Below are 54,905 nucleotides of genomic sequence, written 5' to 3'. Positions count from 1 at the left end.
CACGACCGGCTTGCCCAGCATCATCGACTCCCGGCCGTTGGCGCCCCAGCTGCCTGCCCAGAGCTGGTCGACCACGATGTCCGCCTGAGCCTGGTAGTAGCGGACGAGGTGATTGGGTACCTGCGAGAAGAACATCAGCCGCACCGGCAAGCCTTCGGCCCGCAACCGGTCGACAGCCGCGACGATCGCCGGCGTGCCCTTGATGTTGCGCCCGTTCTGGCCCCGCAGGCTGTAGTTGCCGAATGCGTGGTAGATGAGGACCTCGTCAGGGCGACGCTCGATGCGAAAAGCCGGCGGGATGTCGAGTGTGTCGGACCAGACGTTCTCGTCCAGCACCATCGTGTGCGGCCCGCGCACGACGTTCGGGTAGGTGGACGACAGAAAGTCCAGCGAGGGCTGCAGCTCGGCGAAGACCAGGTCGCAGTGGGCGTGAACCTGCCCGCCCCAGGCGAGGTTCTTCTCGTCGTTGCACAGCTCGGGACGCAGCTGCAAGGGACAGTTGTCGCAGGCCGAGTGCTCTCGCCCCGTGCCGGACCACGCGTGGAAGCTGCTCTGGCGGGTCGCGCTGTTGCAGCCGCTGATGGTGTAGGCGACCTTCTTGCCAAGCGCGCGCCACTCGACGATGTCGGGGGGCGAGGGTTGGCCGAAATTCCAGGGAAAGAACGACAGCAGGCCGTCGCCGGCAAAGTGCATCAACTCGAAATGGGCCTTGGCGAAGGTGAACAGCACCTCGGCGTTGACCCGCAGCTGCTCGGGGTCGGCATCCCAGAGATTGACGTCTTCGCCGTGGTAGTAGGGTGCGTTGACGCCGTTCGGATCTTCCAGGCTGATGCACAGCGCGCGCCAACCGCGCCGGCGCAGGGCTTGGGCGAGGTAGTAGAAGTGGTAGTAGCTGTGGTGCACGAACACCACGCTGCGCGCCGGCCCGCTCAACGGCAGCTCCGGCAGGCGGGCCAGCTGGGCCCACAGGCGCTGCTCGGCGCGAAGCTGGCGCACAGCGTCCGCGGAAGGGCCGGCGTAGTCCGGCTGGGGTGCCCGCACCGCGACGTCCACTTGCTGGAGCTTTCCCTCCACCTCCCGGAAGCGATCCTCGACCAGGTCCTCCATTTGGCGGAACCTGTTCTGCACCCAGTGATGCTGCTCGTCGAAGCGGCGCATGCGCGTCCGCAGCGCCCGCAGTTCACTGCTGGCGAGCTTCTCGATGAAGTAGCGCTTCAACCCCGAGGTCATGGATTGCGATGGAGGGCGGCTCAGGCTTTCGCCCGCCGTGCCTCGACCTCTGCGATGTGCGCCTTGCGCCAGGCGATCAGCTCGGCGAGCCCGTTGCGCAGATCCATCTGTGCCTCGAAGCCGATCTCGGCCTTGGCGCGGCGAGCATCGCCGATGCGGTTGCGCACGAGCGTCGCCTGGCTGCGCGGGGCGTAGTTGATCGGTAGCCGGCAGTCGGTCAGCTCGACCAGCAGTTCGGCCAGTTCCCTGAGGGAGGTGCGAATGCCCGTTCCCACGTTGTAGCAACGGTCCACCGCATCGGCCTTCATGGCTGCGACGTTCGCGCGCCCACAGTCCTGCACGGCGACGAAATCGAACGCCTCCGTGCCATCGCCGAGGATGGTCGGACCTTGGCCGGCATCGATGGCGTCGAGCATCTTCATGATGACGGCGATGTACGCGCCCTTGTAGTCGGCACGCGGGCCGTACACGTTCATGTAGCGCAGCCCCACATAGGGCAGGCCATAGCGATGATGGAGCGCACGGGCCATGGCCTCGCCGCAGATCTTGGTGGCGCCGTAGAAGTTCTGGTTGTTGAACGGGTGGTCCTCGTCCATCGGCTCCTGCACGGCGTCACCATAGACCGAGGCCGAGGATGAATACACCAGCCGCTGGACCTTGTGCTTGACACAGGCCTCCAGCACATTGAACGTCCCGCCGATGTTCACCTCGAAGGCCGAGCGGGGGAAGTCGTGGCAGTGCAGCAGCCACAGCGCGGCGAAGTGGAACACGCCATCCATGCCGTCCATCGCCGCATCGAGGATGTCGCGGTGCAGGATGTCGCCTCCCAGCGGGAATACCTTGACACGCGGATCCTTCAGCGCAAGGGCGAGGTTCTCCTCACGGCCCCGGGTGAAGTTGTCGAACACGCGGATCTCCGCGACGTCTTCCTTGACGAGTTGGTCGACCGTGTGGGAGCCGATCAAGCCCGCGCCACCGATGACCAGTAACTTCTTGCCTTGCAGATTCATAAGCTTCCAGCAACACGCGCAAGAGCCCTGTCTGCAGCCCCGCCGAACGCCGGGGCTGGAGGATCAGGCCTTCTGGAGCGTGGCGAACCTCCGTTGATTGTGCGGGTCGTCGGTGATGGATTGCACCACCAGCCCAGCCCGGCTCGCCACCTCGGCGATCTCCTGCGGCTCGAAAGTGAACGCACACGACGCGTAGGTGGGATCCAGCGGGGAGCGCGCGCGATGGACGACACCCTGGGGGATCGCCGGGTTCGGCAGGTAGAAGTCCGCGCTGACGATGCCGCCGCTGCGCAGCAGAAACGCCGCGAGCCCGAGAACCCAACTCGCGTTGTCGAAGTTCTGGTGGATGAAGAACTCGCGCCCCACCAACGTATCGAGCTGTCCTTGCAGGCGCGCGATGTCCTCGTGCTCGGAGATGTGGAAGTAGCGGCAGTTCGGTGGCGAGCTGCCGCGGGCCACGGCCAGCGCGAACTGCGAGTAGTCGATGCCGGTGTAGCTCTCGCAGACGAGGCCGAGTTGCTTTCCAAGCCAGCCGCAGCCGCAGCCAATTTCCAGCACCCGCTTGCCGACGAGATCGGCCCCCTTGACCCAGATGCGCAGCGGCGTCATGGCCGCGCCATCGCTGCGTCCGGTCAGCACCGTGCCGTAGACCTCTGCCTGCGACAGGCGTGCGAGATCGGAGCACACGAGCGAGAGCTTGCGGCTCTCGATCAGATGGGGCGACGGGTCTTCCGTCGCGAAGTACTGCATCCACTCGCGATCCCATCGGGCCACGTCGGACGGGGACACCGCAGGAAAGACGGACGGCATCGTCAATTCGACCTCCTGGACTGAAGCCGGGGCGCACTCGAGGTCACGCCCGAAGGGAACGCATGCAGCCGCGTCATCGCAAGGATCGCACCGCCGCCACGACGCGTGCCATCTGCTCCTCGCCGAGGTCCGCACTCATCGGCAGGCTCATCACCCGCTCGGCTGCCCAATGGCTATTGACCGTCTGCGCTGCGGAATCATCGTCGCGGTACACCGGCTGGCGGTTCAGCGAGATCGGATAGTGCACCGCCGTGGGGACACCCTGGGCCTGCAAGGCCTTCTGCATCGCGTCGCGGTCCTCGACGAAGACGGTGTACTGCGCCCAGACACAGCTGCGCTCGGGGCGCACCGCCAGCAGCTTGACGCCGGAGCCGGCCAGCTTCTCGCGATAGGCCTCGCCCAGTTCGATGCGGCGCTGGACTTCCCAGTCGAAGCGCTCCAGCTTGCCCAGGATCACCGCGCACTGGATCGTGTCCATCCGACCACCCACGCCGATGCGGGTGTGGTAGTAGCGCCGCTCCTGGCCATGCACGCGAATTTCGCGCAGGGCCTTGGCCAGCGCGTCGTCGTTGGTGAAGACCGCGCCGCCGTCGCCATAGCAGCCCAGGGGCTTGCTCGGGAAGAAGCTGGTGCAGCCCAGGGTGGAGACGTTGCAGCTCTTGCGGCCCCTGTACGTGGCGCCGAAGCTCTGGGCGGCGTCCTCGATCACGGGGATGTTGCCGTGGCGGGCAGCGATGGCGTTGATGGCGTCCATGTCGGCCACCTGGCCATACAGGGACACCGGCATGATGGCCTTCGTGCGGGGCGTGATCTTCGCCTCGATCTTCGTCGCGTCGATGAGGCAGGTGTCGGGCTCGATGTCCACGTAGACCGGCTTGGCGCCGGCCAGCACGATCATCTCGGCAGTGGCCGCGAAGGTGAAGGGGGTGGTGATCACCTCGTCGCCGGGGCCGATGCCCAGGGCCATGAGCGACATCAGCAGGGCCTCGGTGCCCGAGGCGCAGCTGATGCAGTGCTTCGCTCCGGTGTAGGCGGCCAGCTGCTGCTCCATCTGGGCGACCTCCGGGCCCAGGATGTACTGGCCGTGGTCCAGCACCGCGTGGATGCGGGCGTCGATGGATTCCTTCAGCGCGCGGTACTGGGCCTTCAGATCGATGAATTCGATCTTCGCCGGCGCGTTCTCCTTGATCATGGCGTTCATGCGTTGTTCCGTGAAGATTCGAGATGGCAGCGGCCGGCCTCCAGCCGGTAGTGCTCGCCGGTGTGTTCGCAGGTGGCGCTGCCGCTGCCCTGCAGGGGCAGGTCCAGGCGCTCGCCGAAGCGGCTCATCCAGCCCACCTGGCGGGCTGGCACGCCGACCATGAGCGCGAAGTCGGGAACGTCGCGATTGACCACGGCACCCGCGCCGACGAAGGCGTACTCGCCGATGGTCGTGCCGCACACGATGGTGCAGTTGGCGCCCAGGGTGGCGCCCCTCCTGACCAGCGTGCGGCGGTATTCGTTCTTGCGGGTAACGGCCGAGCGCGGGTTGTACACGTTGGTGAACACCATGCTCGGCCCGCAGAACACGTCGTCCTCCAGGGTGACCGCATCGTAGACGGACACGTTGTTCTGGATCTTGACGTTGTCGCCGATCACCACGTCGTTGCCCACGTAGACGTTCTGGCCGAGCGAGCAGCGCTCCCCGATGCGGGCGCCGGGGCTCACGTGCACGAAATGCCAGATGCGGGTGCCCTCGCCGATCTGCGCGCCCGCGTCGACGATGGCGGAAGGATGTGCCGTCCAGGCCATCAGAGCTCCAGCGGCAGGTTCACGCGCACGCCGTCGCGCGCCGAGCGGTAGGCGGCCACCAGCACCTCCAGCGACTTGAGGCCTTCACGTCCGTCCACCTCCGGTTCGGCCGTGCCGCGCATTACGTCGATGACGTTGCGGTAATAGAGCGGATGGCCGAAACCGTACACGCTGGTGGTCTCGTAGCTGGCCGCCTTGACCTGCTCGTCCTGCGGCTGCTTGTCGGCGAACTCCCAGTGCTGGATTTCATTGACGGCGACGCCGCCGACGCGCACGGTCCCCTTTTCGCCCAGGATGGTGATGCTGCCTTCCAGGTTCTTGGGATAGGTGAGCATGGTCACGTTGAGCGAACCCATGGCGCCGCTGCGCCACTTGCAGCTCAGCACACCGGTGTCCTCCGCCTCGATGTCACGCGCGAGGGTGCCGGTGAAGGCATGCAGGCTCTCGATGGGACCGATCAGCCACTCCAGCAGGTCCACGTAGTGGCTGGCCTGGTTCATGAACGCGCCGCCATCCAGCTCCCAGGTGCCGCGCCATTTGGACTGGTCATAGTAGCCCTGCTGCGGACGCTGCCAGAACACATTGAGCGTGACCATGTAGATGCGCCCGAAGCGCTGCTGCGCCACGGCCTGCTTCAAGAGCTGCAGGGTGGCGTTGCGGCGGTTCTGCTTGACCACGAAAAGCCTCACGCCGGCTTCGTCGCAGGCACGCACCATCCGCAGGCCGTCTTCCCAGCGGGTGGCCATGGGCTTTTCGGTCAGCACGTGGAAGCCCGCCCGGGCCGCCTTGACCGCATGCGCAGGATGGACGCCGCTCGGGGTGGTCAGGACGATCACGTCCGCGTCGGTGCCCGCCAGCAAGGAATCGATGTCGGCGAAGCCACGTGCGCCGGTCTCCTTGACCGCACGTTCGAGCGCAGCAGGGTCGATGTCGCAGACGGAGACCAGTTCGGCGTCAGCCGCGTGCTCGCGGATCGAAGCGATGTGGTTCTTGGCGATGCGACCGCATCCGACAAGGGCGAAACGGACCTTGCGGTCCACGATGGGCTGGTGCATGGGTGTGCTCGTGCTTACAGGCGCCAGACGCTGAAGCCCTGGTCCTGGAGTTCCTGGCGCGGATAGAGAGACTTCACGTCCACCAGGACCGGCCGCTCCTGGCGCACGCAGGCGCGCAGCTGCGCGGGCGTGAGCGCGCGGTACTCGCGGTGGGCCACCGCGACGATCAGGGCGTCCACAGGCTCGCTGGCGTCGATGCGGCCCAGGGCCAGGCCGTACTCCTCGTGCACCTCGGCCGGGTCGGCGTGCGGGTCGGCCACGACCACCTCGACGCCGTAGGAGCGCAGCTCGCGCACGATGTCCACCACCTTGGAATTGCGCGTGTCCGGGCAGTTTTCCTTGAACGTGATCCCCAGCACGCCCACGCGCGAGCGCGCGACGTCCACGCCCTGGCGCAGCATCTGCTTGATGGTCTGCGCCGCGACGTAGCGGCCCATGTTGTCGTTGATGCGGCGCCCCGCCAGGATCACCTGCGGGATGTAGCCGAGCTGCTCGGCCTTGTGCGTGAGGTAGTAGGGATCGACACCGATGCAGTGCCCCCCGACCAACCCGGGACGGAACGGCAGGAAGTTCCACTTGCTGCCCGCGGCATCCAGCACCTCCTGGGTGTCGATGTCCATGCGCTTGAACACCACCGCCAGCTCGTTCATGAGCGCGATGTTCAGGTCGCGCTGGGTGTTCTCGATCACCTTCGCGGCCTCGGCGACCTTGATGCAGCTGGCGCGGTGCACGCCGGCCGTCACCACCGAGGCGTACACATCGGCCACGACGTCCAGGGTCTGGGCGTCGGAGCCGGAGACGATCTTCTTGATCTTGGTGAAGGTGTGCTCGCGATCACCGGGATTGATGCGCTCGGGGCTGTAGCCCACGCCGAAATCCACACCGAAACGCAGCCCCGATTCGCGCTCGAGCACCGGGATGCAATCTTCTTCCGTGGCGCCGGGATACACGGTCGATTCGTAGACGACGATGTCCCCGCGCTTGAGCGCCTTGCCCACCGAGGCGGAGGCGGCCAGAAGCGGGTACAGGTCCGGCTTGTTGCCTGAATCCACGGGCGTGGGTACGGCCACGATGAAAAAATCGCACTCGCGCAGCGCGTTGACGTCACTGCTGAAGCGGATGTCGGCCGCGGCCAGTTCCTCGGACGTCACCTCGCCGGTGGCGTCATGGCCGGAGCGCAGCTCGGAAATGCGGGCCGCCTTGATGTCGAAACCGACGACCGGATGCGACCGTCCGAAGGCGACGGCGACCGGCAGCCCGACGTAGCCGAGCCCGACGACCGCGATTTTTCTGTTGATCATTGCCGAGTCTGTAACTAAAGAATGACGAGCCGGTATCTGCTCATGAGCCGGCGGTCGGCGATTATGACAGCCACACATAGCTGGGCAGCGCTGCAGGCGTCGCGCCCCGGTCACCTTGCAGACGCCACACAATCGACTGCAGAAGGAGTCTTCATGAACCCCGATCCCGATCGCCCCGACCCGCAGTCCCCCGATAACGAGTCCGGACCCGAATCCCCCCGCCAGTCGGCCCGCCGCATCTGGCTGGCCGGCCTGGGCGCGCTTTCCCGCGCGCAGGCCGAGGGCGGCAAGCTGTTCGACACCCTGGTGCAGGAGGGCCAGACCCTGCAGCGGCGCACGAACGAGCGCGTGAGCCAGGCCTCCGCCCGGGTGTCGGAAGCGGCCGCCGACCTGTCCGGCCGGGCCACGGGCGGCCTGGGGCGGCTGGAGAGCCTGATCGAGGAGCGGCTGGCCAAGCGGCTGGCGCGGCTGGGGCTGCCCGACCGCGAGGAGTTCGAGGCGCTACGTCGCCGGGTGGAGACGCTCGAGAACGAAGTGGACGAGCTGTTGGACACCCTGGAGCGGTACGAGGGCGACAGCGCCCCAGCCGCGCGCCGGCGCGCGGCAGGCTCACGCCGCGCGGACCCGGACGCGCCCGTGAGCCCGGAAGCCTGAGAAGCTGTGAACGAATCCGCCACGCCCGCCTCGGCCGCCAGAACGCGGCCCCTCCGCGTTGCAAATGCTCGCCATAGCCCGAGCTATGGCTGCGCTTTGCGCCTTGATCGGCCACTTTCTGGCAGCCGCTTCGGACGCGCCGAATTCATTCACAGCTTCTGAGCGCATTGCCGGCCTGCGGCGGCCTATGATCCCCCGCTTCTTTTCGCCCCAGGAGGCCCCGTGCCCGACACCCAAGCCGACTTCGACAGCGCCGTCGCGCGCTCCAAGAACCTCAGCGAGCGGCCCGACAACGCCACGCTGCTGAAGATGTACGGCCTGTACAAGCAGGCCACCGAGGGCGATGTGCGCGAGGCCAAGCCGGGCTTCGGCGACATGGTGGGCCGCGCCAAGTGGGACGCCTGGAATGCGAACAAGGGCCTGTCGCAGGACGAGGCCCGGCAGCGCTACATCACGCTGATCGACTCGCTGGAGTAGTTCAGGACTCGCCCAGCAGGCGGTCGAGATTCCTGCCGATCTCGCGTTCGATCTGCGCCTTGTAGGCCCCCAGCAGGAAGCCCAGGCGGGCGTCGAGCTCGAAGCGTTCGGCCGTCACGGTGAGGCGTCCGTTCACGCCCACGCGGCTGAAGACAACGCAGTGCCGCTCCTCGCCGGGCTCGTGGGTGCACACGATGGCGAAGCGGTCGGCAGCATCCTGCGCCCATGCGGTGGCGAGCCGCCGCGCCTCGTCCAGGCCCAGGGCGTGTTCACGCTGTATGCGAAGCTCAGGCACCCGCGATCTCCTTGAGGAAGCGGTGCCGCTCGTCCTTCGGGCGCTCGGCCAGTTGGCGCGCGGCGGCGTAGAAGCGTTCCCAGTCGCGCCCCTGCAGCTCGAACAGCGCCTCGAAGCCGGGCACGAGTTCGTCATAAGCGGCCTGGGCACCGAAAGTGGCATTGTTGGCCCGCGCGACCCAGCGGTCGCTCAGGCGAAAGCGTGCCGGATCGCCGCCCCAGCGTTCGCGCAGGGCGGCATAGCCGGCGCGGAACGCACGCATGATCTCGTCCTTTTCCGCGCGCTGGCGCTCGGCGGGCAGCTCGCTGTCGTACAGGGCGGAGAGGCGCTCGCGCGTGCCGCGCGTGAGCTCGCGGAAGGCGCGGCGGCGCTCCAGGAAGTCGAGCCATTCGCGCGAGGTGTCCTGCGTCTTCGCGGCGCTGGCCAGGTAGCGTTCCACGCCCAGGCGCTCGACGGCCGTGGCGAAGGACTCGTTGAAGGTGGTGTCGTTCTTCACGTACAGCACCTGGTGCGCGAGCTCGTGGAACAGCAGGCGCGCGAGCTCCGCTTCACGGTAGTTGATGAAGGTGTTGAGCAGCGGGTCGCCGCCGGCCCAGTTCATCCAGCCCAGGGTCGAGTAGGCGGGCACGGGGTACACGCTCGCCTCCAGTCCCTGCGCCCGCAGGCGTTCGGCCTGGGCTTCGGCCGCGCTTTCGTCGAAGTAACCCCGGTAGCCCACGCAGCCGGCGATCGGGAAGCACCAGGTCTTGAGCTTGAGCGAGAGCTCGGGCGCCGCCACCACGTTCCAGATGGCCGCCGGCCGCTTCAGGTCTGCATAGCGCGTGTAGCTGGGGTTGTCGGGCAGCTTCAGCTCGCGGCTGGCGAACCGGCGGATGTGCTGGCTCAGTGCCAGTCGCTCCTTGAGCTTGTCCGGCGACTGGCCGTCCACCACCCAGTCGGGCACCGGGCGCGCGGCATTGAGCATGGCCAGGTGCCCGCTGGCGGACTGCCACACATAGCCCAGGTCGGTGCCCGATGCACAGGCGCCCAGCCCGAGCGCCGCCGCCAGTGACAGAGCGACGAGCCTGCCGTTGAAGTTCACGTTTCCAGTCCTCAGCTCGCCTGGACCTCGACCAGGCAGTCGTAGAACACCGGCCCGCGGCCCAGGTCCGTGAGCTTCTGGCTGGTGAGCTCGTTGACATTGGTTCCGCGCGGGCCGAGCTTGCGCCACCAGATGCCCAGGCCATGCACCACGCCGGGCCGGGCCCGCGTGGACACCTCGGCGCGGCAGTGGTAGCTGCCGCGGTCGTTGAACACGCGCACCAGCGCGCCGGAGGCGATGCCGCGCTGCGCCGCGTCCTCGGCGCTGATCTCCAGCAACGGCTCGCCCTCGATATCTCGCAGGCTGCGCAGATTGACGAAGCTGGAGTTGAGGAAGTTCCGCGCCGGCGGGGAAATCATGGCCAGCGGATAGCGCGCGTCGGTGCCGGCCGGCTCGTGGTTGGGCAGGTGGTCCGGCAAGCCGTCCAGCCCCTGGACCGCCAGCCGCTCGCTGAAGAACTCGCAGCGGCCGGAAGGCGTGGGGAAGCCGCCTTCGGCGAAAGGCGCATCGGGCACCGGCAGGGGCGCGAAGCCCTGGGCCAGCAACTGTGCGTAGTCGACCTCGCCGCCGAAGGCCATGCGGCACAGGGCTTCGTCGCTGTCGTCGAAGCACGCGTCGGTGAAGCCCATGCGGCGGGCCAGGCGGCGGAAGATCTCCGTGTTGGGCAGGGCCTGCCCCTGCGGTGCAATCGCCGGCCGGTTCAGGAGCACGTCGGTGTGGCCATACGCCGAGTGGATGTCCCAGTGCTCCATCTGCGTGGTCGCGGGAAGGAGGTAGTCGGCGTAGTCGGCGGTGTCGGTCTGGAACTGCTCCAGCACCACGGTGAAGAGGTCCTCGCGCGCGAAGCCGGCGACCACCTTGCCCGACTCCGGCGCCACGGCCACCGGGTTGCTGTTGTAGACCATCAGCGCCTCGATGCGCGGCCCGAAGTCGGGCGAAGCGTCGCGCAGCAGGTCGTCCCCGATGGTGCTCATGTTGATGGTGCGCGGAGCGCGTGCACCCAGCAGGTCCGGCCGCTGCAGGGCCGCGCGGTCCACCGGAAAACGGCCCGAGTTCGACAGCAGCAGTCCGCCGGCGCGGTGCCGCCAGGCGCCCACCAGCGCGGGCAGGCAGGCGATGGCCCGCGCCGCGTTGCCGCCGCCGCGCACCCGCTGCATGCCGTAGTTGAGGCGGATGGCGGCCGGGCTCGTGGTGCCGTAGTCGCGCGCCAGCCGGCGGATCTGCGCCACGTCCAGGCCGCAAACCTCCGCGGCGCGCTCGGGGCTCCAGCCCAGGGCGCGCTCGCGCAGCGCCTCCCAGCCGAGCGTGTGGCGGGCGATGTAGTCGTGGTCGAGCCAGTCGTGCACGATGAGTTCGTGCATGAGCGCCAAGGCCAGGGCCGCGTCCGTTCCCGGCCGCAGCGCTAGGTGCTCGTGGCATTTTTCGGCGGTTTCGCTGCGGCGCGGGTCGATGCACACGAGCCTGGCGCCGTCGCGCTTGGCCTGTTGCGCTAGGCGCCAGAAGTGCAAGTTGCTGGCGATCGAGTTGCTGCCCCAGATGAGGATGAGCCGCGCCTGCGCGAAGAACTCCACCTTCATGCCGAGCTTGCCGCCCAGCGTCTGCACCAGGGCCTCGCCGCCGGCGGCTGCGCAGATGGTGCGGTCCAGGCGAGAGGCGCCCAGCCGGTGGAAGAAGCGCGCGGCCATGCTTTCGCCCTGCACCAGGCCCATGGTGCCGGCGTAGCTGTACGGGAGGATGGCCTGGGGGTCGCGCGCGGCGATGGCGCCCAGGCGCGCGGCGATGTCGCCGAGGGCCTCGTCCCAGCCCACCGGCTCGAAGCGGCCGCTGCCCTTGGGGCCGCTGCGGCGCAGGGGTTGCAGCAGCCGTTGTGGATGGTGCACGCGCTCGGGGTAGCGCGACACCTTGGCACACAGCACGCCGTCGGTGGCCGGGTGTTCGGGATTGCCCTGCACGCGCAGCACCCGACCGTCCTGCACCGTGCTGACGAGGGCACAGGTGTCCGGGCAGTCGTGCGGGCAGGCGCCGCGCACCTGCAGGGGCGCAGATGCGGGCGAAAGGCTGGGGCGGCTCATGGCCCGAAGTCTAAGCTTCGTGAATGTCCCTATTCCCGCCCGCCGGTGCGCGGGTTCCAGCCCGGCTAGACTGGCGCATTCCCTCGAATACTGGCGGTATGAAGCTTCTCGATTCCCTCGTCACCCAGGCTGCCGGCATCGCCGCGATACGCCGCGACATCCACGCCCACCCCGAGCTGTGCTTCCAGGAGGTCCGCACCGCCGACGTCATCGCATCCAAGCTCACCGAGTGGGGGATTCCCATCCACCGCGGGCTCGGCCGTACCGGCGTGGTTGGCATCGTGAAGAACGGCACGAGCGAGCGCGCCGTGGGCCTGCGCGCCGACATGGACGCGCTGCCCATGCAGGAGTTCAACACCTTCGCCCATGCGAGCCAGCATGCCGGTCGCATGCACGCCTGCGGCCACGACGGGCACACGGCCATGCTGCTCGGGGCGGCACAGCACCTGGCGCGCCACCGCAATTTCGACGGCACGGTGTACCTCATCTTCCAGCCGGCCGAGGAAGGCGGCGGCGGCGCGCGCGAAATGATCCAGGACGGGCTGTTCGAACGCTTTCCGATGGAGGCGGTCTTCGGCATGCACAACTGGCCCGGCTCGCAGGTCGGCAGGTTCGCCGTCAGCGCCGGACCGGTCATGGCCTCGTCCAACGAATTCAAGATCCGCATCCGCGGCAAGGGCAGCCACGCCGCCCTGCCCCACAACGGCATCGACCCGGTGCCCATCGCCTGCCAGCTGGTGCAGGCCTACCAGACCATCATCAGCCGCAACAAGAAGCCGGTGGATGCGGGCGTGATCTCCGTGACCATGATCCATGCCGGCGAGGCCACCAACGTGGTGCCCGACAGCTGCGAGCTGCAGGGGACGGTGCGCACCTTCACCACCGAGGTGCTGGACATGATCGAGCGGCGCATGCGGCAGATCGCCGAGCACCTGTGCGCGGCGCACGACGCCACCTGCGAGTTCGAGTTCGTGCGCAACTACCCGCCCACGATCAACAGCCCGGCGGAGGCCGCCTTCGCGCGCGAGGTCATGGAATCCATCGTCGGTGCGCAGAACGTGGAAGTGCAGGAGCCCACCATGGGCGCCGAGGACTTCGCGTACATGCTTCAGGCCAAGCCGGGCGCCTACTGCTTCATCGCCAATGGCGAGGGCGACCACCGCGAAATCGGCCATGGCGGCGGCCCCTGCACGCTGCACAACCCGAGCTACGACTTCAACGACGACCTCATCCCGCTGGGCGCCACCTACTGGGTGCGCCTGGCCGAGGCGTGGCTCGCCCGCGAGCGCCCATGAGCGCCACCCGCGAGATCTTCTCGGCCAGCTACGCGCAGGCCCGCAGCCGGTTCCTCGAGGCCGCCGAGGCCGCGGGTGTGCCGGTTGAGTCGCACGCGCATCCGCTGCGCGGGCAGAACGGCGAAGCACTGGCCATGGACGTGGCGCGCGACGGACCGGCCGACGCGCAGGCGCTGCTGATCGTCTCCAGCGGCTGCCACGGGGTCGAGGGTTTCTGCGGCAGCGGCGTGCAGGTGGATGCGCTGCGCAGCGAGGCCCTGCGCGATCAGGCACGGCAACGCGGCGTGGCGGTGCTGTACGTGCATGCGCTCAACCCCTTCGGCTTTTCGCACCTGCGCCGTGTCACGCACGAGAACGTGGACCTCAACCGAAACTTCCACGACTTCGACCAGCCGCTGCCTGTCAACGAGCCGTATCGCCGCCTGCATCCGCTCCTGCTGCCCGAGACCTGGCCGCCTACGGCGGAGAACAGCCGAGCCATCGGCGACTACATCGCCAGCGAAGGCGAGGCGAGTTTCCAGGCCGCCATCACGCGCGGGCAGCACGAGTTTCCGGACGGGCTCTTCTTCGGCGGCACGGCACCCACCTGGAGCCAGCAGACCTTGCGCGCGGTCCTGCGCGAGCACGGCCGGCAGGCGCGACGCGTCGCCTGGATCGATCTGCACACCGGCCTGGGGCCGAGCGGCGTGGGCGAACGCATCTGGGCCGGATCGAACGACGCTGATGGCATCGCCCGGGCCCGACGCTGGTGGGACGGCGGCGGACGCACGCCCATCACCTCCATCTACGACGGCTCGTCCTCCTCGGCCTTCCTCACGGGCCTCATGTGGAACGCGATCTACGAGGAATGCCCGCAGGCGCAGTACGCCGGCATCGCGCTGGAGTACGGCACCGAGCCCATGATGGAGGTGCTCACCGCATTGCGGGGCATGCACTGGCTGCAACTGCACCCCGAGGCGCCGCAGGAACTGGCCGAGGCCATCCGCGCGCGCATGCTGGCGGCGTTCTACACCGACACCGACACCTGGCGTGAGCAGGTGCTGGCGCAGGCGCGCGAAGCCCTGGAGCAGGCCATCTCGGGCCTCGCTGGCTGAGGCGAAAGCCCGCCTCCGGGCCGCCGCTCACACCGGCGTGCGGTGGTGCGCGATCTCCAGCAGGCCGTCGAAGATCAGGCTTTCAACGAGTTCGACCGGCACGGTCATGGCCGGCGCCATCTTCCAGCCCGCGCCCCCCGTCATGTAGCAGCAGGGCTCGGCGCCGCAGTGTTCGCGCAGGTGCTGCACCATGCGCTGGACCGCGCCGGCAATGGCATAGGTGCCCCCGCTCGTGAGCGCATCGCTGGTGTTGGTCGGAAACCTGCGCACCTCGCCGGTGGGCACGTGCAGTCCCGCCGTGCCGGATTCAAGTGCGCGCAGCATGATGCCGTGCCCCGGCAGGATGAGGCCGCCGAGGAACTGGCCCTGCGCGTCGATGGCTTCCACCGTGACGGCGGTCCCCACCATAGCGACGATCAGCGGCCGCGCCGGGCCCCGGGTCAGCATGTGGTGCCGCGCGCCGATCATCGCCACCCAGCGGTCCGCACCCAGCCGCGTCGGATGGTCGTAGCCGTTGGTCAGGCCCGCCTCCGCGCTGCTGGCATGCACCCACTGCGGCGTGACCGCCCACAGCTCGTCCATCTGCTCGACCACCCGCAGCGTCACCGAGTCCCCGGCGACACAGCAGCCGAGCATGCGCGTCGGCTCCGGCAGCTCGCGCCAGGGACCATCGGCCAGCTTGTCGATGTGCTCCAGGAACTCGGCGCCCTGCGCCAGGATGCGTGCGCCGGGCCGGCCCTGCTCGTAAAGGGCCCATTTCAGGCGCGTGTTGCCCACGTCGATGCCCAGGAACATGCTGTCTCCTCACCCGATTCAGATGGCGCCGATCCAGCAGGCCCGCTGGATCGCCGCGAGCTTGTTGTCCACCCGCAACTTGGCCATCGCGTTGGCCAGATGGTAGTTCACGGTCCGTTCGGTGCAGTCCATCTGCATCGCGCTCTCCTTGGCCGTGAGGCCATTGAAGGCCAGCATGAGGCACTGCCGCTCGCGCGGGCTGAGCGTGGCGCGCTCCTGCGCGATGCAGCGTTTGACCACTGGCCAGACATTGAGCGTGGACCAGACCAGCGCGGCCGCCTCGCTGCGGTCGGACAGCTCGCGTGGGCTGAACATGAAGCATTCGAACGCACGCCCCGCGGGCAGGGGAAACTCCACCCGCACCATGGTCTGGTAGCCGTGCGCCAGTGCCAGGACGCGCCAGCGACTCGCGTTCACCGTGCCGGCGGCCTTGGCAATGTGCTGCCAGGCGACCAGCGGCGCGTCGGACTCGCGCCAGGGTGCGCCGAAGTCGGCGCTTTGCGCGAGCGCGTGCGCCGTGTCGCTCGCCAGGGGCGGATGGACGCACAGCACCTGCCGGTCTTCGTAGCTTCCGAAGGGATCGGGGCCGAGGACGGCGACCGCCTCGACTGAGAACTCCTTGAGCGCAGCCAGCCAGTCACTCAGGATCCCGTCCAGACTGACGCTGTCAAAGTTAACAGGATCCCCCATAAGCTGTGCCATTCCTCCCAGGTCGGCCGACACAATATCATTAGCCTCCGCCCCAGGCCAGACGCAGCCGTCCCGCGGAGCCACCTCTTGGGAGTTCATGCCAGCAGCGTTCTGGAACCGTTGGAGCCGATCGACGATGCGCGTGCGTTCCGGGCGCGATGCGCTCAAGCCGCTCCTCGAGCCCATGCTCGAGCCCATCCTGCATCCCTCGCAGTGGCGCATTCGCGCCTTGTGCATCTCCATCGTCATCGGCCATCCGCTCTTCTACGTCATCTGGACGCATTTCCTGCCGCAGCCCTACGAGAGCCTGTGGCAGCGGCTCGCCGTGAGTGCGCTGGGACTGAGCCTGCTCGTTTCCCCGCGTCTGACGGCCGTACCGCCCTCGCGATTCGCCGTGACGGTCATCACCCTCGTGTTCTGGGCGACGCTGCCGCTTTACTTCACCTGGATGTATTTCTGCAACGGTCGGAACGCGGTGTGGTTCGCAACGCTCGCGGCCATGTTCCTGATCTACTACCACGTCACCGACTGGCGCGTGGCCACCATCGGCATCGCGGCGGGCCTGGGGGGTGGCTGGCTGCTTTTCGCGCTGTTCGGGCCCACGGTGCAGCCCCTCACGCTGGAGGAGAGCCTCACCCATGCCGTGGTGTTCTCGTTCTGCTGGTACATGGGCCTGATGCTGGGGCTGTCGTCCAGCAACCTGCGGCGCGAGCAGATCAAGCAGGCCCTGGGCACCATGGGCATCATGGCCCACGAACTGCGCACGCCCCTGGCCACCATGGCCCTGATCGGCGACGCGGTGCGCAGCACGGCCGCGACCGCCCCCACCGAAGCGACAGGCCTGGAGCAGCTTGCCACTCGACTGCATGCGCTGGTTCGCAACATGAACCGGCAGATCGACATGCAGATCACCAACGCCCAGCTCATGCACCTGCCGCCGCAGACGGAACTGGTGAGCGCAGCGTCGCTGATCCGCAAGGCGGTGGCCGCCTTTCCCTACCGTAACGAGCGCGAGCGCGAATGCGCGCAGGTCCGCGTGGAACGCGACTTCGAGTTCAACACCTCGGAAGCCCTGTTCACCCAGGTGATCGACAACCTGGTGAAGAACGCGTTGCGCGCGCTCGCAGCCACCCCCGCGGCCCGCAGCCCCGGGGATCTCGTGCTGTCGGTGGACCTGGAAGGAGGCACTGGCGTGATCCGCGTCACCGACCGAGGCGTCGGCATCAGTGAGCGCGCCATGTCCCGCTTGTTCCAGCCTTTCGTCTCAAGCAACCAAGGCACCGGGCACGGGCTGGGCCTGGCGTTCTGCCAGCGGGTCATTCTCGCGGCCGGCGGCACGATCAAGGTTCACTCTGTGCCCGGTGAGGGCGCAGAATTCGTCATCCGGCTGCCGGCGCGCAATCGCTTCCCGATCAAACACCCGACGCTCAAGCGGTCCATTTCATGAGTTTCCAACTATTCCGACGGCCCGGTTCGGTGGTCATCCTGGACGACGATCCGGACTACCTGGACATGCTGGCGCTGGTGTTGCCCAAGCACTGGCACCTGCGCCTGCACCTGCGCCCGGGGCGTTGCATCTACGGCCTGCACCGCGAGCCCCCGCTGTGGGAGATCGACGCCTGGAACCAGCAGCAGATCGTGGACCGCTGGCGCCAGGGCGCGCCGCTGGTGCCGCAGATCCTGGCCTACTGGGCCCGTACGCCCGAACGCTTCGCGCTGGCGCGGGTGTGCGTGGTCGACTTCTCCATGCCCGGCATGGACGGCCTGGAGGTGCTGGGTGAACTGACGGAGTGGCAGGGCGCGCGGGTCATGCTCACGGGACAGGCCGACGAACAGATCGCGGTGCGGGCCTTCAACCGGGGCCTCATCGATCAGTTCATTCCCAAGCAGCTGCCCGACATCTCCAGGCGCCTGATCGACGCCGTGGAATCGCTCCTGGCCAATGCGCATCCGCGCCATTCGCAGATCTGGCGCGCCACGCTCAGCCCCGACCAGAACGCCTCCCTCAAGCTGCCCGGGGTCGAGCAGGCCCTGCAGGAGTTCGCAGCCACGCGCTGGGTCGAGTGGATTGCGATCGGCGCTCCCTTCGGAATCCTGGGCATGGACGACGCCGGGAACGTGAGCTGGCTGCAATTGGAGCCGCGCGAAGGCCTCAATGCCTTGGCCGAACTCGCGGCGCTGGAGCACCTGGACGAACCGGCGCTGGCCGAGATCCGGCAGGGGCGCTCGCTGGTCAACCTGGAGCTGCGACAGGCTCTGGGCATGACCGGCCCGTGCGAGCCGGTGGCGGCTTTCTCCCTGGGGGAAAGCAGTCCGCTGGTCGCGGCCCTGTTTCCCGTGCCGGCGAGCGTGCTGCCGGCACCGGTCCTCGGCTACCAGGCCTGGATGGCCGACCAGGGGCCGCGGCACGTGGAGGATTGATCGCGGCCCGGCCCGGCCGGCAGCCTCACGCCGGCTCGCCGCGACGCTGGCGACGGGCGATCGGCCAGTCCCAGGGCTTGACCAGCGGCGCGATCTCGGCGGCGACCCGCTCCACGTGCGTCATCTCCGCGTCGGTCAGACCCGCACCGAGCGTCAGGCGCACCATGGCGCGATTGCGGCTTGTGGCCGGCGCGCAGAACACGGCACCGAAGACGCCACGCGTTTCCAGCGCGTCGCGCAGGGCCACCGTATTGGATTCCGTGCCGGCCTCCAGCGAGATGATCTGTTCCGTGCCCTGGTGGATGGGGTAGCCCAGCGCCACCAGCCTGTCGCGCAGGCGGCGGGTGTTGCGCATGAGCTGCTCGCGCGCGAGATCGCTGCGCTTGATCACCTCCAGCGTGGCGGCCAGGCCTGCCACCTCGTGCGGCAGCAGACAGGAGCTGAAGATGTTCGGAAAGCTGTTGGACATGAGGTAGTAGCGCATCTCCTGCGGCACCGTGAAGAAGCCCGCACGGCCGGCAAAGGCCTTGGCCAGGCTGGCCGAGATGAAATGCACGCGCTCGGTCAGTCCCAGGGCCGCGCACAGGCCCCGCCCCTCGGGGCCGTGCGTGCCCAGGGAATGGGATTCGTCCACCAGGATCATGGAGCCGTTCGCCTCCACCACGTCCACGATCTCCTCGAGCGGACACAGGGCGCCGGTGGTGCTGTAGACGGAATCGACCACGACCAGGCCCGGGCCGTGCCGTTCCATCATTCGGGCAAGGTGCCCCGGGTCGTTGTGCCGGAAGGCGTGCGCCGGGGCGCCCGAGGCGCGCACGCCCTCCCAGAGCGACATGTGCGCAAGGCTGTCGAGGTACACCGGCGTCTCGCGGTCGGCCACGACCTGCAACAGGCCCAGGTTGGCGGTGTAGCCCGATTGGCAGAGCACCCCGCCCTCGTGGCCGATCCAGGCGGAAAAAGCCTTCTCGAACTGGTTGGTGGGCGAGCCATTGAGCTGGAACACGCCCGACTGGACCACGAAGTCCTCGTTGCGGCGCAGCGCATCGATCTGCGCCTTCACGATGTCCGGATGACCCGTGATCCCTAGGTAGTCATTACCGTCCAGGCGCACGGCGTCAGGGCCGGGGGTCTCGCCATTCGTGACAAACTTGCCACCCCATTCTTTTTCGTACCGCGGAAGAAAATCCGTGGCGATCCGCCCGCGCAGGCGCGCTGATAAGGGCGCACTGCGGCGAGGCGCTGAGGCGGCAACCGAGTTGTTATCAGCAGCGGCGCTGCGGGAGGGGCGAACAGGGGCAAGGTTCTCGGTCATGGAAATTTCTCCGGATTGGCAAACTGCTCATTGAAGAGTCAGGGAGAAATTTCCAGGGGCGAACCCCTGTCAGGACTTACAGGCACCGGAACGGATCGTTACAAAACTTCCGGTTGAGTTCTGCTAGGCAAAGCGAGCGGCCGCAGCGACCGCCGCGGTCAGTTCAGCTTGCCGTGGCACTGCTTGTACTTCTTGCCGCTGCCGCATGGGCAGGGGTCATTTCTCCCGACCCGCGCCACGGCGGCACCGGCACCGGCACCGGCACCGGCGGCCGCCGCCCCGTGTCGCGCCGTGCGCTCGTCCACCAGCGTTTCGACCTCGCCGGTCTCGGTCGGGGCGGAATAGGTGACGTTCAGGATCTGCTCCGCGCGCTGCTCCATGTCCTCGGCGGCTTGGTCCAGTTGTGCGCCGGACTGCACCCGCACCGTCATCAGGATGCGGGTGACCTCGTTCTTGACCGAGTCGAGCAGCTGCCCGAAGAGCTCGAAGGCCTCGCGCTTGTATTCCTGCTTGGGCTGCTTTTGCGCGTAGCCGCGCAGGTGGATGCCCTGGCGCAGGTAGTCGAGCGCCGCCAAGTGCTCGCGCCAGTGGGTGTCGATGCTCTGGAGCAGGACCACGCGCTCGAACTGCGTGAAGTTCTCGGCGCCGATCTGCGCCACCTTGGCCGCGAACTGCTCGTTGGCCGCACCCAGAACGCGCTCCAGCACGTCCTCGTCGGTCATGGCGGTGGCGGCCTGCACTTCCTCCTGCAGCGGCAGGGCGATGCCCCACTCGTCGGCCAGCGTCCTCTCCAGGCCGGGCAGGTCCCACTGCTCCTCGACCGACTCCGGCGGCACGTACTGGTGGACCAGGTCGGTGAAGCAGCCATCGCGCAGCGCGGCGATCTGGGCCGACAGGTCCTGCGCGTCCATGATGTCGTTGCGCTGCTGGTAGATGACCTTGCGCTGGTCGTTGGCGACGTCGTCGTATTCGAGCAGCTGCTTGCGGATGTCGAAGTTGCGGGCCTCGACCTTGCGCTGCGCGCTTTCGATGCTGCGCGTGACGATGCCGGCCTCAATGGCCTCGCCCTCGGGCATCTTCAGGCGGTCCATGATGGCCCGGACCCGGTCGCCGGCAAAGATGCGCATCAGCGGATCGTCCAGGCTCAGGTAGAAGCGCGAGGAGCCCGGGTCGCCCTGGCGGCCCGAGCGGCCGCGCAGCTGGTTGTCGATGCGGCGCGACTCGTGGCGCTCGGTGGCGATGATGCGAAGCCCGCCCAGCGAGACGACGCGCTCGTGGTCCGTGTTCCACTGGGTGCGCAACTCGGCCGCCCGCGCCTGGCGCGCCGCCGGGTCCATGCCCTCGTCGGCCTCCACGGCCTCGACCACTTTTTCGATGTTGCCGCCCAGCACGATGTCGGTGCCGCGACCGGCCATGTTGGTGGCGATGGTGACCATCTTCGGCCGCCCCGCCTGCGCGACGATCTCGGCTTCGCGGGCGTGCTGCTTGGCGTTGAGCACCTGGTGCGGCAGCCCCGCCTGCTGCAGCAGGCCCGAGATGATCTCGGAGTTCTCGATGGAGGTCGTGCCCACCAGGACCGGCTGCCCGCGCTCGTGGCATTCGCGGATGTCCTCGATGGCGGCCTGGTACTTCTCCCGCGTGGTCTTGTAGACGCGGTCGAGCTGGTCCTCGCGGCGGCTGGGCCGGTTGGGCGGGATGACCACCACTTCCAGGCCGTAGATCTCCTGGAATTCGTAGGCCTCGGTGTCGGCCGTGCCCGTCATGCCGGACAGCTTGCCGAAGAGGCGGAAGTAGTTCTGGAAGGTGATGGAGGCCAGCGTCTGGTTCTCCGGCTGGATGGGCACGCCTTCCTTGGCCTCCACGGCCTGGTGCAGGCCTTCGCTCCAGCGCCGCCCGGACATGAGGCGGCCGGTGAACTCGTCCACGATCACCACCTCGGGCGTCCCGTCCTCGCCCGGCTGCACCACGTAGTGCTGGTCGCGGAAGTACAGGTGGTTGGCCCGCAGCGCCGCGTAGAGGTGATGCACCAGCGCGATGTTGGCCGGGTCGTACAGCGTGGCGCCCTCAGGGATGAGTCCCAGGCCCGAGAGGATGCGCTCGGCGGTCTCGTGGCCGCGCTCGGTCAGGAACACCTGCCGTGTCTTCTCGTCCACCGTGAAGTCGCCGGGCTTGGTGACCCCCTCGCCGGTGCGCGGGTCGGCCTCGCCTTCCTGGCGCACGAGCTGCGGCACGATGCGGTTCATCGCGATGTACAGCTCGGTCTGGTCCTCGGCCTGGCCGCTGATGATGAGCGGCGTGCGCGCCTCGTCGATCAGGATGGAGTCCACCTCGTCGACGATGGCGTAGTGGAGGCCCCGCTGCACCCGGTCGGCGGTCTCGTAGACCATGTTGTCGCGCAGGTAGTCGAAGCCGAACTCGTTGTTGGTGCCGTAGGTGATGTCGCTGCGGTAGGCGGCCTGTTTGTCCTCGCGCGCCATCTGCGGCAGGTTCACGCCCACCGTCATGCCCAGGAAGTTGTAGAGCTTGCCCATCCACTGGGCATCGCGATTGGCCAGGTAGTCGTTGACGGTGACCACGTGCACGCCCTTGGCGGGCAGCGCGTTCAGGTACACGGCCAGCGTGGCCGTGAGCGTCTTGCCCTCGCCGGTGCGCATCTCGGCCACCTTGCCGTTGTGCAGGGCCATGGCGCCGAGCAGCTGCACGTCGAAGTGGCGCATCTTCATGACGCGCTTGGAGCCCTCGCGCACCACGGCGAAGGCTTCGGGCAGCAGGGCGTCCAGCGTCTCGCCCTTGCCGAGGCGCTCACGGAATTCCTGCGTCTTCGCGCGCAGGGCCTCGTCGTCGAGCTTCTCGAGCTCCGGCTCCAGGGCGTTGATGCGATCGACCGTCTTGCGGTACTGCTTCAGCAGTCGATCGTTGCGGGAACCGAAAATCTGGGTCAGGAAGTTCTTGGCCATGAATGCGATGCTGCCCTGCCGACCCGCATGAGCCCGGCAGGGCAGCGCAACCTCTCGTTGAGCATGAGATGGGTCCGCGCCCGGGCAATGCAAGCATCACGAGCCCCGAACGCAGGAAGCCGATGATTTTAGCCCCGCCCCGCTGGCCCCGCCCATAATGGGTGGACCCTTGCGATCCGCCTTGCGCCTGCCTTCCATGCCACCCGAGCCGAGCCGGCGCCGACACGCCGTCACCCTTCAACAAGCCGCGCAGGAAGCGCCCGCCCTCGCGCGGCTGGCTTCGCTGGTGCGCGCCTCCTCGCAATGCCTGGAGGCCATCCAGCCCATGCTGCCGCCCGGGCTGAAGGCCAGCGTCAAGGCCGGTCCGCTGGACGGCGGCACCTGGTGCCTGCTGGTCGCGAGCAACGCCGGTGCCGCCAAGCTCAGGCAGCTGCTGCCGACCCTGCTGGAGCAGCTGCACCGGCGCGGCATGGACGTGTCCAGCATCCGCCTGAAGGTGCAGGCCGACCGGCACTGAGCCGACGTTGGCCGACATACGGCCCTGTGAAGGGCGCCTATGCTGGTCGGGAAGGAATTCGCCATGTCACTCGACCCATCCAAACTGAGCGAACTGGACCAGCTGCTGCAGTCGCGCGAGGCCGAGCTCGCCGCCGCCGCGCATGCCTCGCGCGAGGAATTCGCCACCCCGGGCAGCCACGGCTGGCCGGAGGTCAAGGACTCGGTGGAGGACGGCGACGCGCGCATGATGGATTCGCTGGACCTCATGCAGCTGCAGCGGCAGGAAGCCGAGCTGTCCCAGGTTCGCGCCGCGCGCCAGCGCCTGGCCGAGGGCAGCTACGGTACCTGCGAGGACTGCGGGCGCGACATTCCCTTCGAGCGCCTCAAGATCGTGCCGACCGCGCGCTACTGCGTGCAGGACGAAGAGCGGCGCGAGAAGGCCGCGGCCGCGCGCTGACCGAAACGCTCATTCGCCCGCTGCATCGCGGCGCACCAGCACCAGGGTGACGTCGTCCTCCTGCTCGCGTCCGGGGGAAAACGCCTGCAAGTCTTCCAGGAGTTGCAGCGCAAAGGCCGGCAAGGGTGCCCGGGCATGCGCCCGCACGGCCTGCATGACGCGCTCGCGGCCGAACAGCTCGCCCTCTTCGTTCGCCCATTCGTACACGCCGTCGGACAGGAGCAGCAGCCAGTCGCCCGGGCCGAAGGAGAGTTCGACCACGGCCACCGGCTCGTCCAAAAGGTCCGCGCCCATCGGAAAGCAGTTCGGCCGGTGGAGGTCGAAGGCCTCGGCCGCTGCGCGGTAGTGCAGGATCGGCCCCTGGCCGCCGCTGATGAAGCGCAGCCGGTGCTCGGCGGGATCGAGCAGGCCGACGAAGGCCGTGACGAAGTGCGCTTCCGGCAAGGTCTCGGCCAGGCGGTTGTTCACCTGCACGAAGCTGCGCTCCAGGCTCACGCCCAGGCCCAGTGCCATCCGCAGCATGGCCTGCATCTGCGTCACGGACAGCGCCGGCGCGATGCCGTGGCCGGTGGCGTCCGCCAGCAGGACCAGCAGTTTCCCGTCCACGCGAGCCAGGTCGTAGGTGTCGCCGCCGGTTTCGGCGGCGGGCCGGAAGCTCGCATGCAGGCTGTAGCCGGGGAGCTCCGGCAGCATCCGGGGAAGCGCGCTGGTCTGCACGATGCGGGCTGCGGCCAGCTCCTGGCGCACCCGCTCGGCCTCGACGAGTGCAGCCACGGCGCGCGCCCGTGCCAGCGCCACGGCACACTGCGCGGCCAAGGCCTCGGCCAGGTCCAGGTCGGCCGCCTCGAAGGCGCCGCCGTGCTGGTTGAGGACCTGCATGACGCCCACGAGGTCCCCCTTCGCATCCGACAGCGGCAGGGTCAGGCTGCAGCGGGTGCGAAAGCCGCTCGCGCGGTCCAGCGTGGGGTCGAAGCGCGGATCGGCGTAGCAGTCCGGCACATTGATGGCCCGGCGTTCGCGGGCACAGGCGCCGATCAGGCCCACGCCCATGGGGACGCGGGCATGGGCCAGGCCCTGCGCGGTCTCGAGGACCAGGTCGCCGCTGGCCGGATCCAGCAGCCAGACCGAGGCGCGCTCGGCCTGCAGCACGCCGCAGGCCGCCAGTGTCACCTCGCCCAGCATGTCGAGCAGCTCGAACGGGGCGGCCAGGCGGCGCGTCACCCGGAGCAGTTGCTCGAGCTGTTCACTGCTCAGGCGGGACTCGGCGCTCATGCGACTCCAGGCGTTCAGGCGCGGACGCAGGGGCCGCCCTCGCGGGATGGCTGGTGCCGGTTATCGGATTCGAACTGATGACCTCCCGCTTACAAGGCGGATGCTCTACCAACTGAGCTAAACCGGCGCTCGGAAAATTCTATGCGGCCGTGCCGGCCGCGTCACTTGATGCGCTTGAGGGCCGGGCGTGGACCCGGCTTGCTGGGCTTGGGCGGTTCGGGATCATCCTCGCCCCTGCCTGGCGCGGGCGGGTCGGCAGGTACCAGCTGCACCGGGCGCTCGGCGGGGTCCGCCTCCGCGCCGGCCGCCGCCACGCTCGTGAGCGGCGTCGGGCGGCTGGTGGAGACGGCCGGCTCGGCACCCGGGCCCGCGACCGGAAAGGCCATGCCCTGCCCGTTCTCGCGCGCATAGATCGCCAGCACCCGGTTCACCGGCACCATGATCTCGCGGGCGCTGCCGGCAAAACGGGCCTTGAACTCGATGAATTCGTTGCCCAGCTTGAGCGAGCTGGTGGCGTCGAAGCTGATGTTCAGCACGATCTCGCCGTTCTTGACGTATTCGCGCGGGACCTGGACGCTGTCATCGACCAGCACCGCGACATAGGGCGTGAAGCCGTTGTCGGTGCACCAGTCGTACAGGGCCCGGATCAGGTAGGGCCGGGTCGAGGTGGATTCGATCGCGTTCATGGATGGATGGCGTCCGGGCGTTGCCGCGCCAGGCGCGGCAGCGTCGCTTACTTGCGCATCACCTTCTCGGAGGGCGTCAGCGCCTCGATGTAGGCCGGGCGCGAGAAGATGCGCTCGGCGTACTTGAGCAGTGGCGCGGCGTTCTTGGACAGCTCGATGCCATAGTAGTCCATGCGCCACAGCAGGGGCGCGATGGCGACGTCCAGCATGGAGAAGTTGTCGCCCAGCATGTACTTGTTCTTGAGGAACACGGGCGCGAGCTGGGTCAGGCGGTCGCGGATGTGGGTGCGGGCCTTCTCGAGCAGCTTCTCGTTGCCCTTGGAGGCGCGCGACTCCAGCGTGGTGACGTGCGCGAAGAGCTCCTTCTCGAAATTGAGCAGGAACAGGCGCACGCGCGCACGGTCGACCGGGTCGCCCGGCATGAGCTGCGGATGCGGGAAACGCTCGTCGATGTACTCGTTGATGATGTTCGACTCGTACAGGATCAGGTCGCGCTCGACCAGGATCGGCACCTGCCCGTAGGGGTTCATCACGTTGATGTCCTCGGGCTTGTTGTAAAGATCGACGTCGCGGATCTCGAAATCCATGCCCTTTTCGAACAGGACGAAACGGCAGCGGTGGGAGAACGGGCAGGTGGTTCCCGAGTACAGCACCATCATGAGGGTGGCTCCTTGAAATCGAAAAGAGTGGGCACGCCCCTGGCGTCCCACTCCGAGTTGTCGTCAGCGCGGCGCGGTGGCGCGCCAGCGCGCATCAGGACCGCGAATCAGCGGACATTCTTCCAGAAAGCGGCATTGAGCCGCCAGGCGATGAAGGTGAACAGGCCGAGGAACAGCATCACCCAGACGCCCACGCGCACGCGCGTGTTCTGCGCCGGCTCGGCCATCCACTGCAGGTAGTTCACCAGGTCGGCCACGGCGCTGTCGTACTGCAGCGGGGTCATGGTGCCGGGGGTGACCTGGCGCCAGCCGCGGAACACCTGGGTCTCATGGCCGTGTGCCATCACCGTCTCGAGCACCGGCTCGCGCATGCCCTGGAGCTGCCACAGCGCGTGCGGCATGCCGATGTTGGGGAAGGCGAGGTTGTTCCAGCCGGTGGGCTTGGTGGGGTCCGGGTAGAAGGTGCGCAGGAAGGTGTAGAGGTAGTCCGCACCGGTGCCGCCGTGTCCAGAGCGCGAGCGGGCGACCAGGGTCAGGTCGGGCGGATTGCCGCCGAACCATTCCTTGGCCTGCTTGGGATCGATGGCCGCCTTCATGGTGTCGCCGACCTTGTCGGTCGTGAACAGCAGGTAGTCCTTGATCTGCGCCTCGCTCAGGCCGATGTCGGTCAGCCGGTTGTAGCGCATGAAGGCCGCCGAATGGCAGTTGAGGCAGTAGTTGACGAACAGCTTGGCGCCGTTCTGCAGCGACGCGAGGTCGTTGGTCTTGATGGGCGCCTTGTCCCAGGCGATGCCTTCGCCAGCCGCCTGCGCGGGGCCTGCCAGGCCCAGCGCCATCGCCACCGAAGCAATCAGGAAGGAGATGGTTTTTTTCATGACTTCAGGTGTGCGGGGCTCAATGCGCGGCGAAGGTGATGCGCTCGGGCACGGGCTTGAACTGCCCGAGGCGGCTCCACCAGGGCATCAGCAGGAAGAAGGCGAAGTAGAACAGCGTGCCGACCTGCGAGACGCGCTCGCCGATCGGTGACGGCGCCTGCACGCCCAGGTAGGCCAGGACCACGAAGTTGACGACGAAGACGCCGTACACCCACTTGTGCCAGTCCGGGCGGTAGCGGATCGAGCGAACCGGGCTGTGATCCAGCCAGGGCAGGAAGAACAGGATGATCACGGCGCCGCCCATCACCACCACGCCCCAGAACTTGGCGTCGATGGCGAGCATGACGGCGACGCCCACGGCGGCGACCACCACGATGGCCGCCTTGACCACGGCCGGCAGGCGCCCGCGCAGCACGGCGAAGGCCGTCGCCAGCACGACGATCAGCACGAGCGCATACATCATCTCGGTGGTGATGGCGCGCAGCATCGAGTAGTAGGGCGTGAAGTACCACACCGGGGCGATGTGGGCCGGCGTCTTCAGCGGATCGGCCGGGATGAAGTTGTTGTACTCCAGGAAGTAGCCGCCGAACTCGGGCGCGAAGAAGATCACCGCCGAGAACACCAGCAGGAACACCGACACGCCCATGATGTCGTGCACGGTGTAGTACGGGTGGAAGGGGATGCCGTCCAGCGGCCGGCCTTGCTCGTCCTTGGGCGCGTTGGGGCCCTTGATCTCGACGCCATCGGGGTTGTTGGAGCCCACGTCGTGCAGCGCCAGCAGGTGCGCCACGACCAGGCCCAGCAGCACCAGCGGCACGGCGATGACGTGGAAGCTGAAGAAGCGGTTCAGGGTGGCGTCGCTCACGACGTAGTCGCCGCGGATCAGGATGGCGAGGTCGGGACCGATGAAGGGAATGGCGGAGAACAGGTTCACGATCACCTGCGCGCCCCAGTAGGACATCTGGCCCCAGGGCAGCAGGTAGCCCATGAAGGCTTCGGCCATGAGCACCAGGAAGATGGCGCAGCCGAACACCCACACCAGCTCGCGCGGCTTGCGGTAGCTGCCGTAGATGAGGCCGCGGAACATGTGCAGGTACACGACGACGAAGAAGGCCGAGGCGCCGGTGGAGTGCATGTAGCGCACCAGCCAGCCCCAGGGGACGTCGCGCATGATGTACTCGACCGAGGCGAAGGCCATGCTCGCGTCGGGCTTGTAGTGCATCACGAGGAAGATGCCGGTGACGATCTGGATGACCAGCACCAGCATCGCCAGCGAACCGAAGAAGTACCAGAAATTGAAGTTCTTCGGCGCGTAGTACTCGGACATGTGCGTCCTGTACCCGGCGAAGGCCGAGGGGAACCGGTTCTCGAACCAGTTCGCGGCCTTGGCGCCCATGCTGGCGTTCGGGGAGATTTCCTTGAATTCAGCCATGTGATCAAGCCTTCGCGTCTTCGCCAATCAGCAGCTTGGAGTCCGAGATGTACATGTGCGGCGGCACCTCGAGGTTGTCCGGCGCGGGCTTGTTCTTGAACACGCGGCCCGCCAGGTCGAAGGTCGAGCCGTGGCAGGGGCACAGGAAGCCGCCCTGCCAGTTGTCCGGAAGCGAAGGCTGGGGACCGGCCTGGAACTTGTCCGTGGGCGAGCAGCCCAGGTGAGAGCAGATGCCCACGCCGACGAAGACCTCGGGCTTGATGGAGCGGTGCACGTTCTGCGCGTACTCGGGCGTGGGATAGGCCACGCGCTTGGAGAAGGGATCGGCCAGCTCGTCGTTGAGCTTGGCCAGCGTGGCCAGCTGCTCGGGCGTGCGCTTCATGATCCACACCGGCTTGCCGCGCCACTCGACAGTGATCTTGTCACCGGGCTGCAGCGCGGAGATATCGACTTCGACCGCCGCACCCGCTGCCTTCGCACGCTCCGAAGGTTGAAAGCTGCTGACGAACGGAACGGCGACGAATGCGCCGCCCACCGCGCCCGCGCAGGTGGACGCGATCAACCACGTCCGCTTGCTGGCGTCCACTGGGGTGTCACTCATGGGGGTCCTCGAGGGATTCGCTAGGTTAAGGTCAACCCGCGATTGTAGCGGAGCGTATCCCGGCACCTCCCCCGGAAGACAGGCGCGCCGACTCGGACATTTGGAGGGATACTGCCGGCCTCGAAGTCATCAGGCACGGACACCATGGGCATGCTGAAGGAGTTTCGTGAGTTCGCGGTCAAGGGCAACGTGATCGACCTCGCGGTGGGCGTGATCATCGGCGCCGCCTTTGCCAAGATCGTCGACTCGCTGGTCAAGGACGTGATCATGCCGCTGGTGAGCGCACTGGTCGGGCGCATCGACTTTTCCAACAAGTTCATCGTGCTGGGCAGCATTCCCGAAGGCGTCGCCCGCAACCTGCCGGACCTCGCGCGCGCCGGCGTCCCGGTGCTCGCCTGGGGCAACTTCGTCACCGTGGCGGTGAACTTCCTGATCCTGGCCCTGGTGATCTTCCTGATGGTGCGGCAGATCAACCGCCTGCGCCGGCGCACGGCCGAGCCCGCGGCGGCGGTCCCCAGCGCACCGCCGGAGGACATCGTCCTGTTGCGGGAGATCCGCGACAGCCTGCGCAGCGGCGCTCGCTAGGCCTCCAGCATCGAGCGCGCCACCCGGATCGCCTCCAGCAGGCTGGCCGGGTCGGCGCGGCCGGTGCCGGCGATGTCGAAGGCGGTGCCGTGGTCCGGGCTGGTGCGCACGAAGGGCAGGCCCAGCGTCACGTTCACCCCGTGCTCCAGGCCCAGGTACTTCACCGGGATGAGGCCCTGGTCGTGGTACATGGCCACCACCACATCGAACTCCCGCAGGCCGCGCGCGCGCATGAAGATCGTGTCCGGCGGCCAGGGCCCGCTGGCCTGGATGCCTTGCGCCTGCGCCGCCTGCACGGCTGGCGCGATGGCCTCCTGCTCCTCTCGCCCGAAGAGACCACCCTCCCCCGCGTGCGGGTTGAGCCCCGCCACCGCGATGCGTGGGGGGCGCCCGAGCGCACGCGCCAGCGCCTCGTGGGTGATCTGGAGGGTCTGCACCACGTTGGCCTGCGTGACCGCCTCGATCGCCTCGCGCAGCGACACGTGGATGCTCACGAGCACCGTGCGCAGCTCGTGGCTGGCCAGCATCATGCGAACCGGCACCGGGTGGCCCCGGTGCGCAGCCGCCTCCTGCGCCAGCAGCTCGGTGTGGCCCGGCTCCTCGAACCCGGCGCGTGACAGCGCCTCCTTGTTCAGGGGCGCGGTGACCACGGCATCGACTTGGCCGGCGAGCGCCGCCCGGGCGGCCCAGCTCACCGCGTCGTGCGCCATGCGGCCGGCGCGCGCGTCCACCTGGCCCCAGGGCACCAGCTGCCCGGCGGCCGGGCCGACCTGCAGCAGCGGCAGGCAGCCCGGCGGCAACGCATGCACCTGCGCCGGCTGCTCGATCTCGGCGATGGGCAGCGGGATGCCCCCTGCCGGCGTGGCCGCCGCGCAGGCGCGGCGAAGGTGGGCCAGGTCACCGGCGACAAAACAGCCGCGGGTGAGCTCGGGCGCCGAGCGGAACGCCTGCGCCAGGATCTCTCCGCCGATGCCGGCCGCGTCGCCCATGGTGAGCGCGAGGGTGGGCGCCGCGCTCATGCCGGGTTGGGGATGTCGATGAACACGTGCTCGAGGTCCAGCCGCGCCGCCACATGCGCGGCCACGGCGGGTGCGCCGTAGCGTTCGCTCGCGTGGTGGCCGCAGGCGATGAAGGCAACTGCGCATTCACGTGCGTAGTGCGCCTGCGGCTCGGAGATTTCGCCGGTCACGAAGGCCTGCGCACCGGCGGCGATGGCGGCCTCGAAATAGCCCTGGGCGCCACCGGTGCACCAGGCGATGCGCGAGATCTCGCCGCCGCCGCCATCGACGGCCACCACCGCACGCCCCAGGCGCTGCTCGATGTGCGCTGCCAGCTCGCGCGCGCCGGCGAAAGCCGTCCCCGCCTCGGGCGCGCCGATGAAGCCCAGGTCCTGCTCGCCGAAGCGCGCGTCGGCGCGCCAGCCGAGCCGCACGCCCAGCTGCGCGTTGTTCCCCAGCTCGGCATGGGCGTCCAGCGGCAGGTGGTAGGCGAAGAGGTTGATGTCGTGGGCCAGCAGGCGGGCCAGGCGCTGCTTCATCCAGCCGGTCACGCGGCCGTCCTGGCCACGCCAGAAGAGTCCGTGGTGAACGAAGAGCACATCGGCGTCGGCCTCGATGGCCGCCTCGATGAGCGCCAGGCTGGCGGTCACGCCCGAGACGATCCGCCGCACCTCGCGGCGCCCCTCGACCTGCAGGCCGTTGGGCCCGTAGTCCTTGAAACGCTCGGGCTGGAGCAGCTCGTCGAAGGCGGCAAGAAGGGCTTGGCGGTCGGCCATCGGATTCGGAAGCGAAAAGCGCGATTGTGAACCCGGCCCGCCCCCAGGGCAGGCGGGGTCTTCTACACTCCTCTGTCTTTGTTTCCGCTTGCGTTCATGCGTCGCTACTGGCTCGTGTTTTCCCAGGCCGTCACCGTGCTGCTGGCGGCCTGGTTCGTGGTGGCCACGCTCAAGCCCGAGTGGCTGGGCCGGCCCTCGGTCGATCGCGCGACGGGCGTCTCGCTGATCGAGGCGCCGCCCGCACCACCCGGCGTCGCCCCGCCGGGAAGCCTGCGCGCGGCAGCCCAGAAGGCGTCTGCGGCGGTGGTCAGCATCAATACTTCCAAGGCCAGCGGCGCCGGCCCGCAGGGCAACGACCCCTGGTTCCGGTTCTTCTTCGGGGAGCGGGGGCTGCAGCCGCAGGCGGGCCTGGGCAGCGGCGTCATCATCAGCCCCGAGGGCTACATCCTCACCAACAACCACGTCATCGAAGGCGCCGACCAGATCGAGGTGGTGCTCAACGACAGCCGCAGCACGCGGGCCCGGGTGGTCGGAACCGACCCGGAAAGCGACCTGGCCATCCTCAAGATCGACCTCGACCGCCTGCCCGTCATCACGCTGGGCAATTCCGACGCGCTGCAGGTGGGCGACCAGGTGCTGGCCATCGGCAACCCCTTCGGCGTCGGCCAGACGGTGACCAGCGGCATCGTGAGCGCCCTGGGGCGCAACCAGCTGGGCATCAACACCTTCGAGAACTTCATCCAGACCGACGCCGCCATCAACCCCGGCAATTCCGGCGGTGCGCTGGTGGACGTGAACGGCCAGCTGCTGGGCATCAACACTGCCATCTATTCGCGCTCGGGCGGCAGCATGGGCATCGGCTTCGCCATCCCGGTGTCCACCGCCAAGATGGTGCTCGAGTCCATCGTGCGCGACGGCGTGGTGCGGCGCGGCTGGATCGGTGTCGAGCCGGCCGATCTCTCGCCCGACCTGAAGGAAACCTTCGGCATCAAGGCGCGGCGCGGCGTGCTCATCACGGGCGTGCTGCAGGACGGCCCGGCGGCGCAGGCCGGCATCCGGCCCGGCGACGTGATCGTCCAGATCAACGAGCGGGAGATCGCAAGCGTCTCCGAGCTCCTCACCCAGGTGGCGGCCCTCAAGCCCGGCACCCCCACCCGCATGCGGCTGCAGCGCCGCGACGACGCGCTGGACCTCACGGTGACGCCGGGGCTGCGGCCCAGGCCGCAGCGCTAGCTTCTCAGCTCCCCGCCTCCGTCGCGCCCTCCTCATCCGGCGCCTTGGTGTGCTTGATGAAGAGTTGCGCCGCCCAGATGCCCACCTCGTAGAGCAGGATCATGGGAATGGCCAGGGCCAGCTGTGACACCACGTCGGGTGGCGTGACGATGGCCGCGATGATGAAGGCCAGCACGATGAAGTAGCTTCGGAAGGCCCGCAGCTTCTCGACCGACACCACGCCCATGCGGGCCAGCACCACCACCACGATCGGCACCTCGAAGGCGAGGCCGAAGGCCAGGAACATGGTCAGCACGAAGCTGAGGTAGGCCTCGATGTCAGGCGCGGCCGTGATGCTCTTGGGCGCGAAGCTCTGGATGAAGGTGAAGACCTGCCCGAAAACGAAGAAGTAGCAGAACGCCACCCCGATGAAGAACAGGAGGGTGCTGGAGATGACCAGCGGCATGACCAGCTTCTTCTCGTGGCTGTAGAGCCCGGGCGCCACGAAGGCCCAGACCTGGTAGAGCACCACCGGCAGCGCGATCATGAAGGCCGTCATCAGCAGGATCTTCAGCGGCACGATGAACGGCGAGATCACCGAGGTGGCGATCAGCGTCGCACCGGCCGGCAAGGTGGCCGTGAGCGGTGCGGCCAGGATGTCGTAGAGGGCTGCGGGCCCGGGCCACAGTGCGAGGCCACCCGCGACCACGCCCACGGCCAGCAAGGCCTTGATCAGCCGGTCCCGGAGCTCGACGAGGTGAGCGACGAAAGGTTGTTCGGTACCGGCGAGCTCGTCTTCTTTGTTGGGGTCGGCCATCAGTTGAACTTCTTCGGCCGGTAGCGGGCCACCCGCGCCGCGCCCGACAGCGCTCGCGTGCGCACGCCGTTGCGGGCCTTGTACCAGTTGGGCATCGCGCCTTGCTTGATGCGCCACTTCTTGCGGGGATTGCGGTATTCGGGGTAGCTCGGCGGCACCTCCAGCGAGGGCACCGGGTCGGTGCTGTCGAAGGAGGCGGCCGCCTCGTTGAACTCGCGCTCGATGTCCGAAGCCGTGCCCCCGATGGAGCTTTCGACGTCACGCGCCGCGGACTCGACCGTGTCCTTCATCTTGCGCAGTTCGTCCAGCTCCATGGAGCGGTTGACTTCCGCCTTGACGTCGTTGACATAGCGCTGGGCCTTGCCAAGCAGCGTGCCCACCGTGCGCGCCACGCGCGGCAGCTTCTCCGGCCCGATGACGATCAGCGCCACCGCGCCGATCAGCGCCATCTTCGAAATGCCCAGGTCGATCACAGGCAGCTCCGTCCGTCTCTAGCGGCTCAGGAACGGTTGCGCGCTTCGACGTCGATGGTGTTCTTGGTGTTGGCGTCGTTGGCCGGGGGGTTGGTGGTGACCTGCTGGGGCGGCGGCGAGCCCTCAGGCGCGGAGCCGTCTTTCATGCCGTCCTTGAAGCCCTTGACGGCGCCGCCGAGGTCCGAGCCCATGTTCTTGAGCTTCTTGGTGCCGAAGACCAGCACCACGATCAGCAGCACGACCAGCCAGTGCCAGATGGAAAAGGAACCCATGGATAACTCCTGTATGAATTGGGGCGGATTCTAGTCGCGGGGTGGATGGGCACGACTCTCGAAGGGACAGCGCGACCCGGGCCACTCAGCCCTTGAGCCAGGGACGCGGTCCGCCGATCACGTGCATGTGCAGGTGGTGCACTTCCTGCCCGCCGTGGTCGCCGGTGTTGACCACCAGGCGAAAACCTCCGTGCGGGTAAGGCGCGCAGCCCTCCTGCTGTGCCAGACGCGATGCGAGCACCATCATGCGGCCCAGCATCGCGGCGTGGTGTTCGTCCACCTGGGCCATCGACGCGATGTGCTGCTTGGGCACCATGAGAAAGTGCACTGGCGCCCAGGGATGGATGTCGTGGAAGGCCAGGAGTTCCTCATCCTCATGGACCTTGCGCGACGGAATTTCGCCGCGCACGATCTTGCAGAAGATGCAGTTCGGATCGTGCTCGCCGCTCATGCCTCGTACTCCCGGGGTCTGGAATTCAGGGGATGCTGCCATTGGAAAAGCGCAGCCAGCCGCGGATGCAGCGATACAGGTACCACAGGCCCACGACCGTGTGCGCCGCCATCCCGGGCAACACGAAGAGCAGGTACAGCGGCGAGGTGATCACCAGCCAGAACACCGTCCACCAGAACGTGGAAATCATGTAGCCGTGGTGCGCGAGGTAGAGCGGATCGTGCTCGTCGCCGCGCTTGATGTAGTTCACCACCACCGCAATGATCGCGAGCGTGCCCAGGCTGAGCCAGGCCACGGTGTGCATGCCGTAGAGCACATGCATGACCAGGCGGTCGTTGGAGGTCTTCTGGTCGATCACCAGGGGGCGCGGGTTGTTCATGGCTGGCTCTCCTGGGCTGCTGCGGCGCCGTCGGCGCGTCGGGCTTTTTCCTCCAGCCCACCGAGTCCCTCGCGGCGGGCCAGTTCCGCGGCGACGTCGGCAGGGCCCAGGCCGAAATGGGCCAGCGCGACCAGGCTGTGGAACCACAGGTCGGCCACTTCGCCGACCAGGCGCGCGGGATCGCCCCCGCGTTCGCAGTCCTTGGCCGCCATCACCGCCTCGGTCGCCTCCTCGCCGATCTTCTTGAGGAAGGCGTCCGGCCCCGTGTGCAGCAGGCGCGCGACGTAGCTGCGATCGGGATCGGCGCCGGGCTGGCCGGGCTTGCGCGATTCGATCACCGCCGCGAGGCGCTCGAGGATGTCGGTGGTGGTGGCAGGACGCATCGGCTTCAGCTGTAGATGCTGCCCGGGTCTTTCAAGACCGGCTCGCAGGGGGTCCAGGCCTCGCCCTGGAGCTTCTGGAAGAAACAGCTGTGTCGGCCCGTGTGGCAGGCGATGCCGGGCTCGTGGCCCCGCTGCGTGACCTTGAGCAGCAGCACGTCGTCGTCGCAGTCCAGGCGGATGTCCTGCACCGTCTGCACGTGGCCGGACTCCTCGCCCTTGAACCAGAGCTTGCCGCGCGAGCGGCTGAAGTACACCGCGCGCCCGAGCTCGACGGTCTTTTGCAGCGCCTCGCGGTTCATCCAGGCGAACATGAGCACGTCGCCGGTGGACGCCTCCTGCGCGATCACGGGGACCAGCCCGTGCTCGTTCCACTTCACCTGTTCGAGCCAGTTCATGGGGGCGATTGTAGGGACGGCCGCAGTGGCGGCACCGGCGGGTGCCGCTATCGCCTCACCACGATGCCGCGCGCGGCCATGTGCTGCTTGGCCTGGGCGACCGTGTACTCGCCGAAATGGAAGATGCTGGCGGCCAGGACCGCGTCGGCGCCGCCCTTTTGCACGCCGTCGGCGAGGTGGTCGAGGTTGCCCACGCCGCCCGAGGCGATGACCGGGACCTCGACCGCGTCGCTCACGGCCCGCGTGAGCGCCAGGTCGAAGCCCGACTTGGTGCCGTCGCGGTCCATGCTGGTCAACAGGATCTCGCCGGCGCCGCGCAGCGCCATCTCGCGGGCCCATACCACGGCGTCCAGGCCGGTGTTGCGGCGTCCGCCGTGGCTGTAGACGTCCCAGCCGGGGCCGCGGGCCTCCACGTCCGGGCCGACCCGCCGCTTGGCGTCGATGGCGACCACGATGCACTGCGCGCCATAGCGGTCCGAGGCGTCGGAGATGACCTGCGGGTTGGCGATGGCGGCCGAATTGAAGCTGGTCTTGTCGGCCCCCGCATTGAGCAGGCGCCGCACGTCTTCCACCGTGCGCACGCCGCCGCCGACGGTCAGCGGGATGAAGACCTGCGAGGCGACGGCCTCGATGACATGCAGGATCAGGTCACGCTCGTCGCTGGTGGCGGTGATGTCCAGGAAGGTGAGTTCGTCGGCGCCCTGTTCGTTGTAGCGCGCGGCGATCTCCACCGGGTCGCCGGCGTCGCGCAGTTTGACGAAGTTGACGCCCTTGACGACGCGGCCGCCCGTGACGTCCAGGCAGGGAATGATTCGCTTGGCGAGCACGGCGGCCTCAGGCGCTCATCTCGTCGGCCTTGGCCTGCGCCAGGGCGAAGTCGAGGTCGCCGGAGTAGATCGCGCGCCCGCAGATCACGCCCTCGATCCCTTCGTCCTCCACCTCGCACAGCTTCTCGATGTCCACGAGGCTGGACAGGCCGCCGGAGGCGATGACCGGGATGGTGAGGGACTGGGCGAGCTTGACGGTCGCTTCGATGTTGATGCCCGAGAGCATCCCGTCGCGGCCGATGTCGGTGTAGATGATGGACTCGACGCCCCAGTCCTCGAACTTGCGGGCCAGGTCCACGACCTCGTGGCCGGTGAGCTTGCTCCAGCCGTCGGTGGCGACCTTGCCGTCCTTGGCGTCCAGGCCCACGATGATGTGCCCGCCGAAGGCGCTGCAGGCGTCCTTGAGGAACCCGGGGTTCTTGACGGCGGCGGTGCCGATGATCACATAGCGCAGGCCGCCATCGATGTACTTCTCGATGGTGTCCAGGTCGCGGATGCCGCCGCCGAGCTGGACCGGGATCTCGTTGCCCACCGCCTTCAGGATGGAGCGGATGGCGCTGAAATTCTGCGGCTTGCCGGCGAAGGCGCCGTTGAGGTCGACCAGGTGGAGGCGGCGCGCCCCCTTGTCCAGCCAGTTGCGCGCCATGGCCGCGGGGTCCTCGCTGAAGGTGGTGGCCTGGTCCATGTCGCCTTGTTTCAGGCGCACGCAGTGACCGTCCTTCAGGTCGATGGCGGGAATGAGGAGCATGACTGGGAGAAAGGAGGGGTCGAAGCGAAGCCCCGCCACCATGCTGGCGGCTGGCGGGACTCAGGGACTCCAGTGCAGGAAATTGCGGTAGAGGACAAGGCCGGTCTCGGCGCTCTTTTCGGGGTGGAACTGGGTCGCGAAAATATTATCGCGGGCAACCGCTGCGGTAAAGACGCCGCCGTAATCGGCTTCCCCGACGATGTGGCGGGCATCCGACGGGCAGGCGTAGAAGCTGTGGACGAAATAGAACCAGCTGCCCTCCGGCACCTGCGCCCACATCGGGTGCGGCTGCGACTGGTGCACCTGGTTCCATCCGATCTGCGGAATCTTGTAGCGCGAGCCGTCCGGCTGGGTGCGGTCCTCCAGGCGGAAGCGCCGCACCTCGCCGGGGATGAGGCCCAGGGCCTCGGTGGGGCCCTCCTCGCTGCGATCGAGCAGCATCTGCATGCCCACGCAAACGCCCATCAGCGGCTTGTTCGCCGCGGCATGCATGACGGCGTTGAACATGCCCGAGCGATGCAGCTCGCGCATGCAGTCCCGCATGGCGCCCTGCCCGGGCAGGACCACGCGCTCGGCGCCCATCACCTCCTCGGGCCGGCGCGCCCACACCACGTCCACGCCACTGCCCTGGGCAGCGTGCAGCACGGCCTGGGTGACCGAGCGCAGGTTGCCCATGCCGTAGTCGACGACCGCAATGCTCCGCGTCATGGCCGGTCCTTCAGAGCGAACCCTTGGTGGACGGAATGACGCCGGCGGCGCGCGGATCGCGCTCCAGCGCCGCGCGCAGCGCCCGGGCGAAGGCCTTGAACACGGTCTCGCACTGGTGGTGCGCGTTCTCGCCGCGCAGGTTGTCGATGTGCAGCGTGACGAAGGCGTGGTTGGCGAAGCCCTGGAAGAACTCGTAGGCCAGCTGGGTGTCGAAGGCGCCGATCATCCCGCTCTTGAAGGGCACGTGCATGACCAGCCCGGGCCGGCCGGAAAAGTCGATCACCACGCGCGAGAGCGCCTCGTCCAGCGGGACGTAGGCATGGCCGTAGCGGCGGATGCCCTTCTTGTCGCCCACCGCCCGGGCCACCGCCTGGCCCAGCGTGATGCCCACGTCTTCCACCGTGTGGTGGCCGTCGATGTGTAGGTCGCCCTGCGCCTGGATGTCCAGGTCGACGAGGCCATGCCGGGCGATCTGGTCCAGCATGTGGTCGAAAAAGCCGATGCCGGTGGACAGCTTGGCCTGCCCCGTGCCGTCGAGATTGACGCGCACGCGGATCTGCGTCTCGGCGGTGTTGCGCTCCACCTCGGCGACGCGTTCGGGTTGTGGGTCGGCGTTCATAGGCACTCTTGCAGGGCGCGCAGCATCTGCGCGTTGTCGTCGGGGGTGCCCACGGTCAGGCGCAGGCAGTTGGCCAGGAGGGGGTGCAGGCGCGAGACGTTCTTGACCAGCACGCCGCGCTGCTTCATGCCGCGGAACACGGCGTCGGCGTCGGGCACGCGAACCAGGATCATGTTGGCGTCGCTGGGCCAGGTGCGCACGCCCGCCATCCGGGAGAGCGCCTCCAGCAGCCGCCCGCGCTCCTCGCGAATGCGCGCGGCCTGGGCCTCGTACTCCTGCGCATGCTCGAGCGCGAAAAGTCCCGCCTCGGCATTGAGCACGCTCACGTTGTAGGGCGGGCGCACCTTGTCGATCTGCGCGATGAGCGCCTGCGCGCCGGCCAGGTAGCCGATGCGCACGCCGGCCAGGCCGAACTTGCTCAGGGTGCGCATGAGGAGCACGTGCGGATGGCGCGGCAGCCGGTCGATGTAGCTGCGGCTGGAAAAGGGCTGGTAGGCCTCGTCGATCACCACCAGGCCGGGGGCGGCCTGCACGATGCGCTCGATCACGGCGTCGTCCCACAGGCGGGCCGTGGGATTGTTCGGGTAGGCCAGGTAGATCACCGAGGGCCGGTGCTCCTCGATGGCCGCCAGCATTGCCGCCTCGTCCAGGTCGAACTCGGGCGTGAGGTCCACGCCGATGAAGCGCAGCCCCTGCAGCTGCGCGCTCATGGCGTACATGACGAAGCCCGGCTGCGGCGCGAGGATGCTCGCACCCGGCACGTCGCAGGCCATGGCGATGAGCGAGATCAGTTCGTCCGAGCCGTTGCCCAGCATGAGCGCGCAGCCCTCGGGCAGCTTCGCGTGCGCCGCGAGCGCGTCGGCCAGCGCATGCACCCGCTCGCCCGGGTAGCGATTCAGCGGCAGGGCGCCCAGGCGGCGGCCCAGCTCGGCCTGCAGCGCCGGCGGCAGGCCGTAGGGGTTCTCCATGGCGTCCAGCTTGAGCAGGCCCGTGGCGTCCTGCACGGCGTAGGCCTGCATGGACTGCACGTCCTGGCGGATCAGGCGCGCGAGGTGGTCGGGCAGTTGCTGCGTCATGGCTTGAGTCTCATCTCGGCGGCGCGGGCGTGCGCCTGCAGCCCTTCGCCGTGCGCCAGCACGGAGGCGATGCGGCCGAGCGTCTGGGCGCCCTCCTCGCTCACCTCGATCAGGCTGCTGCGTTTCTGGAAGTCGTACACGCCCAGCGGGCTGGAAAAGCGCGCCGTGCTGCTGGTGGGCAGCACGTGGTTGGGGCCGGCGCAGTAGTCGCCCAGCGACTCGCTGGTGTAGGCGCCGAGGAAGATGGCGCCGGCGTGGCGCAGCAGGGGCTCCCAGCGGTGCGGGTCGGCGCTGGCGATCTCCAGGTGCTCGGGGGCGATGCGGTTGCTGATGTCGCAGGCCTCTTCCATGCTGCGCGTGTGGATCAACGCGCCGCGCCCGTTGAGGGAGCTGGCGATGATGGCCGCGCGCGGCATCTGCGGCAGGAGGCGATCGATCTCGGCCTGCACGCGGTCGATGTAGCCGGCATCCGGGCACAGCAGGATGCTCTGCGCCAGCTCGTCATGCTCGGCCTGGGAGAACAGGTCCATGGCCACCCAGTCGGGCGGCGTGCTGCCGTCGGCGAGGACCAGGATTTCGCTGGGCCCGGCGATCATGTCGATGCCCACCTGCCCGAACACGCGCCGCTTGGCACTGGCGACGTAGGCATTGCCCGGCCCGGTGATCTTGTCCACGCGGGGCACGGTGGCGGTGCCGTAGGCCAGCGCCGCGATGGCCTGCGCGCCGCCGATGCAGAAGGCGCGCGTGACGCCGGCCACGTGCGCGGCGGCCAGCACCAGCGGATTCCTCTCGCCGCGCGGGGTGGGAACGACCATGATGATCTCCCCCACGCCCGCCACCTGCGCCGGGATGGCGTTCATCAGCACCGAGGACGGGTAGGCCGCCTTGCCCCCCGGCACGTAGATGCCCACGCGGTCCAGCGGCGTGACCTTCTGCCCCAGGAGCGTGCCGTCGGGCTCGCGCCAGCTCCAGCTTTCGCCGCTGGCGCGCTTTTGCGCCTCGTGGTAGCGGCGCACGCGGGCCGCCGCCTGTTCCAGCGCCTCGCGCTGCACGGCGGGCAGCGCCTCGAAGGCCGCCTGCAACTCGGAGGCCTTCAGCTCCAGCGCCTGCATGCCGGTGGCCTGCAGGGCATCGAAACGCGCGGTGTAGGCCAGCACGGCCTCGTCGCCACGCCGGGCCACGTCGGCCAGGATCTCGGTCACGCGCTCCTCGACCTGCGCGTCGGTCTCGGCGGACCAGTGCAGGCGCGCGCCGAAGGCCGCTTCGAAGCCGGGCTCGGTGGTGGACAGGCGGAGGGGGCGGGCACTCATGATGCGGCGGATTCTCCCTGCGGCGCGCCGGCCGCCTGGGCGAAGGCTTCGATCAGCCGGCGGATCGGAGCCTGCTTGAGCTTGAAGGACGCCTGGTTGACGACCAGGCGCGAGCTGATGTCCATGATGCGTTCCACCTCGACCAGGTCGTTGGCCCGCAGCGTGTTGCCGGTGGAGACCAGGTCCACGATGGCGTCGGCCAGGCCCGTGAGCGGCGCCAGCTCCATGCTGCCGTACAGCTTGATGAGGTCCACGTGGACCCCCTTGGCGGCAAAGAACTCGCGGGCGATGGCCACGTACTTGGTCGCCACCCGCAGGCGCGAGCCCTGGCGCACGGCGCTGGCGTAGTCGAAGTCGGCGCGCACGGCCACGCTCACGCGGCAGCGGGCGATGTTCAGGTCCAGCGGCTGGTACAGGCCCTGGCTGCCGTGCTCGATGAGCGTGTCCAGCCCGGTCACGCCGAGGTCCGCACCGCCGTACTGCACATAGGTGGGCACGTCGGTGGCACGCACCAGCACGACGCGTACCCCGGGCTGGCTGGTGGCGAGGATCAGCTTGCGCGAGGTCTCCGGGTCCTCGAGGACCTCGATGCCGGCTGCACGCAGCAGGGGCAGCGTCTCGTCGAAGATGCGTCCCTTGGACAGCGCGAGAGTCAGAGTGGCAGGCGTATTCATCGGATGCGTTCGATGTCGGCGCCGATGCCGCGCAGTTTCTCTTCCATGCGGTCGTAGCCGCGGTCCAGGTGGTAGATGCGGTCCACCATCGTCTCGCCCTCGGCCACCAGGCCGGCGATGACCAGGCTGGCCGAAGCGCGCAGGTCGGTGGCCATGACGCTGGCGCCAGAGAGCCGCTCGACGCCCTCGATCAGGGCCGACTTGCCGTCCACCTGGATCTTCGCCCCGAGCCGCGCGAGTTCGTTCACGTGCATGAAGCGGTTCTCGAAGATGGTCTCGGTGACCAGCGAGGCGCCCTTGCCGATCACGTTGAGCACCATGAACTGCGCCTGCATGTCGGTGGGAAAGCCGGGGTACTCCGTGGTGCGGAAGCTCTGGGCGGCCAGCCGCCCCTCGGCGCTCACGCGGATGCCCTCCTCCACGGCCTGCACCGTGGCGCCGGCTTCGCGCAGCTTGTCGATGACGGCTTCGAGGTGCTCGGCCCGCCCGTGGCGCAGCAGCACCTCGCCGCCGGTGGCCGCCACCGCGCACAGGAAGGTGCCGGTCTCGATGCGGTCGGGCACCACCTCGTGGGTGCAGCCGTGCAGCCGCTCGACCCCGCGCACGCGGATGCGGCTGCTGCCGTGGCCTTCGATGTCCGCGCCCATGGCGATCAGCATCTCGGCCAGGTCAGTGATCTCGGGCTCCATGGCCGCGTTCTCCAGCACCGTCTCGCCCTCGGCCAGGCTGGCGGCCATGAGGAAGTTCTCGGTCCCGGTGACGGTGACCATGTCGGTGCGGATGTGGGCGCCATGCAGCCGCTCGCGGCCACGCGGCAGGCGGGCGATCATGTAGCCGTGCTCGACCACGATCTCGGCACCCATCTGCTGCATGCCCTTGATGTGCTGGTCCACCGGCCGCGAGCCGATGGCGCAGCCACCGGGCAGCGAGACCGTGGCCTCGCCGAAGCGCGCCAGCAGCGGCCCCAGCGCGAGCACCGAGGCCCGCATGGTCTTGACCAGCTCGTAGGGCGCCTCGGGCGAGCTCAGGCGCGAGGCGTCCAGCGTGACGCGCTCGCCGGCCACGTCGACCGCCACGCCCATGTTCTGCACCAGCTTGACCATTGTGGACACGTCCTGCAGGCGCGGCACATTGGCCAGCGTGACGGGGTCGGCCGTGAGCAGGGCCGCGCACAGCTCCGGCAGGGCGGCGTTCTTGGCGCCGGAAATCCGGATCTCGCCCTGGAGCCGGCGGCCTCCACGGATCAACAGCTTGTCCATGCGAAACGAAAAATCAGGGTTGGGGGGCGGCGGCCCACTCGGCCGGCGTGAAGGTCTTCATCGACAAGGCATGCACCTCGTCGGTGTGCATTCTCGCACCGAGGGTGGCATAGACCCGCTGGTGGCGCTGGATGGGGCGGCGGCCCTCGAACTCGCTCGAGACGATGACGGCCGACCAGTGGCGGCCGTCGCCCTCGACCTCCAGGTGATCGCAGGGCAGCCCGGCGGCGATGATGGATTTCAGTTCTTCGGCGGTCATGGGTCCTCCGGTCAGCTGCGGATCTTGTAGCCGATGCGAAGCAGGTGCAGCGCAATGGCGCTGACCACCACCATCGCGCTGCCGACGATGGCCAGGCTCATCCAGGGTGAGACGTCGCTCACGCCGAAGAAGCCGTAGCGGAAGCCATCGATCATGTAGAAGAACGGGTTGAGATGGCTCACGTCCTGCCAGAAGCCAGGAAGCGAGTGGATGGAATAGAACACGCCCGACAGGAAGGTCATGGGCATGATCACGAAGTTCTGGAAGGCCGCCATCTGGTCGAACTTCTCGGCCCACAGGCCCGCGATCACGCCCAGCGCGCCGAGCATGCCCGCTCCGAGGAGTGCGAACACCAGGATCCACGCCGGCGCCGCGAACTGCGGCGGCACGAAGAGCGCCGTGACCAGCAGCACGCCCGAGCCCACCGCCAGTCCGCGCGCCACCGAGGAGCCCACGTAGGCGACGAACCAGCTCCAGTGCGACAGCGGCGTGAGCAGCACGAACACCAGGCTGCCCATGATCTTGCTCTGGATCAGGGAGGAGGAGCTGTTGGCGAAGGCGTTCTGCAGCACGCTCATCATCACCAGCCCCGGGACCAGGAAGGCGGTATAGGGGATGCGGTCATAGACCTTCACATGGTCCTCGAGCACGTGGCCGAAGATCATGAGGTACAGGAGGGCCGTGAGCACCGGCGCGGCCACGGTCTGGAAGCTCACCTTCCAGAAGCGCAGCACCTCCTTGTAGAACAGCGTTCGCCAGCCGGTCATCGAGATCATGGCGCCACCACTTCCTTCTTCTTTTCGGCCATCACGTCCAGGAACACGTCTTCCAGGTCCGCCTTGCGGATCTCCACGTCCTCGACGTTCAGCCCCGCCTGGCGGATCGCCGCCAGGTAGCTCTCGATCTCGTGGGCATCGTGCGCGGGCAACTGCACGATGCGCCCCGTCACGCGGGCCTTGGCGGCGAGCTCGGGCGGCAGCCGGTGGCCCTCGGTCTTGAAACGCAGCACGTTGCTCGACGCCGCGCGCAGCAGCTCGCTGGTGCGCTCCAGGGCGACGATGCGGCCGGACTTGAGCATGGCGATGCGCCCGCACAGGGCCTCGGCTTCCTCCAGGTAGTGCGTGGTCAGGAGCACCGTGTGCCCCTGCCGGTTCAGCCGCGCGATGAATTGCCACAGCGTCTGCCGCAGTTCCACGTCCACACCGGCCGTGGGCTCGTCCAGAACGATGACCGGCGGGCGATGGACCAGCGACTGCGCCACCAGCACCCGGCGCTTCATGCCGCCCGAGAGCTGGCGCATGTTCGCCTTGGCCTTGTCGGCCAGGCCCAGGCTTTCGAGCAGTTCGTCGATCCAGGCTTCGTTGTTCTTCACGCCGAAGTAGCCGGACTGGATGCGCAGGGCCTCGCGCACGGTGAAGAAGGGATCGAAGACCAGCTCCTGTGGCACCACGCCCAGCTGGCGCCGCGCCTGCGCGTAGTCCGCCTGCACGTCGTGGCCGTTGACCACCACGCGCCCGCTGCTGGCGCGCACCAGGCCCGCCAGGATGGAGATCAGGGTGGTCTTGCCGGCGCCGTTGGGCCCGAGCAGGCCGAAGAACTCGCCCGGCTCGATGTCCAGGCTGACGTCCGACAGAGCCTTGAATTCGCCGCGCGCGGTGGCGTAGGTCTTGGAGACGGACTGGAAGGAAATGGCGGGCATAGGCAACCCGCCATTCTAGGCGGCGCGCCCTCCTCGCGCTTTCGAGCGCCCCGTCAAGCCGCCGGCGGCAGCAGCCCGTCCACGCCGTAGAGAACCGCGAGCGCCCGCAGTCGCGCCGGCAGGCCGCGCACCGCGAAGCCCTTGCCGTGCGCAAGTGCTTCGCGCCGGCACTCCAGCAGCACCGCGAGCGCGGAGGAGTCGAAGCGCTCCAATACGCTCGCATCGGCGATGGCCTGCCCGTCGCCGAGCGCCCGCACGGCCTGGCCCAGCATGCGCGAGCAGGCGGCGGCCCCATCGTGGGTGAGCGAGGCGGGCAGCACCAGGGTGGTCATGGCGCGTCAGCCGCGCCGCGCCGCGGCATTGGCGCGATTGCGCTCGGCCAGCGTGGCGATCAGGCCGTCGATGCCGCGCTGGTTGATCTCCGTCGCGAACTGGCTGCGGTAGGTCTCGACCAGCCAGACGCCCAGCACGTTGAGGTTGTAGATCTTCCAGCCCGCGCCTTCGCCGGGCGTCTTCTCCATGCGGTACTCGAGCTGGATGGGATCCCCCCGGCCGCGGATCTCGCTGCGCACCACCACCTCGCTGTCGGTGGGCGACGCGCGCAGCGGCCGCACGGTGATGGTCTCGTCATTGACCTGCGCAAGCGCACCCGAGTAGGTGCGCACCAGCAGGGTCTTGAACTCCTCCTGCAGGCGCTTCTGCTGCTCGGGCGTGGCCTGGCGCCAGGCCGGACCGACCGCCGAGGCGGTCATGCGGCGGAAGTTCACGTTGGGCATGACCTTGGCATCGACCACGGTCATGATCCGGTTCACATCCCCGTTGCGCAGCGCCGGATCGGAGCGGATGAGGGCCAGCAGTTCGTCGGACAGCCGCTTGATGAGGGCATCCGGCGCTTCATCGGCCGCCATGGCGGGCAGCCAGCCGGCCAGGCCCGCCGCGGCGGCGCCGAGGGTGGCTGCTTGCACGGCGAAATGTCGTCGGTTCATCGTTTGTCTTTCAAAAGTATTCAGGCCTCGCGGCACGGAACCTTGTTGGAGGCCTGTGCCGCGGGGCAGGTTCCAGCCGTTGCATGTGCTTGCCCAGGCTCAGCGGCTGAAGTCCTCGTCCGCCGACTGCGGATCGACCTGCGCGTCGGGCCGGTAGATCTGGGCGCGCCGCCGCTGCAGGAAGGCGTCCCGCGTGAAGCTGTACTTGTCCAGGGCCACCGCGTCCAGCACCGAGCTGGCGCGCAGCAGGTTGGCGCGGACATCGACGGCGCGCAGCGCATAGAGCCCCGTCTCCAGGCTGTCCGGGTTGACGAGGCGCACCGGGTCGCCCCAGCGATCAACCGGCAGGGCCAGGGTGTCGCGCAGCGTGGAAGGCCCGAGCAGTGGCAGCACGATGTAAGGCCCCGTGTCCACGCCCCAGCGGCCCAGCGTCTGGCCGAAATCCTCGCGGTGCCGCTCGATTCCCATGTCGCTGGCGATGTCCAGCACCCCACCCAGGCCGAAAAAGGTATTGACGCCGAAGCGCAGCCAGCTCTCGGCGGCATGGTGCGGGCGCAGCTGCAGCGCGTTGTTGACGGTGGACCAGGCATCGCCCAGGTTGGCGAAGAAGTTGCTCACGCCCGTGCGCACCAGGGGCGGCAGCGCCTCGCGGTAGCCGATGGCGGCCGGCTTCAGCACGATGGAATCCACGGCCTCGTTGAAGTCGGACACCTTGCGGTTCCAGGGCTCCAGCGGGTCGCGCGGGTCGGGCCCGGCGGCGCAGGCGCCCAGGGCCAGCGCCACGACCAGGAGCGAAAGCAGGCGAAATACGGACGAGATCATTTTCGGGGCGGGGCAGCGGGCGCCGCGGCCGGTGCGGCAGCGGCCGCAGGCTCGGCGGCGCGGTTGTAGAGGAACTGGCTGATCAGGTTCTCCAGCACCACCGCCGACTGCGTGTTGCCGATCGTATCGCCCTGCGCCAGCTTCTTTTCCTCGTAGCCCGGTTCGATGCCGATGTACTGCTCACCCAGCAGGCCGCTGGTGAGGATCTTGAGCGAGCTGTCCTTGGGGAAGGTGTAGCGGTCTTCCAGCTCCAGCACCACGCGGGCGCGGTAGCTCTGGTCGTCGAAGCTGATCGACTCCACCCGGCCGACCACCACGCCGGCACTGCGCACCGCGGCGCGCGGCTTGAGGCCGCCGATGTTGTCGAAGCGGGCTTCCAGCCGGTAGGTCGGCTGGAAGTTCAGGGTCAGCAGGTTGGCCGACTGCAGCGCCAGGAACAGCAGCGCCGCCGCGCCGATCAGCACGAACAGGCCCACCCAGACGTCGTTCTTCGATTTGTCCATCTTCCAATCCTTCCTGCCGTGTCCGGCTCACAGGCTGAACATCATCGCCGTGAGCATGAAATCGAGCCCCAGCACCGCGAGCGAGGCCACCACCACCGTGCGCGTGGTGGCGCGCGAGACGCCCTCGGGCGTGGGATGCGCCTCGAAGCCCTCGAGGACGGCCACGAAGGTGACCGTGACGCCGAAGACGAAGCTCTTGATCACCCCGTTGCCCACGTCGCGCCAGACGTCCACGCCGCCTTGCATCTGGCTCCAGAACGCACCGGGATCGACCCCGATCATCAGCACGCCCACCACCCAGCCGCCGATGATGCCCACCGCGCTGAAGACCGCCGCGAGCAGGGGCATGGCGATGACCCCGCCCCAGAAGCGCGGCGCGAGGATGCGGCGGATCGGGTCCACCGCCATCATCTCCATGGCCGAGAGCTGTTCGCCGGCCTTCATGAGGCCGATCTCCGCCGTGAGCGAGGTGCCGGCCCGGCCGGCGAAGAGCAAGGCGGTGACCACCGGGCCCAGCTCGCGCACCAGGCTCAGGGCGACCAGCAGGCCCAGCGCCTCGGTGGAGCCGTAGCGCTGCAGCGTGTAGTAGCCCTGCAGGCCGAGCACGAAGCCGACGAACAGGCCGGACACGGCAATGATGGCCAGCGAGTAGTTGCCCAGGAAATGCACCTGGTCGCGCACCAGCGAGAAGCGGCGCATGCTGGGGCCCAGCAGCACCAGCATGCGCGTGAAAAGGCGCAGGCCGCGGCCGAGGTCGCCCAGCTTGCGGCGCGTGGCCAGGCCCAGGCGGGCGGGATGGAGGCCGTTCATCGCAGTCCCGCGCCGAAGTCCTGGTCCACGGTGGGACCGGGGTAGTGGAAATGGACCGGCCCTTCGGGCTGTGCCTGCACGAACTGCCGCACCAGCGGGTCGTTCGAGGCCCGCACTTCCTCGGGCGTGCCCTGCGCCGCGATGCGCCCGTTGGCCAGGACGATCACCTGGTCGGCGATGCGGAAGGTCTCGTCCAGGTCGTGCGAGACCACGATGCTGGTGATGCCCAAGGTGTCGTTGAGCTGCCGAATGAGCTGCGCCGAGGTGCCCAGCGAGATCGGGTCGAGCCCGGCGAATGGCTCGTCGTACATGATCAGCTCCGGATCCAGGGCGATGGCGCGGGCCAGCGCCACGCGCCGGGCCATACCGCCCGACACCTCGGCGGGCATCAGGTCCCGCGCGCCACGCAGGCCGACGGCGTTGAGCTTCATGAGGACGATGTCGCGCACCAGCGGCTCGGGCAGGTCGGTGTGCTCGCGCAGCGGGAAGGCCACGTTGTCGAACACCGACAGGTCGGTGAACAGCGCGCCGAACTGGAACAGCATGCCCATGCGACGACGCACGGCGAACAGGCCCCGCAGGTCCAGGCGGCCGACGTCCTGCCCGTCGAAGAGCAGCTCGCCCGCCTGGGCGCGCACCTGCCCGCCGATGAGGCGCAGCACCGTGGTCTTGCCGCCGCCGGACGCGCCCATGAGCGCCGTCACCTTGCCGCGCGGCACGGTGAAGCTCACGCCGTCCAGGATGCGGCGCTGCCCGTAGCCGAAGCTCAGGTCGCGGCACACCACCAGGGGCGGGGAATCGGGGTCGTCGATCGACATGCGGAAACGAAGAAGCCGGGTCGAGCCCGGCCTTGAGGGGGGGTACGCGATGATACCGAGGCGGCCGGGCGCCACCCGGCGCCGGCCACCGCCAAGCCGCCTAGCGCGGCAGGACGCTCGTGCCCATGAGGTACTCGTCCACCGCCCGCGCAGCCTGCCGGCCTTCGCGGATGGCCCAGACCACCAGGCTCTGGCCGCGTCGCATGTCGCCGGCGGCGAAGACCTTGGGCACGCTGGTGGCGTAACCGCCGGCCGCGTCGGTCCCGGCGCGGGCATTGCCGCGCGCATCGCGCTCCACGCCGAAGCTCTCCAGGATGCTGGCCACGGGGCTCACGAAGCCCATGGCCAGCAGCACCAGGTCGGCCTTGAGGACCTGCTCGCTGCCGGGCACCTCGCTCATCTTGCCGTCCTTCCACTCCACGCGGACGGTCTTCAGCCCGGTGACCTTGCCCTTTTCTCCGAGGAACTCCTTGGTCGCGATGGCGAACTCGCGCTCGCAGCCTTCCTCGTGCGAGGAGGAGGTGCGCAGCTTGTACGGCCAATAGGGCCAGGTCAGCGGCTTGTTCTCTTCCTCCGGCGGCTGCGGCATCAGCTCGAACTGCACCACGCCGGCCGCGCCGTGGCGGTTGCTGGTGCCCACGCAGTCGCTGCCGGTGTCGCCGCCGCCGATCACGATGACGTGCTTGCCGGTGGCCATGATCTGGCCCTTGACCTTGTCGCCGGCGTTGACCTTGTTCTGCTGCGGCAGGAACTCCATGGCGAAGTGGATGCCGTCCAGGTCACGGCCGGGCACGGGCAGGTCACGCGACTGCTCGGCGCCGCCGGCCAGCAGCACCGCGTCGAAGTCCTTCAGGAGCTGCTCGGGCGCCAGCGTTTCCTTGGCCCAGTTGGTCACCTTGCTGCCCTCGGGCAGCTTGCCCACCAGCACGCCGGTGCGCACCGTCACGCCCTCGGCCTTCATCTGCTCGACGCGGCGGTCGATGTGGTGCTTCTCCATCTTGAAGTCGGGGATGCCGTAGCGCAGCAGGCCGCCGATGCGGTCGTTCTTCTCGATCAGGGTCACTTCGTGGCCGACGCGCGCGAGCTGCTGCGCCGCCGCCATGCCGGCCGGGCCGGAACCCACCACGGCCACCTTCTTGCCGGTGCGGACCTCGGGCGGGCGCGGCTGCACCCAGCCGTTCTCCCAGGCGCGATCGACGATGGCGCGCTCGATGGACTTGATGCCCACCGGATCGTTGTTGAAGTTCAGCGTGCAGGCGGCCTCGCAGGGCGCGGGGCAGATGCGGCCGGTGAACTCGGGGTAGTTGTTGGTGGAGTCCAGCACCAGCCAGGCGCCTTCCCAGTCCTGGCGGTACACCAGGTCGTTGAAGTCCGGAATGATGTTGTTGACCGGACAGCCGCTGTTGCAGAAGGGAATGCCGCAGTCCATGCAGCGCGCCCCCTGCACCTGGGCGGCCTTGTCGTCCAGGGCGATGGTGAATTCCTTGTAGTGCTTCAGGCGCTCGGGCACGGGCTTGTAGCCCTCCTCGACGCGCTCGTATTCCATGAAGCCGGTGACTTTGCCCATGTTGCTTGCTCCGTGTTTCCCGTACGTTCGTCTGTTCCTGCCCAGTGCCACCGCGGAACCGGCTCTGCCGGGCCGCTGGTGGCGCCCCCTTGAGGGGGAAGCGCCGAAGGCGCCTCGGGGGGGAGGCTTATGCTGCGGCGATGCCGTCGTGGACGGCGGCCTGGCTGTTGTTGCCCGTGCTGGCTTCCATGACCTCGCGCTCGTGCATTTCCACCAGCGCGCGCTTGTACTCGTTGGGGAAGACCTTCACGAACTTCTGGCGGCTCTCGGCCCAGCGGTCCAGCAGTTCGCGGGCACGCTTGCTGCCGGTCCAGCGGTTGTGGTCCTCCAGCAGGCGCTTCAGGTGCGCCTCGTCGGTGGCGTTGCCGTGCAGCTTGGTGCGCACCGCCAGCGCCTTCTGCTCGGAGGACGGGACCACCGGCTCCAGCGAGACCATGGCGGTGTTGCAGCGCGAGGCGAACTGGCCGTCCTCGTCGTACACGTAGGCCACGCCGCCGGACATGCCGGCCGCGAAGTTGCGCCCGGTCTTGCCCAGCACCACGACGGTGCCGCCGGTCATGTACTCGCAGCCATGGTCGCCCGTGCCCTCCACCACCGCCGTGGCGCCCGACAGGCGCACCGCGAAGCGCTCGCCGGCCACGCCGCTGAAGAAGGCCTCGCCGGTGGTGGCGCCGTACAGCGCCGTGTTGCCGATGATGATGTTGCGCATGGCCTCGCCCCGGAAGTCGATGCTCGGGCGCACGATGATCCGGCCGCCCGAGAGGCCCTTGCCGGTGTAGTCGTTGGCGTCACCGATCAGGTACAGCGTGATGCCCTTGGCCAGGAAGGCGCCGAAGGACTGGCCGCCCGTGCCTTCCAGCTGGATGCGGATGGTGTCGTCGGGCAGGCCTTCGGGGCGTGCCTTGGTGAGCGCACCCGAGAGCATGGCGCCGACCGAGCGGTTCACGTTGCGGGCCACCTCCATGAACTGCACCTTCTCGCCGCGCTCGATGGCCGCGCGCGATTTCTCGATGAGGACGCGGTCCAGGCTGCGCTCCAGTCCATGGTCCTGCGTCTCCACGTGGTACCTGGGCACCTCGGCCGGCACGCGCGGCTGCGCGAACAGGCGCGAGAAGTCCAGGCCGCGCGCCTTCCAGTGCTCGATGCCCTGCTTCATGTCGAGCAGGTCAGTGCGGCCGATCATCTCGTCGAAGCTGCGGATGCCCAGCTGCGCCATGATCTGGCGCACTTCCTCGGCGACGAAGAAGAAGTAGTTGACGACGTGCTCGGGCTTGCCCGAGAACTTCTTGCGCAGCACCGGGTCCTGCGTGGCCACGCCCACCGGGCAGGTGTTGAGGTGGCACTTGCGCATCATGATGCAGCCCTCCACCACCAGCGGCGCGGTGGCGAAGCCGAACTCGTCGGCGCCGAGCAAAGCGCCGATCACCACGTCGCGGCCCGTCTTCATCTGGCCGTCGGCCTGCACGCGGATGCGGCTGCGCAGGCGGTTCAGCACCAGGGTCTGCTGGGTCTCGGCCAGGCCGATCTCCCAGGGGCTGCCGGCGTGCTTGATCGAGGACCAGGGCGAGGCGCCAGTGCCGCCATCGTGCCCGGCGATCACCACGTGGTCGCTCTTGCACTTGGCCACGCCCGCGGCGATGGTGCCCACCCCCACTTCCGACACCAGCTTGACGCTGATGCTGGCGTGCGGTGCCACGTTCTTCAGGTCGTGAATGAGCTGCGCCAGGTCCTCGATGGAGTAGATGTCGTGGTGCGGCGGCGGCGAGATCAGGCCGACGCCGGGCACCGAGTAGCGCAGCTTGCCGATGTAGTTGGACACCTTGCCGCCGGGCAGCTGTCCGCCCTCGCCGGGCTTGGCGCCCTGGGCCATCTTGATCTGCACCTGGTCGGACGAGGCCAGGTATTCGGCGGTGACGCCGAAGCGGCCCGAGGCGACCTGCTTGATCTTCGAGCGCAGCGAGTCGCCATCCTTCAGCGGCATGTCCACTTCGACGACGTCGCGGCCCACCACCTCGGCCAGGGTCTGCCCCTGCTTGATCGGGATGCCCTTGAGTTCCTGGCGGTAGCGCGCCGGGTCCTCGCCGCCCTCACCCGTGTTGCTCTTGCCGCCGATGCGGTTCATGGCGATGGCCAGCGTCGCGTGCGCCTCGGTGGAAATCGACCCCAGCGACATCGCGCCGGTGGCGAAGCGCTTGACGATCTCCTTGGCCGGCTCGACTTCGTCGATGGGAATGGCCTTGGCCGGATCGACCTTGAACTCGAACAGGCCACGCAGCGTCATGTGGCGGCGGCTCTGGTCGTTGATCAACTGGGCGTATTCCTTGTAGGTGTTCCAGTTGTTGGCGCGCGTGCTGTGCTGCAGCTTGGCGATGGCGTCGGGCGTCCACATGTGCTCCTCGCCGCGCACGCGCCAGGCGTACTCGCCGCCGGCGTCCAGCATGTGGGCGAGCACCGGGTCCTTGCCGAAGGCCAGGCGGTGCATGCGGATGGCTTCCTCGGCGATCTCGAACACACCGATGCCTTCGATGCGGCTGGCCGTGCCGGTGAAGTACTTGGCCACCGTGTCGCTGTTCAGGCCGATGGCCTCGAAGAGCTGCGCACCGCAGTAGCTCATGTAGGTGCTCACGCCCATCTTGGACATGATCTTGGACAGGCCCTTGCCGATCGCCTTGACGTAGTTGTAGACGGCCTTCTCGGCCGAAAGATCACCGGGCAGGTCCTTGTGGATGGCGACCAGCGTCTCCATCGCGAGGTAGGGGTGCACGGCCTCGGCGCCGTAGCCGGCCAGCACGCCGAAGTGGTGCACCTCGCGGGCCGAGCCGGTCTCCACCACCAGGCCGGCCGTGGTCCGCAGGCCCTCGCGCACCAGGTGCTGGTGGATGGAGGACAGCGCCAGCAGCGCGGGGATGGCCACCTGGCCCGCGTTCACGCCGCGGTCGCTGATGATCAGGATGTTCTTGCCGCCCTTGATGGCGTCCACCGCCTCGGCATTGAGCGAAGCCAGCTTGGCCTCCACGCCCTCGTGGCCCCAGGCCAGCGGGTAGGTGATGTCCAGCGTGTAGCTACGGAACTTGCCCTGCGTGACCTTGTCGATGTCACGCAGCTTGGCCATGTCGGCGAAGTCCAGGATCGGCTGGCTCACCTCCAGGCGCATGGGCGGGTTGACCTGGTTGATGTCCAGCAGGTTGGGCTTGGGCCCGATGAAGGACACCAGCGACATCACGATGGCCTCGCGGATCGGGTCGATCGGCGGGTTGGTCACCTGCGCGAAGAGCTGCTTGAAGTAGTTGTAGAGCGGCTTGTTCTTGTCCGAGAGCACCGCCAGCGGGCTGTCGTTGCCCATGGAGCCCACGCCCTCCTCGCCAGCCTGGGCCATGGGCGACATGAGGAACTTGATGTCCTCCTGCGTGTAGCCGAAGGCCTGCTGCCGGTCGAGCAGCGACACCGCGCTCTCGGGCGCCTTGCCGGTGGTGTCGGTCAGGTCATCGATCTTGATGCGCAGGTTCTCGATCCACTGCTTGTAGGGCTTGCTGTTGGCCAGCGTGGCCTTGAGCTCCTCGTCGTCGATCATGCGGCCCTGCTCCAGGTCGATCAGGAACATGCGCCCGGGCTGCAGGCGCCACTTGCGCACGATCTTGTTCTCCGGCACCGGCAGCACGCCGGATTCGGAGGCCATGATCACCAGGTCGTCGTCGGTGATGCAGTAGCGCGAAGGCCGCAGGCCGTTGCGGTCCAGCGTGGCGCCGATCTGCCGGCCGTCGGTGAACACGATGGAGGCCGGGCCGTCCCAGGGCTCCAGCATGGCTGCGTGGTATTCGTAGAAAGCGCGCCGGCGCGGGTCCATGGTGGCGTGCTGCTCCCACGGCTCGGGGATCATCATCATCACGGCCTGGCTGATGGGATAGCCGGCCATGGTCAGCAACTCCAGGCAGTTGTCGAAGGTGGCGGTGTCCGACTGGTCCGGGAAGCTGATCGGATACAGCTTCTTCAGGTCGGCGCCCAGCACCGGCGAGGACATCACGCCTTCGCGCGCCTTCATCCAGTTGTAGTTGCCCTTGACGGTGTTGATCTCTCCGTTGTGCGCGACATAGCGATAGGGGTGCGCCAGCGGCCACTCGGGGAAGGTGTTGGTGGAAAAGCGCTGGTGCACCAGGCCCAGGGCGGAGACGCAGCGCTCGTCCTTCAGGTCCAGGTAATAGGTGCCCACCTGGTCCGCCAGCAGCAGGCCCTTGTAGACCACCGTGCGGCTGGACATGCTGGGGACGTAGTACTCCTTGCTGTGCTTCAGGCGCAGGCTCTGGATGGCGGCGCTGGCGGTCTTGCGGATGACATACAGCTTGCGTTCCAGCGCGTCCTGCACGATGACGTCGCTGCCGCGGCCGATGAAGACCTGGCGCAGGATGGGCTCCTTCTCGCGCACGGCCGGCGACATGGGCATGTCGCGGTCCACCGGCACGTCACGCCAGCCCAGCAGCACCTGGCCCTCGGCCTTGATGGCACGCTCCAGCTCCTGTTCGCAGGCCAGCCGCGAGGCGTGCTCCTTGGGCAGGAACACCATGCCCACGCCGTACTCGCCGGGCGGCGGCAGCTCCACGCCCTGGCGCGCCATTTCTTCACGGTAGAGGACGTCCGGCAGCTGGATGAGGATGCCCGCGCCAT

At 68.3% G+C, this 54,905-nt stretch carries 58 protein-coding genes and 1 tRNA gene (2 of these 59 only partly in view); 10 read left to right on the top strand and 49 right to left on the bottom strand.

What is annotated here, in order from left to right; all coding sequences use genetic code 11:
- The 7 genes from EZ242_RS11000 to EZ242_RS10970 all read right to left on the bottom strand — a co-directional run.
- Positions 1–1,230: the 5' portion of a glycosyltransferase gene (locus EZ242_RS11000; RefSeq protein ID WP_135285209.1), read on the bottom strand. The gene continues 264 nt to the left of window position 1, outside the view; only the first 1,230 of its 1,494 coding nucleotides appear in the window; it begins with the start codon at positions 1,228–1,230; its stop codon lies beyond the left edge, outside the window.
- Between the two features lie 20 nt (positions 1,231–1,250).
- Positions 1,251–2,240, bottom strand: a complete 990-nt coding sequence (locus EZ242_RS10995) for an NAD-dependent epimerase/dehydratase family protein (RefSeq protein WP_135285208.1) — start codon at positions 2,238–2,240, stop codon at positions 1,251–1,253.
- A 63-nt stretch (positions 2,241–2,303) separates the two neighbouring features.
- On the bottom strand, positions 2,304–3,050 hold the full coding sequence (locus EZ242_RS10990; protein ID WP_338101466.1) for a class I SAM-dependent methyltransferase: 747 nt from the start codon (positions 3,048–3,050) through the stop codon (positions 2,304–2,306).
- A gap of 73 nt (positions 3,051–3,123) precedes the next feature.
- Positions 3,124–4,215 carry a DegT/DnrJ/EryC1/StrS family aminotransferase gene (locus EZ242_RS10985; RefSeq protein ID WP_205960641.1) on the bottom strand — a complete coding sequence of 364 codons (1,092 nt, stop codon included), beginning with the start codon at positions 4,213–4,215 and terminating at the stop codon, positions 3,124–3,126.
- Positions 4,216–4,247: 32 nt separating this feature from the next.
- The gene (locus EZ242_RS10980) at positions 4,248–4,841 is read right to left on the bottom strand and encodes an acyltransferase (protein WP_135285205.1); all 594 of its coding nucleotides are present in this window, start codon (positions 4,839–4,841) and stop codon (positions 4,248–4,250) included.
- On the bottom strand, positions 4,841–5,896 hold the full coding sequence (locus EZ242_RS10975) for a Gfo/Idh/MocA family protein (RefSeq protein ID WP_135285204.1): 1,056 nt from the start codon (positions 5,894–5,896) through the stop codon (positions 4,841–4,843). Before EZ242_RS10975 ends, EZ242_RS10980 begins: the two co-directional genes overlap by 1 nt.
- Positions 5,897–5,910: 14 nt before the next feature.
- The gene (locus EZ242_RS10970; protein ID WP_135285203.1) at positions 5,911–7,197 is read right to left on the bottom strand and encodes a nucleotide sugar dehydrogenase; all 1,287 of its coding nucleotides are present in this window, start codon (positions 7,195–7,197) and stop codon (positions 5,911–5,913) included.
- A 153-nt stretch (positions 7,198–7,350) separates the two neighbouring features.
- On the opposite strand from EZ242_RS10970, the gene EZ242_RS10965 reads away from it, so the two are divergent.
- On the top strand, positions 7,351–7,851 hold the full coding sequence (locus tag EZ242_RS10965; RefSeq protein WP_167784712.1) for a phasin family protein: 501 nt from the start codon (positions 7,351–7,353) through the stop codon (positions 7,849–7,851).
- Positions 7,852–8,073: 222 nt separating this feature from the next.
- The gene (locus tag EZ242_RS10960; protein ID WP_135285201.1) at positions 8,074–8,328 is read left to right on the top strand and encodes an acyl-CoA-binding protein; all 255 of its coding nucleotides are present in this window, start codon (positions 8,074–8,076) and stop codon (positions 8,326–8,328) included.
- Between the two features lies 1 nt (position 8,329).
- Here the strand turns inward: EZ242_RS10960 and EZ242_RS10955 are convergent, their stop codons facing one another.
- Genes EZ242_RS10955 through EZ242_RS10945 form a run of 3 tightly spaced genes read right to left on the bottom strand, consistent with a single transcriptional unit; the run spans position 8,330 to position 11,776 of the window.
- Positions 8,330–8,623 (bottom strand): polyhydroxyalkanoic acid system family protein, encoded by a 294-nt coding sequence (locus EZ242_RS10955; RefSeq protein WP_135285200.1) that lies wholly within the window; start codon positions 8,621–8,623, stop codon positions 8,330–8,332.
- On the bottom strand, positions 8,616–9,704 hold the full coding sequence (locus tag EZ242_RS10950; protein ID WP_135285199.1) for an aminopeptidase: 1,089 nt from the start codon (positions 9,702–9,704) through the stop codon (positions 8,616–8,618). Before EZ242_RS10950 ends, EZ242_RS10955 begins: the two co-directional genes overlap by 8 nt.
- Before the next feature lie 11 nt (positions 9,705–9,715).
- Positions 9,716–11,776 carry a molybdopterin-containing oxidoreductase family protein gene (locus tag EZ242_RS10945; RefSeq protein WP_135285198.1) on the bottom strand — a complete coding sequence of 687 codons (2,061 nt, stop codon included), beginning with the start codon at positions 11,774–11,776 and terminating at the stop codon, positions 9,716–9,718.
- A gap of 98 nt (positions 11,777–11,874) precedes the next feature.
- On the opposite strand from EZ242_RS10945, the gene EZ242_RS10940 reads away from it, so the two are divergent.
- On the top strand, positions 11,875–13,071 hold the full coding sequence (locus tag EZ242_RS10940) for a M20 aminoacylase family protein (protein WP_135285197.1): 1,197 nt from the start codon (positions 11,875–11,877) through the stop codon (positions 13,069–13,071).
- Complete coding sequence (locus EZ242_RS10935; protein ID WP_135285196.1) at positions 13,068–14,165, top strand: M14 family metallopeptidase; 1,098 nt, start codon at positions 13,068–13,070, stop codon at positions 14,163–14,165. Before EZ242_RS10940 ends, EZ242_RS10935 begins: the two co-directional genes overlap by 4 nt.
- Before the next feature lie 27 nt (positions 14,166–14,192).
- Here the strand turns inward: EZ242_RS10935 and EZ242_RS10930 are convergent, their stop codons facing one another.
- On the bottom strand, positions 14,193–14,960 hold the full coding sequence (locus tag EZ242_RS10930; protein ID WP_135285195.1) for a type III pantothenate kinase: 768 nt from the start codon (positions 14,958–14,960) through the stop codon (positions 14,193–14,195).
- Positions 14,961–14,978: 18 nt separating this feature from the next.
- Entirely contained in the window at positions 14,979–15,650 is a 672-nt protein-coding gene (locus tag EZ242_RS10925) for a helix-turn-helix transcriptional regulator (RefSeq protein ID WP_135285194.1), read from the bottom strand.
- A gap of 136 nt (positions 15,651–15,786) precedes the next feature.
- On the opposite strand from EZ242_RS10925, the gene EZ242_RS10920 reads away from it, so the two are divergent.
- Both EZ242_RS10920 and EZ242_RS10915 read left to right on the top strand, forming a co-directional pair.
- Positions 15,787–17,097, top strand: a complete 1,311-nt coding sequence (locus EZ242_RS10920) for a sensor histidine kinase (RefSeq protein WP_240787052.1) — start codon at positions 15,787–15,789, stop codon at positions 17,095–17,097.
- The gene (locus tag EZ242_RS10915; RefSeq protein ID WP_135285192.1) at positions 17,094–18,071 is read left to right on the top strand and encodes a response regulator; all 978 of its coding nucleotides are present in this window, start codon (positions 17,094–17,096) and stop codon (positions 18,069–18,071) included. Before EZ242_RS10920 ends, EZ242_RS10915 begins: the two co-directional genes overlap by 4 nt.
- A gap of 25 nt (positions 18,072–18,096) precedes the next feature.
- Here EZ242_RS10915 and cqsA read toward each other — a convergent pair whose 3' ends face one another.
- The gene (cqsA, locus tag EZ242_RS10910) at positions 18,097–19,383 is read right to left on the bottom strand and encodes an alpha-hydroxyketone-type quorum-sensing autoinducer synthase (RefSeq protein WP_135285191.1); all 1,287 of its coding nucleotides are present in this window, start codon (positions 19,381–19,383) and stop codon (positions 18,097–18,099) included.
- A 158-nt stretch (positions 19,384–19,541) separates the two neighbouring features.
- Entirely contained in the window at positions 19,542–22,340 is a 2,799-nt protein-coding gene (gene secA / locus EZ242_RS10905; protein ID WP_135285190.1) for a preprotein translocase subunit SecA, read from the bottom strand.
- 196 nt (positions 22,341–22,536) lie between these two features.
- On the opposite strand from secA, the gene EZ242_RS10900 reads away from it, so the two are divergent.
- Positions 22,537–22,857 (top strand): DciA family protein, encoded by a 321-nt coding sequence (locus EZ242_RS10900; RefSeq protein WP_135285566.1) that lies wholly within the window; start codon positions 22,537–22,539, stop codon positions 22,855–22,857.
- Between the two features lie 63 nt (positions 22,858–22,920).
- The gene (locus EZ242_RS10895; RefSeq protein WP_167784711.1) at positions 22,921–23,295 is read left to right on the top strand and encodes a TraR/DksA family transcriptional regulator; all 375 of its coding nucleotides are present in this window, start codon (positions 22,921–22,923) and stop codon (positions 23,293–23,295) included.
- Positions 23,296–23,304: 9 nt separating this feature from the next.
- Here EZ242_RS10895 and EZ242_RS10890 read toward each other — a convergent pair whose 3' ends face one another.
- From EZ242_RS10890 to petA, 7 genes are all read right to left on the bottom strand, one after another.
- Entirely contained in the window at positions 23,305–24,567 is a 1,263-nt protein-coding gene (locus tag EZ242_RS10890; protein ID WP_135285188.1) for a PP2C family protein-serine/threonine phosphatase, read from the bottom strand.
- A 51-nt stretch (positions 24,568–24,618) separates the two neighbouring features.
- Positions 24,619–24,694, bottom strand: a tRNA-Thr gene (locus EZ242_RS10885).
- A 34-nt stretch (positions 24,695–24,728) separates the two neighbouring features.
- Entirely contained in the window at positions 24,729–25,253 is a 525-nt protein-coding gene (locus tag EZ242_RS10880; RefSeq protein ID WP_135285187.1) for a ClpXP protease specificity-enhancing factor, read from the bottom strand.
- A gap of 47 nt (positions 25,254–25,300) precedes the next feature.
- A complete protein-coding gene (locus EZ242_RS10875) occupies positions 25,301–25,912 on the bottom strand; it encodes a glutathione S-transferase N-terminal domain-containing protein (protein WP_135285186.1) in 612 nt (203 codons plus the stop codon).
- 107 nt (positions 25,913–26,019) lie between these two features.
- Complete coding sequence (locus tag EZ242_RS10870) at positions 26,020–26,787, bottom strand: cytochrome c1 (protein ID WP_135285185.1); 768 nt, start codon at positions 26,785–26,787, stop codon at positions 26,020–26,022.
- A 19-nt stretch (positions 26,788–26,806) separates the two neighbouring features.
- Positions 26,807–28,219 (bottom strand): cytochrome b, encoded by a 1,413-nt coding sequence (locus EZ242_RS10865; protein ID WP_135285184.1) that lies wholly within the window; start codon positions 28,217–28,219, stop codon positions 26,807–26,809.
- 4 nt (positions 28,220–28,223) lie between these two features.
- Complete coding sequence (gene petA / locus EZ242_RS10860; protein WP_135285183.1) at positions 28,224–28,820, bottom strand: ubiquinol-cytochrome c reductase iron-sulfur subunit; 597 nt, start codon at positions 28,818–28,820, stop codon at positions 28,224–28,226.
- 144 nt (positions 28,821–28,964) lie between these two features.
- Here petA and mscL point away from each other — a divergent pair, with 144 nt between their 5' ends.
- Positions 28,965–29,405: a large conductance mechanosensitive channel protein MscL gene (gene mscL / locus EZ242_RS10855; RefSeq protein ID WP_135285182.1), complete on the top strand. Its 441-nt coding sequence runs from the start codon at positions 28,965–28,967 to the stop codon at positions 29,403–29,405.
- Here mscL and pdxA read toward each other — a convergent pair.
- Together pdxA and EZ242_RS10845 are read right to left on the bottom strand one after the other, a co-directional pair.
- The gene (gene pdxA / locus EZ242_RS10850; RefSeq protein ID WP_135285181.1) at positions 29,402–30,424 is read right to left on the bottom strand and encodes a 4-hydroxythreonine-4-phosphate dehydrogenase PdxA; all 1,023 of its coding nucleotides are present in this window, start codon (positions 30,422–30,424) and stop codon (positions 29,402–29,404) included. The genes mscL and pdxA overlap by 4 nt on opposite strands.
- Positions 30,421–31,179, bottom strand: coding sequence for a Nif3-like dinuclear metal center hexameric protein (locus tag EZ242_RS10845; protein ID WP_135285180.1), 759 nt, complete (start codon positions 31,177–31,179; stop codon positions 30,421–30,423). The genes pdxA and EZ242_RS10845 overlap by 4 nt, the downstream gene beginning before the upstream one ends.
- Positions 31,180–31,275: 96 nt before the next feature.
- Between EZ242_RS10845 and EZ242_RS10840 the strand changes: the two genes are divergently transcribed.
- Positions 31,276–32,412, top strand: coding sequence for a S1C family serine protease (locus EZ242_RS10840; protein WP_135285179.1), 1,137 nt, complete (start codon positions 31,276–31,278; stop codon positions 32,410–32,412).
- A gap of 4 nt (positions 32,413–32,416) precedes the next feature.
- Here EZ242_RS10840 and tatC read toward each other — a convergent pair whose 3' ends face one another.
- The 26 genes from tatC to EZ242_RS10710 form a co-directional block, all read right to left on the bottom strand.
- Complete coding sequence (gene tatC / locus EZ242_RS10835) at positions 32,417–33,208, bottom strand: twin-arginine translocase subunit TatC (protein ID WP_420821246.1); 792 nt, start codon at positions 33,206–33,208, stop codon at positions 32,417–32,419.
- A complete protein-coding gene (gene tatB / locus EZ242_RS10830) occupies positions 33,208–33,681 on the bottom strand; it encodes a Sec-independent protein translocase protein TatB (protein WP_135285178.1) in 474 nt (157 codons plus the stop codon). Before tatB ends, tatC begins: the two co-directional genes overlap by 1 nt.
- A 26-nt stretch (positions 33,682–33,707) precedes the next feature.
- Complete coding sequence (tatA, locus tag EZ242_RS10825; protein ID WP_135285177.1) at positions 33,708–33,953, bottom strand: Sec-independent protein translocase subunit TatA; 246 nt, start codon at positions 33,951–33,953, stop codon at positions 33,708–33,710.
- 85 nt (positions 33,954–34,038) lie between these two features.
- Complete coding sequence (locus EZ242_RS10820) at positions 34,039–34,404, bottom strand: histidine triad nucleotide-binding protein (RefSeq protein ID WP_135285176.1); 366 nt, start codon at positions 34,402–34,404, stop codon at positions 34,039–34,041.
- 25 nt (positions 34,405–34,429) lie between these two features.
- On the bottom strand, positions 34,430–34,783 hold the full coding sequence (locus EZ242_RS10815; protein WP_135285175.1) for a DUF4870 family protein: 354 nt from the start codon (positions 34,781–34,783) through the stop codon (positions 34,430–34,432).
- The gene (locus tag EZ242_RS10810) at positions 34,780–35,166 is read right to left on the bottom strand and encodes a phosphoribosyl-ATP diphosphatase (RefSeq protein ID WP_135285174.1); all 387 of its coding nucleotides are present in this window, start codon (positions 35,164–35,166) and stop codon (positions 34,780–34,782) included. Before EZ242_RS10810 ends, EZ242_RS10815 begins: the two co-directional genes overlap by 4 nt.
- Before the next feature lie 5 nt (positions 35,167–35,171).
- Positions 35,172–35,570 (bottom strand): phosphoribosyl-AMP cyclohydrolase, encoded by a 399-nt coding sequence (gene hisI / locus EZ242_RS10805; protein ID WP_205960640.1) that lies wholly within the window; start codon positions 35,568–35,570, stop codon positions 35,172–35,174.
- A gap of 38 nt (positions 35,571–35,608) precedes the next feature.
- The gene (gene hisF, locus EZ242_RS10800; protein ID WP_135285172.1) at positions 35,609–36,388 is read right to left on the bottom strand and encodes an imidazole glycerol phosphate synthase subunit HisF; all 780 of its coding nucleotides are present in this window, start codon (positions 36,386–36,388) and stop codon (positions 35,609–35,611) included.
- A 7-nt stretch (positions 36,389–36,395) separates the two neighbouring features.
- Complete coding sequence (gene hisA, locus EZ242_RS10795) at positions 36,396–37,136, bottom strand: 1-(5-phosphoribosyl)-5-[(5-phosphoribosylamino)methylideneamino]imidazole-4-carboxamide isomerase (RefSeq protein ID WP_135285171.1); 741 nt, start codon at positions 37,134–37,136, stop codon at positions 36,396–36,398.
- 60 nt (positions 37,137–37,196) lie between these two features.
- Positions 37,197–37,844, bottom strand: coding sequence for an imidazole glycerol phosphate synthase subunit HisH (gene hisH / locus EZ242_RS10790; RefSeq protein ID WP_135285170.1), 648 nt, complete (start codon positions 37,842–37,844; stop codon positions 37,197–37,199).
- 10 nt (positions 37,845–37,854) lie between these two features.
- On the bottom strand, positions 37,855–38,463 hold the full coding sequence (hisB, locus tag EZ242_RS10785; protein ID WP_135285169.1) for an imidazoleglycerol-phosphate dehydratase HisB: 609 nt from the start codon (positions 38,461–38,463) through the stop codon (positions 37,855–37,857).
- Positions 38,460–39,539, bottom strand: a complete 1,080-nt coding sequence (gene hisC, locus EZ242_RS10780) for a histidinol-phosphate transaminase (RefSeq protein ID WP_135285168.1) — start codon at positions 39,537–39,539, stop codon at positions 38,460–38,462. The genes hisB and hisC overlap by 4 nt, the downstream gene beginning before the upstream one ends.
- The gene (gene hisD, locus EZ242_RS10775; protein WP_135285167.1) at positions 39,536–40,849 is read right to left on the bottom strand and encodes a histidinol dehydrogenase; all 1,314 of its coding nucleotides are present in this window, start codon (positions 40,847–40,849) and stop codon (positions 39,536–39,538) included. The genes hisC and hisD overlap by 4 nt, the downstream gene beginning before the upstream one ends.
- Positions 40,846–41,523 carry an ATP phosphoribosyltransferase gene (hisG, locus tag EZ242_RS10770; protein WP_135285166.1) on the bottom strand — a complete coding sequence of 226 codons (678 nt, stop codon included), beginning with the start codon at positions 41,521–41,523 and terminating at the stop codon, positions 40,846–40,848. The genes hisD and hisG overlap by 4 nt, the downstream gene beginning before the upstream one ends.
- Positions 41,520–42,782, bottom strand: coding sequence for a UDP-N-acetylglucosamine 1-carboxyvinyltransferase (gene murA / locus EZ242_RS10765; RefSeq protein WP_135285165.1), 1,263 nt, complete (start codon positions 42,780–42,782; stop codon positions 41,520–41,522). The genes hisG and murA overlap by 4 nt, the downstream gene beginning before the upstream one ends.
- Before the next feature lie 13 nt (positions 42,783–42,795).
- Positions 42,796–43,041: a BolA family protein gene (locus EZ242_RS10760; RefSeq protein WP_135285164.1), complete on the bottom strand. Its 246-nt coding sequence runs from the start codon at positions 43,039–43,041 to the stop codon at positions 42,796–42,798.
- 11 nt (positions 43,042–43,052) lie between these two features.
- On the bottom strand, positions 43,053–43,808 hold the full coding sequence (locus EZ242_RS10755) for an ABC transporter permease (protein ID WP_135285564.1): 756 nt from the start codon (positions 43,806–43,808) through the stop codon (positions 43,053–43,055).
- A gap of 5 nt (positions 43,809–43,813) precedes the next feature.
- The gene (locus EZ242_RS10750; protein ID WP_135285163.1) at positions 43,814–44,740 is read right to left on the bottom strand and encodes an ABC transporter ATP-binding protein; all 927 of its coding nucleotides are present in this window, start codon (positions 44,738–44,740) and stop codon (positions 43,814–43,816) included.
- Between the two features lie 53 nt (positions 44,741–44,793).
- On the bottom strand, positions 44,794–45,072 hold the full coding sequence (locus EZ242_RS10745; protein ID WP_135285162.1) for an STAS domain-containing protein: 279 nt from the start codon (positions 45,070–45,072) through the stop codon (positions 44,794–44,796).
- Between the two features lie 6 nt (positions 45,073–45,078).
- Entirely contained in the window at positions 45,079–45,726 is a 648-nt protein-coding gene (locus tag EZ242_RS10740) for an MlaC/ttg2D family ABC transporter substrate-binding protein (RefSeq protein ID WP_135285161.1), read from the bottom strand.
- 99 nt (positions 45,727–45,825) lie between these two features.
- Positions 45,826–46,548, bottom strand: coding sequence for an MlaA family lipoprotein (locus EZ242_RS10735; RefSeq protein ID WP_135285160.1), 723 nt, complete (start codon positions 46,546–46,548; stop codon positions 45,826–45,828).
- Positions 46,545–47,051 carry an outer membrane lipid asymmetry maintenance protein MlaD gene (gene mlaD, locus EZ242_RS10730; protein WP_135285159.1) on the bottom strand — a complete coding sequence of 169 codons (507 nt, stop codon included), beginning with the start codon at positions 47,049–47,051 and terminating at the stop codon, positions 46,545–46,547. Before mlaD ends, EZ242_RS10735 begins: the two co-directional genes overlap by 4 nt.
- A gap of 27 nt (positions 47,052–47,078) precedes the next feature.
- Positions 47,079–47,861, bottom strand: coding sequence for a lipid asymmetry maintenance ABC transporter permease subunit MlaE (gene mlaE / locus EZ242_RS10725; RefSeq protein WP_135285158.1), 783 nt, complete (start codon positions 47,859–47,861; stop codon positions 47,079–47,081).
- On the bottom strand, positions 47,858–48,679 hold the full coding sequence (locus tag EZ242_RS10720) for an ABC transporter ATP-binding protein (RefSeq protein ID WP_135285157.1): 822 nt from the start codon (positions 48,677–48,679) through the stop codon (positions 47,858–47,860). The genes mlaE and EZ242_RS10720 overlap by 4 nt, the downstream gene beginning before the upstream one ends.
- Before the next feature lie 100 nt (positions 48,680–48,779).
- A complete protein-coding gene (locus EZ242_RS10715; RefSeq protein ID WP_135285156.1) occupies positions 48,780–50,246 on the bottom strand; it encodes a glutamate synthase subunit beta in 1,467 nt (488 codons plus the stop codon).
- Positions 50,247–50,373: 127 nt separating this feature from the next.
- Positions 50,374–54,905 carry the 3' portion of a glutamate synthase-related protein gene (locus EZ242_RS10710; RefSeq protein WP_135285155.1) on the bottom strand. It continues 196 nt past the right edge of the window, so only the last 4,532 of its 4,728 coding nucleotides appear in the window; its start codon lies beyond the right edge, outside the window; it ends in the stop codon at positions 50,374–50,376.

The sequence above is a fragment of the Ramlibacter rhizophilus genome, from assembly GCF_004681965.1.
In the GTDB taxonomy this organism is placed as follows: Bacteria; Pseudomonadota; Gammaproteobacteria; order Burkholderiales; family Burkholderiaceae_C; genus Ramlibacter; species Ramlibacter rhizophilus.
Note: the sequence above shows the minus strand (reverse complement) of the source record. Positions and strands in the feature narration are given on the sequence as shown.

Coding starts and splice junctions, on each gene's coding strand:
- EZ242_RS10840 (WP_135285179.1), top strand. CDS start 31,276: ATGCGTCGCTACTGGCTCGTGTTTTCCCAGGCCGTCACCGTGCTGCTG.
- EZ242_RS10890 (WP_135285188.1), bottom strand. CDS start 24,567: ATGAGCGCCGAGTCCCGCCTGAGCAGTGAACAGCTCGAGCAACTGCTC.
- EZ242_RS10745 (WP_135285162.1), bottom strand. CDS start 45,072: ATGACCACCCTGGTGCTGCCCGCCTCGCTCACCCACGATGGGGCCGCC.
- mlaD (WP_135285159.1), bottom strand. CDS start 47,051: ATGGACAAATCGAAGAACGACGTCTGGGTGGGCCTGTTCGTGCTGATC.
- EZ242_RS10920 (WP_240787052.1), top strand. CDS start 15,787: ATGCGCGTGCGTTCCGGGCGCGATGCGCTCAAGCCGCTCCTCGAGCCC.
- hisG (WP_135285166.1), bottom strand. CDS start 41,523: ATGAATACGCCTGCCACTCTGACTCTCGCGCTGTCCAAGGGACGCATC.
- EZ242_RS10740 (WP_135285161.1), bottom strand. CDS start 45,726: ATGAACCGACGACATTTCGCCGTGCAAGCAGCCACCCTCGGCGCCGCC.
- secA (WP_135285190.1), bottom strand. CDS start 22,340: ATGGCCAAGAACTTCCTGACCCAGATTTTCGGTTCCCGCAACGATCGA.
- EZ242_RS10760 (WP_135285164.1), bottom strand. CDS start 43,041: ATGACCGCCGAAGAACTGAAATCCATCATCGCCGCCGGGCTGCCCTGC.
- EZ242_RS10915 (WP_135285192.1), top strand. CDS start 17,094: ATGAGTTTCCAACTATTCCGACGGCCCGGTTCGGTGGTCATCCTGGAC.
- EZ242_RS10880 (WP_135285187.1), bottom strand. CDS start 25,253: ATGAACGCGATCGAATCCACCTCGACCCGGCCCTACCTGATCCGGGCC.
- EZ242_RS10820 (WP_135285176.1), bottom strand. CDS start 34,404: ATGAGCGGCGAGCACGATCCGAACTGCATCTTCTGCAAGATCGTGCGC.
- EZ242_RS10865 (WP_135285184.1), bottom strand. CDS start 28,219: ATGGCTGAATTCAAGGAAATCTCCCCGAACGCCAGCATGGGCGCCAAG.
- EZ242_RS10940 (WP_135285197.1), top strand. CDS start 11,875: ATGAAGCTTCTCGATTCCCTCGTCACCCAGGCTGCCGGCATCGCCGCG.
- EZ242_RS10720 (WP_135285157.1), bottom strand. CDS start 48,679: ATGTCGATCGACGACCCCGATTCCCCGCCCCTGGTGGTGTGCCGCGAC.
- EZ242_RS10755 (WP_135285564.1), bottom strand. CDS start 43,808: ATGACCGGCTGGCGAACGCTGTTCTACAAGGAGGTGCTGCGCTTCTGG.
- EZ242_RS10925 (WP_135285194.1), bottom strand. CDS start 15,650: ATGGGGGATCCTGTTAACTTTGACAGCGTCAGTCTGGACGGGATCCTG.
- EZ242_RS10895 (WP_167784711.1), top strand. CDS start 22,921: ATGTCACTCGACCCATCCAAACTGAGCGAACTGGACCAGCTGCTGCAG.
- tatA (WP_135285177.1), bottom strand. CDS start 33,953: ATGGGTTCCTTTTCCATCTGGCACTGGCTGGTCGTGCTGCTGATCGTG.
- mlaE (WP_135285158.1), bottom strand. CDS start 47,861: ATGAACGGCCTCCATCCCGCCCGCCTGGGCCTGGCCACGCGCCGCAAG.
- EZ242_RS10845 (WP_135285180.1), bottom strand. CDS start 31,179: ATGGCCGACCGCCAAGCCCTTCTTGCCGCCTTCGACGAGCTGCTCCAG.
- EZ242_RS10990 (WP_338101466.1), bottom strand. CDS start 3,050: ATGCCGTCCGTCTTTCCTGCGGTGTCCCCGTCCGACGTGGCCCGATGG.
- hisA (WP_135285171.1), bottom strand. CDS start 37,136: ATGCTCCTCATTCCCGCCATCGACCTGAAGGACGGTCACTGCGTGCGC.
- EZ242_RS10965 (WP_167784712.1), top strand. CDS start 7,351: ATGAACCCCGATCCCGATCGCCCCGACCCGCAGTCCCCCGATAACGAG.
- hisB (WP_135285169.1), bottom strand. CDS start 38,463: ATGAACGCCGACCCACAACCCGAACGCGTCGCCGAGGTGGAGCGCAAC.
- hisC (WP_135285168.1), bottom strand. CDS start 39,539: ATGACGCAGCAACTGCCCGACCACCTCGCGCGCCTGATCCGCCAGGAC.
- EZ242_RS10995 (WP_135285208.1), bottom strand. CDS start 2,240: ATGAATCTGCAAGGCAAGAAGTTACTGGTCATCGGTGGCGCGGGCTTG.
- EZ242_RS10975 (WP_135285204.1), bottom strand. CDS start 5,896: ATGCACCAGCCCATCGTGGACCGCAAGGTCCGTTTCGCCCTTGTCGGA.
- EZ242_RS10945 (WP_135285198.1), bottom strand. CDS start 11,776: ATGAGCCGCCCCAGCCTTTCGCCCGCATCTGCGCCCCTGCAGGTGCGC.
- hisH (WP_135285170.1), bottom strand. CDS start 37,844: ATGACGCGGAGCATTGCGGTCGTCGACTACGGCATGGGCAACCTGCGC.
- EZ242_RS10875 (WP_135285186.1), bottom strand. CDS start 25,912: ATGATGGTGCTGTACTCGGGAACCACCTGCCCGTTCTCCCACCGCTGC.
- EZ242_RS10735 (WP_135285160.1), bottom strand. CDS start 46,548: ATGATCTCGTCCGTATTTCGCCTGCTTTCGCTCCTGGTCGTGGCGCTG.
- EZ242_RS10870 (WP_135285185.1), bottom strand. CDS start 26,787: ATGAAAAAAACCATCTCCTTCCTGATTGCTTCGGTGGCGATGGCGCTG.
- tatC (WP_420821246.1), bottom strand. CDS start 33,208: ATGGCCGACCCCAACAAAGAAGACGAGCTCGCCGGTACCGAACAACCT.
- EZ242_RS10715 (WP_135285156.1), bottom strand. CDS start 50,246: ATGGGCAAAGTCACCGGCTTCATGGAATACGAGCGCGTCGAGGAGGGC.
- petA (WP_135285183.1), bottom strand. CDS start 28,820: ATGAGTGACACCCCAGTGGACGCCAGCAAGCGGACGTGGTTGATCGCG.
- EZ242_RS10900 (WP_135285566.1), top strand. CDS start 22,537: ATGCCACCCGAGCCGAGCCGGCGCCGACACGCCGTCACCCTTCAACAA.
- mscL (WP_135285182.1), top strand. CDS start 28,965: ATGGGCATGCTGAAGGAGTTTCGTGAGTTCGCGGTCAAGGGCAACGTG.
- EZ242_RS10810 (WP_135285174.1), bottom strand. CDS start 35,166: ATGCGTCCTGCCACCACCACCGACATCCTCGAGCGCCTCGCGGCGGTG.
- EZ242_RS10930 (WP_135285195.1), bottom strand. CDS start 14,960: ATGTTCCTGGGCATCGACGTGGGCAACACGCGCCTGAAATGGGCCCTT.
- pdxA (WP_135285181.1), bottom strand. CDS start 30,424: ATGAGCGCGGCGCCCACCCTCGCGCTCACCATGGGCGACGCGGCCGGC.
- EZ242_RS10970 (WP_135285203.1), bottom strand. CDS start 7,197: ATGATCAACAGAAAAATCGCGGTCGTCGGGCTCGGCTACGTCGGGCTG.
- cqsA (WP_135285191.1), bottom strand. CDS start 19,383: ATGACCGAGAACCTTGCCCCTGTTCGCCCCTCCCGCAGCGCCGCTGCT.
- hisD (WP_135285167.1), bottom strand. CDS start 40,849: ATGAGTGCCCGCCCCCTCCGCCTGTCCACCACCGAGCCCGGCTTCGAA.
- EZ242_RS10980 (WP_135285205.1), bottom strand. CDS start 4,841: ATGGCCTGGACGGCACATCCTTCCGCCATCGTCGACGCGGGCGCGCAG.
- EZ242_RS10750 (WP_135285163.1), bottom strand. CDS start 44,740: ATGCCCGCCATTTCCTTCCAGTCCGTCTCCAAGACCTACGCCACCGCG.
- murA (WP_135285165.1), bottom strand. CDS start 42,782: ATGGACAAGCTGTTGATCCGTGGAGGCCGCCGGCTCCAGGGCGAGATC.
- EZ242_RS10815 (WP_135285175.1), bottom strand. CDS start 34,783: ATGAACAACCCGCGCCCCCTGGTGATCGACCAGAAGACCTCCAACGAC.
- EZ242_RS10935 (WP_135285196.1), top strand. CDS start 13,068: ATGAGCGCCACCCGCGAGATCTTCTCGGCCAGCTACGCGCAGGCCCGC.